55 protein-coding genes (1 of these 55 cut by a window edge) are annotated in these 55,780 nt (G+C 68.7%); 35 read left to right on the top strand and 20 right to left on the bottom strand.

What is annotated here, in order from left to right:
- Positions 1-61, bottom strand: partial view of a hypothetical protein gene (locus Q0568_RS04965; protein ID WP_298863176.1) — the beginning only. It extends 1,232 nt beyond the left edge of the window; 61 of the gene's 1,293 nt are visible here — the first part of the coding sequence; it begins with the start codon at positions 59-61; its stop codon lies off the left edge, out of view.
- A gap of 241 nt (positions 62-302) precedes the next feature.
- On the opposite strand from Q0568_RS04965, the gene Q0568_RS04960 reads away from it, so the two are divergent.
- Both Q0568_RS04960 and Q0568_RS04955 read left to right on the top strand, forming a co-directional pair.
- Positions 303-902: a PadR family transcriptional regulator gene (locus Q0568_RS04960; protein ID WP_298863173.1), complete on the top strand. Its 600-nt coding sequence runs from the start codon at positions 303-305 to the stop codon at positions 900-902.
- A 177-nt stretch (positions 903-1,079) separates the two neighbouring features.
- Positions 1,080-2,495 (top strand): DHA2 family efflux MFS transporter permease subunit, encoded by a 1,416-nt coding sequence (locus tag Q0568_RS04955; protein ID WP_298864123.1) that lies wholly within the window; start codon positions 1,080-1,082, stop codon positions 2,493-2,495.
- 76 nt (positions 2,496-2,571) lie between these two features.
- Here Q0568_RS04955 and Q0568_RS04950 read toward each other — a convergent pair whose 3' ends face one another.
- Positions 2,572-2,739 (bottom strand): hypothetical protein, encoded by a 168-nt coding sequence (locus tag Q0568_RS04950; protein ID WP_298864156.1) that lies wholly within the window; start codon positions 2,737-2,739, stop codon positions 2,572-2,574.
- 66 nt (positions 2,740-2,805) lie between these two features.
- On the opposite strand from Q0568_RS04950, the gene Q0568_RS04945 reads away from it, so the two are divergent.
- Both Q0568_RS04945 and Q0568_RS04940 read left to right on the top strand, forming a co-directional pair.
- The gene (locus tag Q0568_RS04945) at positions 2,806-2,961 is read left to right on the top strand and encodes a hypothetical protein (RefSeq protein WP_298864153.1); all 156 of its coding nucleotides are present in this window, start codon (positions 2,806-2,808) and stop codon (positions 2,959-2,961) included.
- Positions 2,962-2,983: 22 nt separating this feature from the next.
- Positions 2,984-3,514 carry a GNAT family N-acetyltransferase gene (locus tag Q0568_RS04940; protein ID WP_298863170.1) on the top strand — a complete coding sequence of 177 codons (531 nt, stop codon included), beginning with the start codon at positions 2,984-2,986 and terminating at the stop codon, positions 3,512-3,514.
- A 92-nt stretch (positions 3,515-3,606) separates the two neighbouring features.
- Here Q0568_RS04940 and purD read toward each other — a convergent pair whose 3' ends face one another.
- Together purD and Q0568_RS04930 are read right to left on the bottom strand one after the other, a co-directional pair.
- On the bottom strand, positions 3,607-4,884 hold the full coding sequence (gene purD, locus Q0568_RS04935) for a phosphoribosylamine--glycine ligase (RefSeq protein WP_298863167.1): 1,278 nt from the start codon (positions 4,882-4,884) through the stop codon (positions 3,607-3,609).
- A gap of 40 nt (positions 4,885-4,924) precedes the next feature.
- Positions 4,925-5,611, bottom strand: coding sequence for a CoA pyrophosphatase (locus Q0568_RS04930; protein ID WP_298863165.1), 687 nt, complete (start codon positions 5,609-5,611; stop codon positions 4,925-4,927).
- A gap of 139 nt (positions 5,612-5,750) precedes the next feature.
- Between Q0568_RS04930 and Q0568_RS04925 the strand changes: the two genes are divergently transcribed.
- Together Q0568_RS04925 and Q0568_RS04920 are read left to right on the top strand one after the other, a co-directional pair.
- The gene (locus tag Q0568_RS04925) at positions 5,751-6,107 is read left to right on the top strand and encodes a sterol carrier family protein (protein WP_298863163.1); all 357 of its coding nucleotides are present in this window, start codon (positions 5,751-5,753) and stop codon (positions 6,105-6,107) included.
- 152 nt (positions 6,108-6,259) lie between these two features.
- Positions 6,260-6,577: a potassium transporter Trk gene (locus Q0568_RS04920; protein ID WP_298863160.1), complete on the top strand. Its 318-nt coding sequence runs from the start codon at positions 6,260-6,262 to the stop codon at positions 6,575-6,577.
- A gap of 7 nt (positions 6,578-6,584) precedes the next feature.
- On the opposite strand, the gene Q0568_RS04915 is transcribed toward Q0568_RS04920, so the two are convergent.
- The 3 genes from Q0568_RS04915 to Q0568_RS04905 all read right to left on the bottom strand — a co-directional run bounded on the left by Q0568_RS04915 (position 6,585) and on the right by Q0568_RS04905 (position 8,476).
- Positions 6,585-7,277: a YceI family protein gene (locus tag Q0568_RS04915; RefSeq protein WP_298863156.1), complete on the bottom strand. Its 693-nt coding sequence runs from the start codon at positions 7,275-7,277 to the stop codon at positions 6,585-6,587.
- Positions 7,278-7,289: 12 nt separating this feature from the next.
- Positions 7,290-7,889 carry a zinc-binding alcohol dehydrogenase gene (locus Q0568_RS04910; RefSeq protein WP_298863152.1) on the bottom strand — a complete coding sequence of 200 codons (600 nt, stop codon included), beginning with the start codon at positions 7,887-7,889 and terminating at the stop codon, positions 7,290-7,292.
- A 287-nt stretch (positions 7,890-8,176) separates the two neighbouring features.
- Positions 8,177-8,476 carry a hypothetical protein gene (locus tag Q0568_RS04905; RefSeq protein WP_298863149.1) on the bottom strand — a complete coding sequence of 100 codons (300 nt, stop codon included), beginning with the start codon at positions 8,474-8,476 and terminating at the stop codon, positions 8,177-8,179.
- Between the two features lie 242 nt (positions 8,477-8,718).
- Between Q0568_RS04905 and purM the strand changes: the two genes are divergently transcribed.
- The 3 genes from purM to Q0568_RS04890 are packed head-to-tail and all read left to right on the top strand — an operon-like array spanning position 8,719 to position 12,632.
- Complete coding sequence (gene purM, locus Q0568_RS04900) at positions 8,719-9,834, top strand: phosphoribosylformylglycinamidine cyclo-ligase (protein WP_298863144.1); 1,116 nt, start codon at positions 8,719-8,721, stop codon at positions 9,832-9,834.
- Between the two features lie 6 nt (positions 9,835-9,840).
- A complete protein-coding gene (gene purF, locus Q0568_RS04895) occupies positions 9,841-11,307 on the top strand; it encodes an amidophosphoribosyltransferase (protein WP_298863141.1) in 1,467 nt (488 codons plus the stop codon).
- Positions 11,304-12,632 (top strand): MFS transporter, encoded by a 1,329-nt coding sequence (locus Q0568_RS04890; protein ID WP_298863138.1) that lies wholly within the window; start codon positions 11,304-11,306, stop codon positions 12,630-12,632. The genes purF and Q0568_RS04890 overlap by 4 nt, the downstream gene beginning before the upstream one ends.
- Before the next feature lie 22 nt (positions 12,633-12,654).
- Here Q0568_RS04890 and Q0568_RS04885 read toward each other — a convergent pair whose 3' ends face one another.
- Together Q0568_RS04885 and Q0568_RS04880 are read right to left on the bottom strand one after the other, a co-directional pair.
- The gene (locus tag Q0568_RS04885) at positions 12,655-13,479 is read right to left on the bottom strand and encodes an MOSC domain-containing protein (RefSeq protein WP_298863135.1); all 825 of its coding nucleotides are present in this window, start codon (positions 13,477-13,479) and stop codon (positions 12,655-12,657) included.
- A gap of 122 nt (positions 13,480-13,601) precedes the next feature.
- Positions 13,602-13,790 (bottom strand): DUF3073 domain-containing protein, encoded by a 189-nt coding sequence (locus Q0568_RS04880; RefSeq protein WP_298863132.1) that lies wholly within the window; start codon positions 13,788-13,790, stop codon positions 13,602-13,604.
- Positions 13,791-13,943: 153 nt separating this feature from the next.
- Between Q0568_RS04880 and Q0568_RS04875 the strand changes: the two genes are divergently transcribed.
- Positions 13,944-14,483, top strand: coding sequence for a universal stress protein (locus Q0568_RS04875; protein ID WP_298863130.1), 540 nt, complete (start codon positions 13,944-13,946; stop codon positions 14,481-14,483).
- 200 nt (positions 14,484-14,683) lie between these two features.
- Here the strand turns inward: Q0568_RS04875 and Q0568_RS04870 are convergent, their stop codons facing one another.
- Entirely contained in the window at positions 14,684-15,313 is a 630-nt protein-coding gene (locus tag Q0568_RS04870) for a PadR family transcriptional regulator (protein ID WP_298863126.1), read from the bottom strand.
- A complete protein-coding gene (locus tag Q0568_RS04865) occupies positions 15,310-16,152 on the bottom strand; it encodes a DUF4097 family beta strand repeat-containing protein (protein ID WP_298863123.1) in 843 nt (280 codons plus the stop codon). Before Q0568_RS04865 ends, Q0568_RS04870 begins: the two co-directional genes overlap by 4 nt.
- 189 nt (positions 16,153-16,341) lie before the next feature.
- On the opposite strand from Q0568_RS04865, the gene Q0568_RS04860 reads away from it, so the two are divergent.
- A complete protein-coding gene (locus Q0568_RS04860) occupies positions 16,342-17,100 on the top strand; it encodes a MerR family transcriptional regulator (RefSeq protein ID WP_298864120.1) in 759 nt (252 codons plus the stop codon).
- A gap of 115 nt (positions 17,101-17,215) precedes the next feature.
- Positions 17,216-18,595 carry an FAD-dependent oxidoreductase gene (locus Q0568_RS04855; protein WP_298863120.1) on the top strand — a complete coding sequence of 460 codons (1,380 nt, stop codon included), beginning with the start codon at positions 17,216-17,218 and terminating at the stop codon, positions 18,593-18,595.
- Here the strand turns inward: Q0568_RS04855 and Q0568_RS04850 are convergent.
- The gene (locus tag Q0568_RS04850; protein ID WP_298863117.1) at positions 18,519-19,235 is read right to left on the bottom strand and encodes a Pr6Pr family membrane protein; all 717 of its coding nucleotides are present in this window, start codon (positions 19,233-19,235) and stop codon (positions 18,519-18,521) included. The two genes, Q0568_RS04855 and Q0568_RS04850, sit on opposite strands and share 77 nt — an antisense overlap.
- Before the next feature lie 106 nt (positions 19,236-19,341).
- On the opposite strand from Q0568_RS04850, the gene Q0568_RS04845 reads away from it, so the two are divergent.
- From Q0568_RS04845 to Q0568_RS04835, 3 genes are all read left to right on the top strand, one after another.
- Positions 19,342-19,722 carry a CrcB family protein gene (locus tag Q0568_RS04845; protein WP_298863114.1) on the top strand — a complete coding sequence of 127 codons (381 nt, stop codon included), beginning with the start codon at positions 19,342-19,344 and terminating at the stop codon, positions 19,720-19,722.
- Positions 19,719-20,078: a CrcB family protein gene (locus tag Q0568_RS04840; protein ID WP_298863111.1), complete on the top strand. Its 360-nt coding sequence runs from the start codon at positions 19,719-19,721 to the stop codon at positions 20,076-20,078. Before Q0568_RS04845 ends, Q0568_RS04840 begins: the two co-directional genes overlap by 4 nt.
- A 74-nt stretch (positions 20,079-20,152) precedes the next feature.
- On the top strand, positions 20,153-23,431 hold the full coding sequence (locus Q0568_RS04835) for an efflux RND transporter permease subunit (protein ID WP_298863109.1): 3,279 nt from the start codon (positions 20,153-20,155) through the stop codon (positions 23,429-23,431).
- A 22-nt stretch (positions 23,432-23,453) separates the two neighbouring features.
- Here Q0568_RS04835 and Q0568_RS04830 read toward each other — a convergent pair whose 3' ends face one another.
- Positions 23,454-24,200, bottom strand: a complete 747-nt coding sequence (locus tag Q0568_RS04830; protein ID WP_298864117.1) for a FadR/GntR family transcriptional regulator — start codon at positions 24,198-24,200, stop codon at positions 23,454-23,456.
- A gap of 189 nt (positions 24,201-24,389) precedes the next feature.
- On the opposite strand from Q0568_RS04830, the gene Q0568_RS04825 reads away from it, so the two are divergent.
- Entirely contained in the window at positions 24,390-26,075 is a 1,686-nt protein-coding gene (locus tag Q0568_RS04825) for an L-lactate permease (protein WP_298863107.1), read from the top strand.
- A 133-nt stretch (positions 26,076-26,208) separates the two neighbouring features.
- Positions 26,209-27,477, top strand: a complete 1,269-nt coding sequence (locus tag Q0568_RS04820; protein ID WP_298863105.1) for an alpha-hydroxy acid oxidase — start codon at positions 26,209-26,211, stop codon at positions 27,475-27,477.
- A gap of 66 nt (positions 27,478-27,543) precedes the next feature.
- Here the strand turns inward: Q0568_RS04820 and Q0568_RS04815 are convergent, their stop codons facing one another.
- Positions 27,544-28,446, bottom strand: a complete 903-nt coding sequence (locus Q0568_RS04815; RefSeq protein ID WP_298863102.1) for an aldose 1-epimerase family protein — start codon at positions 28,444-28,446, stop codon at positions 27,544-27,546.
- 249 nt (positions 28,447-28,695) lie between these two features.
- On the opposite strand from Q0568_RS04815, the gene Q0568_RS04810 reads away from it, so the two are divergent.
- Entirely contained in the window at positions 28,696-30,951 is a 2,256-nt protein-coding gene (locus Q0568_RS04810) for a DEAD/DEAH box helicase (protein ID WP_298863099.1), read from the top strand.
- Positions 30,952-31,062: 111 nt separating this feature from the next.
- A complete protein-coding gene (locus Q0568_RS04805; RefSeq protein WP_298863096.1) occupies positions 31,063-31,248 on the top strand; it encodes a hypothetical protein in 186 nt (61 codons plus the stop codon).
- A gap of 56 nt (positions 31,249-31,304) precedes the next feature.
- Here Q0568_RS04805 and Q0568_RS04800 read toward each other — a convergent pair whose 3' ends face one another.
- Complete coding sequence (locus Q0568_RS04800) at positions 31,305-32,357, bottom strand: Rv2578c family radical SAM protein (RefSeq protein ID WP_298863094.1); 1,053 nt, start codon at positions 32,355-32,357, stop codon at positions 31,305-31,307.
- Between the two features lie 120 nt (positions 32,358-32,477).
- Here Q0568_RS04800 and Q0568_RS04795 point away from each other — a divergent pair, with 120 nt between their 5' ends.
- The 8 genes from Q0568_RS04795 (at position 32,478) to Q0568_RS04760 (ending at position 41,797) form a co-directional block, all read left to right on the top strand.
- Positions 32,478-33,407, top strand: coding sequence for a M15 family metallopeptidase (locus tag Q0568_RS04795; RefSeq protein ID WP_298863091.1), 930 nt, complete (start codon positions 32,478-32,480; stop codon positions 33,405-33,407).
- 141 nt (positions 33,408-33,548) lie between these two features.
- The gene (locus Q0568_RS04790; RefSeq protein ID WP_298863088.1) at positions 33,549-34,712 is read left to right on the top strand and encodes an acyl-CoA dehydrogenase family protein; all 1,164 of its coding nucleotides are present in this window, start codon (positions 33,549-33,551) and stop codon (positions 34,710-34,712) included.
- Between the two features lie 228 nt (positions 34,713-34,940).
- Positions 34,941-36,791 (top strand): ABC transporter substrate-binding protein, encoded by a 1,851-nt coding sequence (locus Q0568_RS04785; protein WP_298863085.1) that lies wholly within the window; start codon positions 34,941-34,943, stop codon positions 36,789-36,791.
- Positions 36,792-36,876: 85 nt separating this feature from the next.
- Entirely contained in the window at positions 36,877-37,821 is a 945-nt protein-coding gene (locus tag Q0568_RS04780) for an ABC transporter permease (RefSeq protein WP_298863083.1), read from the top strand.
- On the top strand, positions 37,818-38,750 hold the full coding sequence (locus Q0568_RS04775) for an ABC transporter permease (protein ID WP_298863080.1): 933 nt from the start codon (positions 37,818-37,820) through the stop codon (positions 38,748-38,750). Before Q0568_RS04780 ends, Q0568_RS04775 begins: the two co-directional genes overlap by 4 nt.
- Before the next feature lie 34 nt (positions 38,751-38,784).
- Positions 38,785-41,064, top strand: a complete 2,280-nt coding sequence (locus Q0568_RS04770) for an ABC transporter ATP-binding protein (RefSeq protein ID WP_298863077.1) — start codon at positions 38,785-38,787, stop codon at positions 41,062-41,064.
- Between the two features lie 161 nt (positions 41,065-41,225).
- Positions 41,226-41,441: a ribbon-helix-helix domain-containing protein gene (locus tag Q0568_RS04765; RefSeq protein ID WP_298863074.1), complete on the top strand. Its 216-nt coding sequence runs from the start codon at positions 41,226-41,228 to the stop codon at positions 41,439-41,441.
- On the top strand, positions 41,438-41,797 hold the full coding sequence (locus tag Q0568_RS04760; protein WP_298863071.1) for a type II toxin-antitoxin system PemK/MazF family toxin: 360 nt from the start codon (positions 41,438-41,440) through the stop codon (positions 41,795-41,797). The genes Q0568_RS04765 and Q0568_RS04760 overlap by 4 nt, the downstream gene beginning before the upstream one ends.
- A 10-nt stretch (positions 41,798-41,807) precedes the next feature.
- On the opposite strand, the gene Q0568_RS04755 is transcribed toward Q0568_RS04760, so the two are convergent.
- From Q0568_RS04755 to Q0568_RS04735, 4 genes are all read right to left on the bottom strand, one after another.
- Entirely contained in the window at positions 41,808-42,434 is a 627-nt protein-coding gene (locus tag Q0568_RS04755; protein ID WP_298863068.1) for a siderophore-interacting protein, read from the bottom strand.
- Between the two features lie 9 nt (positions 42,435-42,443).
- Positions 42,444-44,969: an ATP-binding cassette domain-containing protein gene (locus tag Q0568_RS17175; protein ID WP_366941352.1), complete on the bottom strand. Its 2,526-nt coding sequence runs from the start codon at positions 44,967-44,969 to the stop codon at positions 42,444-42,446.
- 209 nt (positions 44,970-45,178) lie between these two features.
- A complete protein-coding gene (locus Q0568_RS04740; protein WP_298863065.1) occupies positions 45,179-45,724 on the bottom strand; it encodes an ECF transporter S component in 546 nt (181 codons plus the stop codon).
- Between the two features lie 175 nt (positions 45,725-45,899).
- Positions 45,900-46,196, bottom strand: coding sequence for a GNAT family N-acetyltransferase (locus Q0568_RS04735; RefSeq protein WP_298863062.1), 297 nt, complete (start codon positions 46,194-46,196; stop codon positions 45,900-45,902).
- 88 nt (positions 46,197-46,284) lie between these two features.
- Here Q0568_RS04735 and recQ point away from each other — a divergent pair, with 88 nt between their 5' ends.
- Positions 46,285-48,270 (top strand): DNA helicase RecQ, encoded by a 1,986-nt coding sequence (gene recQ / locus Q0568_RS04730; protein WP_298863059.1) that lies wholly within the window; start codon positions 46,285-46,287, stop codon positions 48,268-48,270.
- Between the two features lie 17 nt (positions 48,271-48,287).
- On the opposite strand, the gene Q0568_RS04725 is transcribed toward recQ, so the two are convergent.
- Complete coding sequence (locus Q0568_RS04725) at positions 48,288-48,695, bottom strand: OsmC family protein (RefSeq protein ID WP_298863056.1); 408 nt, start codon at positions 48,693-48,695, stop codon at positions 48,288-48,290.
- 94 nt (positions 48,696-48,789) lie between these two features.
- On the opposite strand from Q0568_RS04725, the gene Q0568_RS04720 reads away from it, so the two are divergent.
- The 7 genes from Q0568_RS04720 to Q0568_RS04690 all read left to right on the top strand — a co-directional run bounded on the left by Q0568_RS04720 (position 48,790) and on the right by Q0568_RS04690 (position 55,645).
- Complete coding sequence (locus Q0568_RS04720) at positions 48,790-49,575, top strand: ATP-binding cassette domain-containing protein (protein WP_298863052.1); 786 nt, start codon at positions 48,790-48,792, stop codon at positions 49,573-49,575.
- Entirely contained in the window at positions 49,572-50,243 is a 672-nt protein-coding gene (locus Q0568_RS04715) for a methionine ABC transporter permease (protein WP_298863049.1), read from the top strand. Before Q0568_RS04720 ends, Q0568_RS04715 begins: the two co-directional genes overlap by 4 nt.
- A 63-nt stretch (positions 50,244-50,306) precedes the next feature.
- The gene (locus Q0568_RS04710) at positions 50,307-51,128 is read left to right on the top strand and encodes a MetQ/NlpA family ABC transporter substrate-binding protein (RefSeq protein ID WP_298863046.1); all 822 of its coding nucleotides are present in this window, start codon (positions 50,307-50,309) and stop codon (positions 51,126-51,128) included.
- A 159-nt stretch (positions 51,129-51,287) separates the two neighbouring features.
- Positions 51,288-53,372, top strand: coding sequence for an acyl-CoA dehydrogenase (locus tag Q0568_RS04705; protein ID WP_298863044.1), 2,085 nt, complete (start codon positions 51,288-51,290; stop codon positions 53,370-53,372).
- Positions 53,373-53,497: 125 nt separating this feature from the next.
- Positions 53,498-53,893, top strand: coding sequence for a cupin domain-containing protein (locus Q0568_RS04700; protein ID WP_298863041.1), 396 nt, complete (start codon positions 53,498-53,500; stop codon positions 53,891-53,893).
- The gene (locus Q0568_RS04695; protein ID WP_298863038.1) at positions 53,890-54,471 is read left to right on the top strand and encodes a DNA-3-methyladenine glycosylase I; all 582 of its coding nucleotides are present in this window, start codon (positions 53,890-53,892) and stop codon (positions 54,469-54,471) included. The genes Q0568_RS04700 and Q0568_RS04695 overlap by 4 nt, the downstream gene beginning before the upstream one ends.
- 169 nt (positions 54,472-54,640) lie before the next feature.
- Complete coding sequence (locus tag Q0568_RS04690) at positions 54,641-55,645, top strand: hypothetical protein (protein ID WP_298863035.1); 1,005 nt, start codon at positions 54,641-54,643, stop codon at positions 55,643-55,645.
- Positions 55,646-55,780: the final 135 nt, after the last annotated feature.

Here is a 55,780-nt window from a genome sequence, read left to right as displayed (position 1 = left end):
TCATCTCGACCGAGATGACTCCGTCGGCCGCCGAGAACTCCTGGTCCAACTGCTCGGCCACTGTCGGTGCGGAAGCTAACGAAGTGCATCCGACCATCAGCACCATGCAGGTCGTGATGGATGCGACTGCTCCAGCGATCGTGCGCCCACCGACGTGCGACGTCCGTGCTTGTCCCGCCATGATTCCCCCTCGGATCGTGTCCGAGCCTAGGTCGTTGGGGGAACGGTCCGTGAAGCCCTGTGGATAACTCGACGGCGTGGGCGAGTGATATAGTCCATCTGGACTAATCGAGGTGGGATATATGACTGCGGATGCTGTGAAGCTGACGCCGCTGGGCGCCATGGTGCTCGCGCTGCTGGCCGAGGGCGACATGCATCCGTACGAGATGATCCGGCTGCTGCGGCATCGCCAGGACGACCGCATCGTGCGCGTGACCAACGGCACGTTCTATCACACGGTCGCCCGCCTCGAACGGGACGGGCTGATCGCGGAGGCGGGCGTGGACCGCGAGGGCAACCGCCCCGAGCGCACGACCTACACACTGCAGCCCGCTGCCCGCCCGGCGCTGCAGGATTGGGTGCGCGCGGGCCTGGGCACCTCCGACCGCACCGCCGAGTTCCGCGTCGCGCTCGCCGAGTCGCACAACCTGCGCCGGGCCGACGTGATCGAGCTGCTCAGCGCTCGGCTGGCGGCGCTGCAGGCCGAGCACGACAGCCTGCATGGCAAGCTGACCGCCGCCCGCGCGCGCGGCGTGCTCGATCAGTTCCTCATCGAGGCCGACCGGCACGTCGCCCTGCTGAGCGCCGAGCTTACCTGGACGGCCGGCGTGCTCGAGCGCCTGTCCGATCCGGACTTCGCCTGGCTCGGCGATGCCGCATCCACGGCATCCGCCTCCTCCTGACCTTCAGAAGACCTCACAGAGACACACCGCGGCATCCGCCGCACAGCGAAAGGCATCACGCCGATGACAGAACCCACGGCATCCGCGACTCGCGGACCGTCGACCGGCACGTACGCGACCGGTCACCAGCCGCGCAGCCCCTGGCCCGCCCTCTGGGCGCTGGTGATCGGCTTCTTCATGATCCTCGTCGACACGACGATCGTCTCAGTGGCCAACCCGGCCATCAAGGCGGCGCTCGACCCCGACACCAACAACCTCGACAACGTCGTGTGGGTGACCAGTGCCTATCTGCTGGCGTACGCCGTGCCGCTGCTGATCACCGGGCGCCTGGGCGACCGCTTCGGGCCGAAGAACATCTACCTGATCGGCCTGGTGGTCTTCACCGGCGCCTCGCTGTGGAGCGGCCTGTCCACCACCCTGGTCGGCCTGATCGTCGCCCGCGCGGTGCAGGGTCTGGGTGCGGCGTTCATGACCCCGCAGACCATGGCCGTGATCACCCGCACCTTCCCGCCCGAGCGCCGTGGCGCCGCCATGGGCCTGTGGGGTGCGACCGCCGGAGTCGCCACCCTGGTCGGCCCGCTGATGGGCGGACTGCTCGTGGACGGCTTCGGCTGGGAGTGGATCTTCTACATCAACGTGCCCGTCGGCGTGATCGGGTTCGTGCTGGCCATGATCTACGTGCCCAAGCTCAAGACGCATCCGCACCGCTTCGACTACGTGGGCGTCGTGCTCAGCGCCGTGGCACTGTTCCTCATCGTCTTCGGCCTGCAGGAGGGGCAGAAGTACGACTGGGGCACCATCACCGGGCCGATCTCGGTGTGGGGCATGATCGCCGTCGGCATCGTGCTGCTGATCGTCTTCGTGCTGCAGCAGTGGAAGACGAAGAGCGAGGCGCTCGTGCCGCTGGGGCTGTTCAAGGACCGAAACTTCTCGGCATCCAACCTCGGCATCGCCGCGGTCGGCTTCACCGTGACCAGCATGTCGCTGCCGTTCATGTTCTTCCTGCAGCTGGCGCGGGGCCTGACCCCCACGGAGTCGGCGCTGCTGATGATCCCGATGGCGGTCATCTCGGGCGTGCTGGCCCCGTTCGCGGGCGCTCTGCTGGACCGGGTCGACCCGCGCTTCATCCTGGTGCCCGGCCTGCTGTGCGTGGCCGGCGGTGTGCTGTGGAACGCCTCGCTGATGAACATGGACACCCCCACCTGGATGTTCCTGCTGCCCTCCGCCCTGCTCGGTATCGGCAACGCCGGCATGTGGGGGCCGCTGGCCACTGAGGCCACCCGCAACCTGCCGCCGCGCCAGGCGGGCGCCGGTGCGGGCATCTACAACACCACCCGCACGATCGGTTCGGTGGTGGGCTCCTCCGCCATCGCCGCGTTCATGCAGGCCCGGCTCGAGGCCAACCTGCCCGGGCTCGACCAGGCGCCCGCGGGCTTCGGCGGGGGTGGATCGATGCCGGCGTTCGTGGCCGACGGGTTCTCCAGCGGGATGGCGCAGTCCATGCTGCTGCCGGCGGCCGTCATGGTGGTCGCGCTCATCGCATCCGTCTTCATCGGCCGGTACCAGGGCAAGAGCGCCGACGAGTTGCGCTGACACCCGCCTCTGGAACGACAGCAGGGCCGCCCGGCTTTCAGCCTGGGCGGCCCTGCTCGCTTTCGGATGCCGGAGATCAGCGCAGCAGTGCGACACCGCCCATGCCGATCAGGGCGAAGATCACGGCCCAGATGATGATGGAGACGACCTGCCAGAAGATCACGGCGTTGCGGCTGGCGCCGAAGGAGACCATCATGCTCGACGTGATCTGGCTGGGCAGCACGGCCTGACCCAGCAGGCTCACACCGGGAACGCGCTGGAGTACGCCGACGAGCGCGATCGGACGGCTGCGCGCAAGGGCCTGGCGGCCGTGGGCGTGCTGGCGCTGGGGCTGAGCACCGCGCAGATCGTCGTGTTCGCCATCGTGCCGGTCGACGCGCTGCCGCGGTTCCTGGCCATCGGGATGTTCTTCGCGCTGCTGGCGTGCTGGTTCGCCGCCAACTGGTACTTCGTCCGGCGCGGTTGAGCACATGTGATGAGATGGACGGATGCCGATCGCTCTCGCCGCCCCGTCGCTCGACCTCTTCGACTCCTGGGCTGCGACCGTCGCCGAATTCGGCGCCGTGCACATCGACGGCGCGGGTCTCGAGCTCGGTGTGGTTCCCGGTCGTGCCGCGTGTGAGGAATTCGTCGCGAAAGCCGAGAAGTACGGCCGCCCCGGCACCGAGCTGCCCGAAGGCCACGTGCCGTGCGATTACTTCTGGATCACCGACAGTGGCGAAGTGGTCGGGTTCATCGCGTTCCGCCGGGAGCTGAACGACTGGCTGCGCAGCTTCGGCGGGCACATCGGCTACTCGGTGCGTCCGTCCCGCCGTCGTGAGGGCATCGCCAGAGCCGCGCTCGACCTCGTCCTCGACCGCGCCCGCGCGCAGGGCTACGACCGGGTCATGCTCACCTGCGACGACGACAACACCGGCTCGTACCGCACGATCGAGGGCTCAGGCGGCGTGCTCGCCGACACGGTGGACGCGTCGGATGCCGGGCACGCGCGCCTGCGCCAGTACTGGATCGAGCTCTGATCCACGGCATCCGATCGTCCTGCACCGTTCAGCAGATCATCCACGTCGAACGAGGCGGACTCACCGCCAAGTTCTGGCTGCGGCCCGAGCGACTACTGCGCGACGCGCGCCGCGATGTCGTGGCGGAAGTGGGCGCCCTCCAGCGAGATGCGGCCGATGGCCTCGTAGGCGCGCTTGCGGGCATCCGCGAAGTCCGAACCCGTGGCGACGACGTTCAGCACCCGTCCGCCGGTTGCGATGAGCGATCCGCCGGGGGCGTCGGGCGCACCGGTCGCGGCGTGCACGAGGTGGACGCCGTCGACGGATGCCGCCTCCGCGAGCCCCTCGATCATGCGGCCGGTCTGCGGCGCCTCGGGGTAGCCATCGCTGGCCAGCACGACGGTGATCGCGACGTCGTCGGAGAACTCCGGCGCCGGCTCGTCCTCGAGGTGTCCGGATGCCGCCGACAGCAGCAGCCGTGAGAGCGGAGTCTTCAGCCGCGGCAGCACGACCTGGGTCTCCGGGTCGCCGAAGCGCGCGTTGAACTCGATCACTCGGATGCCCGCGGGAGTGAGGATCAGGCCGGCGTACAGCAGGCCGATGAAGGGGGTGCCCTCGGCATCCAGCTGCCGGATGACGGGCATCGCGACAGTGTCGGTCACCTCGGTGACGAACGCGTCGATGCTGCCGAACTGCTCGGTCAGCCACGGCAGCGGCGAGTACGCGCCCATGCCGCCGGTGTTGGGGCCGCCGTCGCCGTCCAGCGCGCGCTTGAAGTCCTGCGCGGGGGCGAGGGCGCGCACGGTGTCGCCGTCGCTGAGGAAGAACAGCGAGACCTCGGGGCCGGTGAGGAACTCCTCCACCAGCACGGCGCCCGCCGCCAGGTAGTGCTCGGCGTGCGCGAGGGCCTCGGACCGGTCAGTCGTGACGATCACGCCCTTTCCAGCGGCCAGGCCGTCGGCCTTGACCACGTGGGGTGCGCCGAAGTCGTCGAATGCGGCCTCGACCTCGGCGACGGATGCCGCGCGCACCGCGCGCCCGGTGGGCACGGATGCGGCATCCATGATCCGCTTCGCGAACGCCTTCGAGCCCTCCAGTCGGGCGGCCGCCTTGCCGGGCCCGAATACGGGGATGCCGCGGTCGCGCAGCACGTCGGCGACGCCCGCGACCAGCGGGGCCTCGGGTCCGATGACGACCAGGTCCACGCCGCGCTCGTTGGCGAAGGAGGCCACGGCTGCGCCGTCGAGCATGTCGAGCTCGACGATGGTCGCATCCTGCGCGATCCCGGCGTTGCCGGGTGCCGCGAAGATCTCGTGCTCGGCGTCCTCCGAGCGCAGAGAGAGGATGATCGCGTGCTCGCGCGCACCGGAGCCGAGGACCAGGATCTTCATGCCCGCAAGCCTACCGGCGGTGCCGGTCACGGTTACCGGTTCAGACGGTGACGGGACGCTCGACGGCCGGATCCCAGGGCAGCGCCCAGCCGGTCGCGTCGAACAGGGCGTTGAGGATGCCGGCGGTGAACCCCCACACGACCGTGCCGTCCACCTCGAACGCCGGAGCCTTGTAGGTGAAGCCGTCACGGTGCAGCACAGACGTGTACCGGTTCGCGGGGTCGAGCAGTCTGGCCACGGGCATCCGGAACACCTCGACCGTCTCGGCATGATCGACGGCCGCCACGCGCGACGGCGTGCGCCACCAGCCCAGCACCGGGGTCACCAGGAAGCTGCTGACCGCCAGCGGGATCTCGGGGAGCGAAGCCAGCACCTCCACGCCTGCGGGGTCGAGCCCGGTCTCCTCCTGGGCCTCGCGCAGCGCGGTGGCGACGACGTCGGTATCCGCCGGTTCCCGGCCTCCGCCGGGGAAGGACACCTGCCCCGGGTGCGACGACAGCGTGGCCGCGCGTCGTTGCAGCAGCACGTCGAGGTCGGCGGCGACGGTCTGGTCGTCGGTGCGAGCGGGGATGCTGTCCAGCCGTCCGAACAGGATGAGCACGGATGCCGGATGCTGCACGCTCCCGCTCTGCGGGAACCGCGGCGTCCACTCATCGCCGCGTGCCGCGGCCGCGAGCAGCTCCGCACGCGCCCCGTGCAGGGTGCTGGTCTCGGCTGAATCCGTCATCTCAACCGACCCTATGCCCGGGTGCGCGGGCCGCGGCGTTCACAACTCCGGAGATCTGGGCACCACAGGCCCGAGAATCGCTGTCTCCGGCCCCTTGCCCCACGATTCTCCGGAGTTGTGACCGGCGTAGCCTGGAGCGGTGCCCACGCCGAAGATCGAGACCGGTGACGGACGCGCTGCGCTGGCCGTGGTCGCGGCCGGGGATGCGCCGCGCGCGGCGACGGCGACGGCTGTCAGATACCTGCTGCAGCTGCTCGACGAGAAGGCCCCGGGCAACAGCGTCGAGGTGCGCGTGCCGCCCTTCGGCGCGGTGCAGGTCGTTCAGGGGCCTCGTCACACCCGCGGAACCCCGCCCAACGTCGTCGAGATGAACGCCGCGACCTGGATCGCCCTGGCGACCGGCACGGAGAGCTGGGCGGATGCCGTCGCAGCCGGCCGCGTGTCGGCATCCGGCACCCGAGCCGACCTCTCCCCGCTCCTCCCCCTGCACCCCTGAGCCCGGCCCGCAGGCCGCCGACTGCACGACATCTCGCCGAGTGCACGGCTTCTTCGCGCGAACGGCTCGTGCCCTCGGCGAGGTCCCGTGCTCTCGACGACAGAAGGGGTGGGGGTGGGGCGCAGCACAGGTGGGCGTGGGACAATGGGGGCATGTCCCGCGATGCACAGCACCAGACGATCGAGGCCCGGATCCGCCCGGTCCCGCGCTTCGGCGTGTTCCTCGGGCTCGGCGCCGTACTGGGCGTCGTCATCGCCGGCATCCTCACCGCGGTCGGCAGCTACGAGAAGTCCGAGGTCGTCGGGGTCGTCTACCCTCCCGGGCAGGTCTTCGGCTTCGCGCTGCTGTGGACGGTGCCGATCTGCATCGCGCTGGGCGGCGTGGTCGCGCTGATCCTCGAGCGGGCGGCGCGCAAGCACACCCGCATCGTGCGCGTGGAGCACGAGCGCGTCCAGGAGGACGAGGACTGATCCCGCGTCAGCTCTTCTCGAGCGTCAGCGAGAACTCCACGAAGCCGTCATCCTCGACCTTCACGAATCCCAGGTCGGGCGCCTCCACCGCGAAGTCGGCGAACGTGATCGGGATGCGGCCCACCACCTGACCGCGCTCGCCGTCGAACACGGCATCCAGCTCCACGCTGACGCTGCGGGTGACTCCGGCGAGCGTGAGATCTCCGGCGGCTGAGACCTTCTGCGGCTGACCGGTCACCGGCATCGCGGATGCCTTCACGGGGCTCGTCAGCACGAACGTCGCCGTGGGGAACTTCCCGGTGCGCATCGCGGTGCCGCGGAAGTACGAGTCGCGGCTGCCGGAATCGGTCGCGATCGAGGCCACGTCCACCTCGATCCGCGCCGCGGTCAGCGTGGCGTCCGCTACGGTCAACGAGCCCGTCACCTCGTCCGTGCGCCCGGTGACGGTCGTGTCGATGTCGTTGAGCACCTCGTCCACCCGGTAGCCGGCGTACGAGCCGTCGCCGACCGTCCAGTCGCCCTGAAGCTCGTCGCTCGACACCGGTCCGGCGGTGGAAGCGGATGCCGACAGGGTGGGCTCCGCAGCCGCCGGAGCGACGAGGTAGTCGCGGTAGATGTACGGACCGGCGAAGGCGGCCGCGCCGATCGCGACGACGATCGTGCCGGCGATGACGAGGGTGATGAGGGTGCGCTTCTTCATGAAGGTGAGGGGTCAGGCGAGCTCGGCGATGACGGGCCGCATGGCCGCATCGAACGCGACCACGTCGCGGCGCAGGCCATCGGTGACGGCCACGCTCAGCGAGCCGATCCACCATATTCCGCGTTGGCTGAACGGCAGCACCTGCACGCTGAGGTCGAAGGAGTGCGCGCGCCGCCCGACCTCGCGCTCGAACTCGGCGATGGCGCTCGCGTAGGCGCGGTACGCGCCGCCCGAGGAGCTGACGGAATCCACGTAGCGGTTGTGCGCGTCCTGCGCATAGCGAAGAGCGGATGCCGCGTGCGGCACGATCGCGTCGCGCAGGTCCTCCGCACCGGTGGTGGGCAGCGCGACGAGCGTGTCGAAGCCGTCCACCAGGTCCAGAGGCACGTCCGAGCGGTGCGCGCGCGGCTCGACGGTCATGTCCCAGTACTCGCGCCACTGCGCCTCGAGGGCTTCGTCGACGTCGGCCGCGTCGGGCCTGCGCACCTCGAGCCCGCGCAGCGCGGGCAGGTCCTCGGGAGTGCGGATGCCGAGCAGCTGCCGCAGCGCGAGCGCCACCAGCACCGAGGTGCCGGCGTCCTCGCGGATCAGCCACTGCGGCTTGTCGCTCATGGCCCCATCGTATGGGGGTTGCTCGCGGCGCGCGCGGGTTCCGGGGCGTCGCACTGTTCTTCGCAGGTCCGCTCTTCCTTCCCTTCGCGGGTCCTGAATTGCTGACTCAACGCCCATGAGACAGCAATCCGCGACCCGCGCAGGGAGGCGGTGAGGTGCTCGGGAGTGTCGCGGGTCCCGTATTGCTGGCTCGATACGAGGCAGGCAGCAATATGCGACCCGCGAAAAGAGGATGTGGGGCGACCCGCGCAGGGAGGCGGTGAGGTGCTCGGGAGTGTCGCGGGCCCTCAGCGCCTGCGCGCGAGGATGCGGCGGCGCAGCCGCTCGCGGCGGCGGGACGGCGGGCGCGTGGCGTCCACCAGCGCCTGGCGCGCAGCGGCGAGGGTCGGGTAGCTGCCGATGCGACGGCTGTGGTTGTCGTGCGTGACATGCGTGCCGTGGTCCACGGTCACGAAGCCGGCGAACTCGCCGTCGTTGGTGGCGACGAACACGTCGCGGTCGGCCTGGCGCCAGGACAGGTCGGGGGCAGGGGAATCGGTCGGGAGAGAAGGCGCGTCGATGCGCGCGGAGATGTCGGTACTGCTCATGATTCTGTGATTCGTGTGCGGGCGGCACGCTGCCGCCTCGGCAATGCCGGGGAGGGGATCGCATCGGTGCGATCCAGCCTGGAGGGGACCCTGGCCGGGTGTGCGCTGCGCCGGGTGAGAAGCGGCGTCGTGATGCGCAATCACTCACTCTAGCAGATCCATCTCCCCAGCATCCGTCTCCCCGGCATCCGGACCCCGTCGCACCGACCTCGGCGAACCCCTCTGGCCGGTAGGCTGTACGCGTGGCAGCCTCCCCCACCAATCCCTATGCTCAGGCCGGTGTCGACACCGCCGCCGGTGACCTCGCCGTCGAACTCATGAAGACCTCCGTTCGTGCGACGCACGGGCCCGAGGTGCTCGGCGGAGTGGGCGGTTTCGCCGGCATGTTCGATGCCAGCGCACTGCTCGGCTACACACGTCCGCTGCTGGCATCCAGCACCGACGGCGTGGGTACGAAGGTCGCCATCGCGCAGGCCATCGACAAGCACGACACCATCGGGCAGGACCTGGTCGGCATGGTCGTCGACGACATCGTCGTGGTCGGGGCGAAGCCGCTGTTCATGACCGACTACATCGCGTGCGGCAAGGTCGTGCCCGAGCGCATCGCCGATATCGTCCGCGGCATCGCCGAGGCGTGCTCGGCCACCGGCACGGCGCTGGTCGGCGGCGAGACCGCCGAGCATCCGGGCCTGCTGGGCCCTCGCGACTACGACGTGGCGGGCGCCGCGACCGGCGTGGTCGAGGCGGATGCTGTGCTCGGAGCGGATCGCGTGCAGGACGGCGACGCGGTGATCGCGCTGGCCTCCAGCGGCCTGCACTCCAACGGCTATTCGCTGGTGCGCCACATCGTCGCGAACGCGGGGATCGGCTACGGCGACAACGCCGCCGACCTCGGCACCACCTGGGGTGAGGCCCTGCTGGAGCCCACCCGCCTGTACACGACGCCGCTGCTGACGCTGCTCGAGCAGGTGCCGCACGGGGTGCACTCCCTCAGTCATGTGACCGGCGGCGGCATCGCCGCCAACCTGGCCCGCGTGCTGCCGCAGGGCAGCTGGGCCGAGGTGGATCGCTCCACCTGGACGCCCAGCCCGGTGTTCCAGGTGCTGGCCGACATCGCGGGCACCCCGATCGTCGACACCGAGGGCACCTGGAATCTGGGTATCGGATTCCTCGCCGTCGTGGCGGAGGAGAAGAAGGATGCCGCGATCGCGGCCATCCAGGCACAGGGAATCCCTGCCTGGCAGGTCGGCACCGTGCACACCGGTGCGCGGCCGGCCGGAGAGTTCGAAGAGGGCGCCAAGGGCGTCGATGGTGGAGCCGTGCGCCTGGTCGGCGCCTATCAGAGCGGAACGAAGTAACACCCCATGTGCGGCATCGTCGGAATGGTCGGGAACGGCCCGGTCAACCAGGACATCTACGACGCGCTGCTGCTGCTGCAGCATCGAGGGCAGGATGCCACGGGCATCGCCACGGCCGAGCCCAGCGGCGTGATGCACATGGCCAAGGCCGAGGGCATGGTGCGCGAGGCGTTCCGCACCCGCGACATGCGCTCGCTGCTCGGCAACATCGGTCTGGGGCACGTGCGCTACGCCACGAAGGGCACCGCCTCGAACGAGGAGGAGATGCAGCCGTTCTACGTGAACGCGCCCTATGGCATCGTGCTCATCCACAACGGCAACCTCACCAACACGCGTGAGCTGACCGCCGACATGGCGCAGCGCGACCGTCGTCACCTGAACTCGTCCAGCGACACCGAGCTGCTGCTGAACGTGCTGGCCGGCGAGCTGCAGAGCACCACCTCGGCGGTCGACCTCGACCCCGAGCGCATCTTCGAGGCCGTCGCCCGCACGCACAAGCGCATCGAGGGTGCGTACGCGGTGATCGCCATCATCGCCGGGTACGGGATGCTCGCGTTCCGCGACCCGTTCGGCATCCGCCCCCTCATCCTCGGACGTCGGGCCGCGACCGAGCCGGGGAAGGCCGACGAGTGGGTGGTGACCAGCGAGTCCCTGGTGCTGGAGAACGCCGACTACGAGGTCGTGCGCGAGGTCGAGCCCGGTGAGGCCGTGTTCATCACCAACGACGGCGAACTGTTCACGCAGCAGTGCGCCGAGCACACGCAGCTGACGCCGTGCGCGTTCGAGTACGTCTACCTCGCCCGTCCCGACTCCGTCATGAACGGCGTCTCGGTGTACGAGTCGCGGCTGCGGATGGGCGAGCGACTGGCCGACACCATCGCCAAGCACGTGCCGCTGGACGAGATCGATGTGGTCATGCCCATCCCCGACTCCTCGCGCCCCTCGGCCATGGAGGTCGCCCGCAAGCTCGGCAAGGAGTACCGCGAGGGCTTCTACAAGAACCGCTACGTGGGCCGCACGTTCATCATGCCCGGGCAGGCTGTGCGCAAGAAGAGCGTGCGCCAGAAGCTCAACGCCATGTCGGCGGAGTTCCAGGGCAAGAACGTGCTGCTCATCGATGACTCCATCGTGCGGGGCACCACCAGCACGCAGATCATCCAGATGGCCCGGGATGCCGGTGCGAAGTCGGTGATCTTCGCCTCGGCCGCGCCGCCGGTGCGCTACGCGCACGTGTACGGCATCAACATGCCGTCGAAGCACGAGCTGGTCGCGCACGGCCGCACGATCCCCGAGATCGCCGAGGTGCTCGGCTGCGACAGGATCGTGTACCAGGAGGTCGAGGACCTGAAGGCCGCGATCATCGAGGGCTCCGAGCTGACAGACCTCGACATGAGCTGCTTCGACGGGCGCTACATCACCGGAACCGTGACCCCCGAGTATCTCGATTGGGTCGAGAAGTCGCAGACCTCGTGACGGCCTCGAGCGCACGGCCGCTCTGGCACGGGCGTGCGCTCGCCGTGCTCGGCATCCTGCTGTGCGCGTTCTCGCTGCGCTCGGCGGTGGCGTCGCTGTCGCCGATGCTCGACCTGATCGAGCGCGACTTCCCGCTCGCACCGACCGTGGTCGGGTTGATCGGCGCGGCGCCGCCGGTGTGCTTCGGGCTGTTCGGTCTGGTGACTCCGGTTCTCGAGCGCCGGCTGGGGCTGGAACGGCTGACGGTGCTGGCGCTCGCGACGATCACGGTCGGGCTGGTCCTGCGCGGCCTGGTCGGCGACTCGACCGGCCTGCTGCTGACGACCGCCCTGATCTTCGCGGGTGTCGGGATGGGCAACATCCTCATGCCTCCGCTGGTGAAGAAGTACTTCCCCGACCGGCTCGGGCTGATGATGACGCTGTACACCTCGGCCATGGCGCTCTCGACGTTCGTGCCGCCGCTGATCGCGGTGCCGGTGGCGGATGCCATGGGCTGGCGCTTCTCGATCGCACTGTGGGGCGCGTTCGCGCTGGCCGGTGTCGTCCCGTGGATCCTGATGCTGCTGCGCGGGCGAGTCGATGCCAGTACTTGGGTCCCTGAGCCTGTCGAAGGGCCCGAGCCCGCCGCCGCGGAGTCCGCGCAGACATCCACACGCGACATCCCGACGGAAGCATTGACCGGCCCGATCCCGACGACACCCGCCGATCGCCGGCTCTTCGGACGGCTCGCGCGCATTCCTCTGGTGTGGGCGGTGTCGGCGGTCTTCGCAACCTCGTCGACGATGGCCTACGTGTCGTTCGCATGGCTGCCCGCGGTGTTCATCGATATCGGCGGGGTGGATGCGGCGACCGCCGGCCTGCTGCTGTCGCTGTTCGGAACCGTGGCACTGCCGGCATCGCTGCTGGTTCCGGTGCTGGTGGTGCGGATGCAGGCCACGCGCCCCCTGGTGCTGGTCGGATCGATCGGCGGCCTGGTGGGCCTGACCGGACTGATCCTGGCGCCGGCTCCCGGACTGCTCGTGCTGTGGACCGTGCTGTTCGGCGTGAACGGCGTGCTGTTCCCGCTGGCGCTGGTGCTGATCAGCATCCGCGCCCGCACTCCCGAGACAGCAGTCGTGCTGTCGAGTTTCGTGCAGAGCGTCGGCTACGCGGTTGCGGCGGTGTTCCCCGTGCTGTTCGGGGTGCTGCACGCGGTGAGCGGCTCGTGGACGTGGTCGCTGCTGCTGCTCGGTGCGGTGCTCATCGTGGTGATCCCGTTCGGCATGGTCGCCGGCCGCCGACGCACCGTCGAGGACGAGTGGGAGAGCCGGCACGGCTCCTGGTGAAGGCGGAACGGCTGAGGCCTGCTCAGCAGACCGTCACCTCGTCGCCGACGCGGATGACGCCGCCCGTCCCGCCGGTGTCGCCGACCGCGCCGGACACGTCCTGCAGCAGCAGGAGGCGGCCGAGCGTGGGCTCCGGCAGCCCGATGTCGCGTGTCAGGGCCGTCAGGATGCGTGCATCGCGGATGCCGGTGTCGGGGTTCGCGTGCGGAGCCAGGCATCGCACGATCGGGCCCTCCGCGGTGAAGCGCACGTCGCCGATGCGCACCTCGCCGGTCCAGGCCAGCTCGTCCCAGGCATCCGCTCCGTCGATCACGACGTTCGAGCGGAACCGGCGATGGTCCAGTTCCTGCCCGAGCACGTCGCCGACGGCGTCGACGCTGGCGGTGCTGTGCAGGGTGACGAAGCCCTTGGACCGGTCCTGGAACCGTGCGTGCTCGCCGTCGCCGACCAGCACGAGCGGCAGTCTGCCCTCGCGCTGAAGCAGCTTCCACTCGGGGGAGTCCAGCACGAACGCGGTCATGATCTCGGTGAGCTCTTCACGACCGTCGGCGTCCAGCACGACATCCACGAGCAGAGTGTCGTCGTAGGTGACCCGCACGCGTCGCGCGACGTGGTCGTACGACACCTGCAGCGCGGCCAGCGTAGGGAACGACTCCAGTGCGAGGCCCTTCGACTTCGGCCAGTAGTCCAGTCCGTCGCGATGCTCGGGCTGCGCGGCATCGGCGAATCGGAAGGCCAGCACGCGATCTCCGGCGACGCGTCCGTCCGACTGGATCGTCAGCTCGTCGAGGCGCTCGGGCGTGAACCCCTTGATCGGATGACGGTACAGAGCTGCGACGCGGGGCATCCGGCCATTCTGTCATCCCTTCGACGGGCTCAGGGGCCCAGCGGGGTCCGGAGGGGACGACGAAACCCTGGTCGACTCAGCGGATGCCGGTCGCCAGGGTGTTGTCGTGCGGAGGTGGGAGGTCAGGCTCGCTCGAGCTCGTCCTCATCCTCGTCTTCGTACTGATCGGCCCACTTGTCGACGTACTGGTCCTCCTCGGAGGACGGGTGCCCGAGTTCATTCTCCAGAGCGGAGAAGTTCACCGTCGGACTGTACGACTTGAGTTCGCGAGCGATCTTGGTGTGCTTCGCCTTCTGACGGCCACGGCCCATGCGCGAGACCCCCTTTTTACGAGTTCAGCAGCGGGCTGTGCACAGCCGGCTGTCATTTCACGGCACCGGCCTGAAGCCGGTAAGAGTAGCATTCAGAATAGCACGCACGCCAGAGCAATCGGCCGCGCGACGGCCCTTCGCGGAAGGATCGACATGACAGATTCCACGCCCACGGCATCCGAAGAGAGCGTCCAGAACGCCGCACTGCAGAAGGCGGTGATCGTCGGCATTCAGCCGGGCCAGCCCGCGCAGGTGATGGCAGAGGCGATCCGCTACGCCACCCTGCTGAAGGCCCCGCTGATGGTCGTGCACGTCGACGTGACGCGCTTCGTCACCTACGAGGACCCCGACGGCTATGTGCACTCCGCACCCATCGACCTGAATCTCGATGCCGGCGCCGCCGAGTTCGAAGACGTGCAGAAGCTCGCCTCCGACGCTCTCGGCAAGTCCGAGCTGGTGTGGGCCACGCGCCAGCTGGTGGGCGACCCCGCGCTGGCGATCAAGCAGCTGGCGGACAAGCTCGACGCGCAGCTGATCGTGATCGGCACGCGCAAGCGCGGCATCGGGGAGTCCATCCGCGAGTTCTTCACCGGATCGGTGGCCGCGCGCCTCGCGCACCGGCAGCACCGCTCGGTGCTGGTGGTCCCGCAGGGCGAGCCCGTCCCCGACGACGAGAAGGTCTGGCAGGAGTAGCACCGCCCCGAAGGCTCAGCCGCGCCGCTGCTCGCGCGGCAGTTCTCGACGTCTCAGGATGCTCGCGCGGCAGTTCTCGATCGGCGCTGCGTCTATCTGCACGGCGCGGAGCAAGAACTGCCGCGCGGACCTGGGTGCGGGTCGAGAACTGCCGCGCGGAGGACAGCGCGGTGTCGAGAACAGCCGCGCGAAGCCGGGGCTCAGCCGCGCAGGGCCGACAGCGCGCGGGTCACGGCGTGGGCGGCGTCGTCGAGCGCCCGCTCGAGGTCCGTCACCACTGCGGCCGGCAGCACGGAGCCGCGGGCGACGTGCGTGCGCAGGTCGGTGCGCACCTGGGCGCGGAACGCGTTGATCGCGGCATCCGCCCGCTGCAGGTTCTCACGGCTGGTGACGCGCTCATCGCTCATCCCGTCCGAGCGCAGCCGCGTCTTGGCGGCGCGACGCTCCTCCTGCGCGGCCGTGGCGAGGTCGGCGCGCAGGCTGCGCATGGCCTCCTGCACGCTGTGCCGCACCTCGCTGGCGATCAGCCGCACCGAGTCGGACAGTCCCTGCTCGATGCCCTCCAGGTCTTCCGTCCTGGCGTCGAGCTCGGCGCGACCGGCATCCGTGATGGCGTAGATGGTGGTGCGTCCCTCGACGGTCTTGGTGACCAGGCCCTCCTCCTCCAGCTTCGCCAGGCGCGGATAGATGGTGCCGGCACTGGGCGTGTACGTGCCGCCGGTGCGATCGGTGAGTGCCTGGATGATGCCGTAGCCGTGCTGCGGCGCCTCGTTCAGCAGCGACAGCAGGTACAGCCGCAGGTCGCCGTGCGAGAAGACGGCGGGACTCATGATTCCTCCCACTCGGGGTCGTCGGCGACGGTCGGGCGAGCCTGGCGCAGCACCGTGATGCCGCCGGAGACCGTGTTGGCGCGCAGGTCGACGAAGCTGCCGGCCAGTTCGCCGGTCTGGCCGGAGTAGTTGCTGGGGCCGCCGCCCGAGCGCTTGACGCCGTCCACGGTGAGCCGCCCGCTCATGCTGCGCAGCACGTAGTTGGCGGGCAGCGTCTCGTCGAGGCGCGTGGTGACGGAGCCGGAGACCGTGTTGATGTTGAGCGTGTTCACGTCGCCGATGGCGTCGATCAGCACCGAGCCCGAGACCGTGTCGACGACGGCCTTGCGCAGCGAGCCGGTGACGGCGACATCGCCGGAGACGCTGTTGGCGGTGACCGACCCCGTCAGGCTGCGCACCTGCACGTCGCCGGAGACGGAGTTGGCCGTCAGATCGCCCGTCACGTCGTCCGCGATGATGTCGCCCGAGACGGTGTTGAGCTTGACGTCGTTGCGGATGCCGGAGACCAGCGCCCCCGCGCTGACCACGCCCAGCGTCAGCGAGATGCCGCGCGGCACGGCCACGCTGATCTCGGCCTTGGGGCCGCCGGCGCCGAAGTTGCGGAACACCTCGAGGAAGTTGTCCCACCCGATCTGCGGGTGGTCGATCTCGATCTGGGCGCCGTCGGACTCGACGCGCAGGTCCTTGATGGTGACGCCGTGCACCTCGATGCGCACACCGGGTTCGTCGTGTGCGATGACGTCGACCTGACCGCCGACCAGCCCGATCTTGAGCCGGGATGCGGAGGCGATGTCGATGACGCGTTCCTCGCCGGGGGCGATGAGCCACTTCTCGGTCATTGTCGTTCTCTTCCTGGTTGGGCGATATCAAGATATATCGCGTGTTGCGAGCGTAACACGATATATCTCGAGTTTGTCAAGAGGTTGGGTCGAGGTCAGGAAAGACTCAGGATGCTCGCGCTTGACCTTGACGTAACGTCAACTTCTACCGTGGTCTTCATCGATGGAACGACCGAAGGAGCGGATGCCGTGGACTGGTCCATCCAGGAGATCGCCCGCCTCGCGGGCACCACCAGCAGAACGCTGCGTCACTACGACGCCATCGGACTGCTGGCGCCCTCGCGCATCGCGGGCAACGGCTATCGGCACTACGACGAGTCCGCGCTCGTGCGCCTGCAGCGCATCCTGCTGCTGCGCGAGCTCGGGCTCGGCCTGCCGCAGATCGGGCAGGTGCTGGAGCAGGGGCAACCTGAGGCATCCGCTCTGCAGACGCATCTCGAGCTGCTCCGGGCGGAGCAGCAGCGCCTCGCGCGCCAGATCGCGTCCGTCGAATCCACCATCACCGCACTGACAGAGAGGAAGGACCTCATGGCCGAGAACATGTTCGACGGCTTCGACCACACCCAGTACAAGGACGAGGTCGAGCAGCGTTGGGGCAAGAAGGCCTACGCCGACAGCGACCGCTGGTGGCGGGGCATGAGCGAGAGCGAGCGCGCGGGCTGGAAGCAGCGCGTGGTCGAACTCAATCACGACTGGGTCGCCGCAGCCGAGACGGGCGTCGACCCGGCATCCGCCGAGGCGCAGGCGCTCGCCGCGCGTCATGTGGCCTGGCTCACCGGCATCCCCGGCACTCCGGCCGCCGCCGCCGGCGGTGACGTCAAGGCGTACGTGATCGGACTCGGCGAGATGTACGTCGCCGACCCGCGCTTCGGCGCGAACTACGGCGGCGAACAGGGTGCGGCGTTCGTGCGCGACGCGCTGCGGAACTACGCCGAGGCGAACCTGTAGCCGCTCGCACCTGTACCCGTGGCCGGCCGAGCCCGCGATATCCCTCTGATCGTGGATGTCGCAGGCCCGGCCGTGATGGCCGCCACCTGCCAGCCCGGGATAGTCTGGCTGAACGATGAGCATCACTCGCCGCACCCTGCTGCTCGGCGCCGGAACCGGTGCCGTAGCGGTGCTCCTGGCCGCGTGCACGCCCGAGCCGAAACCGAAGCCGACGCGCACGACCCCGGTGCCCAGGCCCACGGCCCCGCCGGCGGTCCCCGCACCTGCCGCGTGGGCGCGCAGCGCCTGGTCGACCGACCCGTACTCCTTCGGATCCATCAGCTACCTGCCGGCCGGCGCCGACCCGCAGCAGCGCGCGACCCTCGCAGAGCCCATCGGCGACCGGCTGTACTTCGCCGGGGAGGCGCTGGATCCCGATCACCCCGGCACCGTGCTGGGAGCCGTCGACTCCGGCCGCTCCGCAGCCCTCGCGCTGATCGTCGCGGCGGGTGAGAAGGAGCGCGTGGCGGTCGTCGGCGCGGGTGCCGCGGGCGTCGTGGCGGCGCGGATGCTGGCCGATGCCAACCACGACGTGACCATCTTCGAGGCCCGTGACCGGTCGGGCGGGCGCATCCTCAGCAAGTCGGGCGACGACTGGCCCATCCCCGCGCAGCTGGGCGCGTGGCTCATCTCCGACGAGCAGCTCACGGCCCTGCACGACCGCATCACCACGCTCGGCGAGCAGCAGGTCGCACTCGACACGGCGACCGGCTGGTCGAAGGACGGCGCAGTCGACACGGTCTCGGGGCAGGCCATCGCCCAGGCCATCGACAGGGCGAAGAGCCTGCCGTCCGACGTGCCCCTCGACGAGGCCCTCACGCAGAACGGGGCCGATCCCGATGACCCCGCGCTCGCTGCGGCCCTCGCCTGGCAGGCCGCCATCACCGGCGCGGACCCCGCCAAGGCATCCAGCTGGTACCCGCCGGCTTTCCCCGCCGACACACTGACGGGCATGGAGGAGGACCTCGGCGGGTTCTTCGACAAGCACCTGAAGGATCAGGAGATCACGCTGGCCTCGCCGGTCGTGCGCATCGCCTACGACGACAAGGGTGTGAGCCTGCGGCTGGGCACCGGAGAGGCCCTGTCGTTCGACCGCGTGATCGTCACCGTGCCGTTGGGCGTGCTGCAGCAGCAGGGGATCGAATTCGCCCCCGCGCTGCCGTTCTCGCACCGGGGCGCCATCTCGGCACTGGCATCCGGTTTCGTCGAGACGGTGTGGATGCGATTCGACGAGCCGTTCTGGGACGCCGAGCAGGCCATCTGGCACGTCGTCGGCGGCGACGGGCTGATCCGCACCTGGCTGAACCTGATGCCGGCCACCGGGGAACCGGTGCTGGTCGGGATCGTCGGAGGGTCGGAGGCGGAGGAGTTCGCGGCGCTCAGCGACCGCGACGCACGGGTGGCCGCCAGAGCGGCACTCGAGTTCTTCGCACCCACCCCGAAGGACGCGAGCTGATCTCGCCCCACGGAGGCAGCCGCACGCGCACGTGGCTCAGCAGCACCAGCAGGGCGGCGACCACGGCGAAGATCGACAGCGCCGCCAGGCAGGAGATGCCCATCTCCGGCAACCCGGACACCTGGCGAGGGTCGAGGAAGTAGTACGGATACCAGCCGATGATGCTGCCGCGCCAGATCGTGAACACGCCCCAGATCAGCGGGTACAGCAGCACGAACGGCAGCACCCGCCAGGATGCCGGCTGCCGCCCCGGCCCGATCAGCCAGCCGATCACGGCCAGCGCGGGCAGCACGTAGTGCAGCACGACGTCCGACCACGGGACGGTGATCGGGATGCCGCGCACCCCCGCCTGCCAGACGATGATCGAGAAGGCCAGCCCCGCCGTGGTCGTCCAGCTCAGCACCAGCACACGCGCCGAGGTCAGCCAGGCGGGATCCAGCGGCTGCCGCAGCGCGATGATCCCGGCGGTGATCGTCACCGCGGCGAACGCGATGTTCGACTGGATGGTCAGGTAGGCGAAGAAGTTGTCGCTGGCGAGGGTCTGCGAGCCCATGCCCCACAGCATCCGGTGCGTGAGGGACACGACGCACACGGCTGCGGCGAGCAGACGCAGCCATCCGAAGATCCTTCTCGTCAGCACGCGGGCGTCGTCCTCCTGGGGCCGGGCACCCCTCGGGTGGGGCTCGGTCGTCTCCCGAGTCTACGTAACGGCGGCCGGGGCGAGGCTCCCGACTAGAGTTGCGCAGGTGACCTCATCCACCCCAGCGAGCGCCGTCCTGCGGCGTGCGGCGCTGGTCGCTCTGGGCGGGATGCTGGGCACCGCCGCCCGGATGGGGTTGGGGCTGCTCATCCCCGATGCGCCCGTGGGTGTTCTGGTGGCGAACCTGGTCGGCGCCCTGGTACTGGGCATCCTGACCGCCCGGCTTCCGGCATCCGATCTGCGGGTGTTCCTCGGCACCGGCATGCTCGGCGGGTTCACGACCTACAGCTCGTTCATGGTCGACTCCGTGCAGCTGTGGGCGTCGTCTGCACTGCTGGCGGCGGGCTATGTCGCCCTCACCCTGGCCGGCGGCATCGCGCTCGCCGCACTCGGACTGCATCTCGGCCGAAAGCGGGGCGCCGCATGAGCCCGATGATCTTCCTGCTGGCCGCCGCCTGCGGCGGACTGGGTGCCGCGACGAGGTACCTCGTCGACCTCGGCATCGCGCGGGCGACCGGCACGCGGTTCCCGTGGGGCGTGGTGATCATCAACGTGAGCGGATCGCTGCTGCTCGGCCTCGTGGTGGGGATGCTGCCGGGGGCGGCGTTCGTCGTGGGCACGGGGTTCCTCGGCGGCTACACCACCTTCAGCACGGCGATGATCGACACGGTCGCGCTGTGGCGCGACGGTGAGCGCCGGGCATCCGTCCTGTACTCGGGCGGGATGCTGCTGGCCGGCTTCGCCGCCGCGGCCGTCGGCCTCGCGCTGGGCCTGGCCGCCTGACAGCATCCCGCAGGCACTCCCGCGCGACTCACGGATAATGGACGGGTACGCTCCGAGCCACTGAATCGAGCACCGTGTCGAATCTCTCCGTCTTCAGCCTGCGCAACCGCGCACTGATCGCCCTCATCACGATCGTGGCCGCCGTGTTCGGCGGGCTCGCGCTGACCAACCTCAAGCAGGAGCTCATCCCCTCGCTCGAGCTGCCGGCGCTGATCGTCATGACGCAGTACCCGGGCGCCTCGCCGGAGGTGGTCGAGCACGATGTGTCCACGCCCGTCGAGACCGCCATCCAGGGCGTGCCGGGGCTGGAGTCGACGACGGCCACCAGCACCACCAACGCCTCCATGGTGCAGGCGACGTTCACCTACGGCACCGACCTCGCCACCGCCGAGCAGAAGATGCAGCAGGCCATCAACCGCATCTCCCAGCAGCTGCCGAAGGACGTCACGCCGCAGGTGCTGAGCGTCTCCATCGACGACTTCCCCGTCATCCAGGTCGCCGTCACCGGCTTCAGCGATGCCCAGGCCGCGCAGAACGACCTGGAGACCACCGTCATCCCGGATCTGGAGGATGTGAAGGGCGTCAACGCCGCGACCATCGTCGGCGGCGTCGGGCAGCGCATCACCATCACTCCGGATGCCGCCAAGCTGGCCGCCGCGCACCAGACCATGCAGTCCCTGAGCCAGGCGCTGGCGCAGAACGGCATCCTGCTGCCGGGCGGCGACATCACCGAGGGTGACCAGACGCTCACCGTGCAGACCGGCTCGAAGATCACCTCGGCGCAGCAGTTGGCCGACCTGCCGCTGGTGGGCACGACGCTCACGATCGGCGACGTCGCGACCGTGGAGCAGACCACCGACCCGGTCACCTCGATCTCGCGCGTGGACGGCAAGGACGCCCTGTCGATCGCCGTCACCAAGCTGCCCTCGGCCAACACCGTCGACGTGTCCAAGGGCGTGCTGAGCAAGCTCGACGACCTGCAGAAGACGTTCCCCGACACCACGTTCACCGTGGTGTTCGATCAGGCGCCGTTCATCGAGCAGTCCATCGAGACGCTCGCCACCGAGGGCCTGCTGGGCCTGGCGTTCGCCGTGGTCGTCATCCTGATCTTCCTGCTCTCGATCCGCTCCACGCTGGTCACCGCCATCTCGATCCCGACCTCTGTGCTGATCACGTTCATCGGCCTGCAGGCGTTCGGCTATTCCCTGAACCTGCTCACCCTCGGCGCGCTCACCATCGCCATCGGGCGCGTGGTCGACGACTCCATCGTCGTGATCGAGAACATCAAACGGCACTACGTGCAGGGCTCCGACAAGGTCACGGCCATCAAACTGGCCGTGCGCGAGGTGGCGGCAGCGGTCACGGCATCCACCATCACCACGGTCGCGGTGTTCCTGCCGATCGTGTTCGTCGGCGACATGGTCGGCGAGCTGTTCCGGCCGTTCGCCATGACCGTCACCATCGCCATGGCCGCGTCGCTGTTCGTCGCGCTGACCATCGTGCCGGTGCTGGCGCACTGGTTCCTGAAGCCCGGCAAGCCGCTGGTGGCGGCCGACGGCACGCGCATCGACCCCGAGCATCCGGATGCCCCGCCCACCCGCCTGCAGAAGGCGTACCGCCCGATCCTCGGCTGGACGCTGAAGCACTCCGCGACCACCGTCGTGATCGCGCTGCTGGTGCTGGGCGGCACGTTGGCCGCGGCCCCGCTGATGAAGATCAACTTCCTCAGCGACTCCGGCCAGAACACCATGACCGTCACGCAGGACATCGGCGGCACCGCCAGCCTGCAGGCCAAGTCGGATGCGGCCAAGCAGGTCGAGAAGGCGCTGAACGGCATCGACGGCATCACGCACGTGCAGGCCTCGATCGGCTCCAGCGGCTCGGCGCTGCGTGACGCCTTCTCGGGCGGTGCGGGCATCACCTACTCGATTCAGACCTCCGATTCGGCTGATCAGGAGAAGCTGCGCGCCACCGTGCAGAAGAGGATCGACGAGCTGAAGGATGCCGGCGACGTGAGCGTCGCCGCGTCGAGCGGCGGCTTCGGCTCCAGCGACATCACGATCACCGTCACCGCACCCGACGCGAGCGCGCTGCAGAAAGGCACCGACGCGCTGGTGAAGGATCTGAAGGGCCGTGACGGCGTCGGCCAGGTCACCACCAACCTGTCGGCCTCGCTGCCGTACATCGCCGTGAACGTCGACCGCGCCAAGGCCGCCGAGCGCGGGCTCAGCGAGGTGGCCGTCGGGTCGATGGTCTCCAACACCATGCGCCCCGACCAGATCGGCTCCATCGAGGTCGACGGCACGGGCATGAACGTGTACATCGTGAACCCCGAGCCGCCGGCATCCCTTGACGCACTTCGGTCGCTGGAGATCCTGACGCCCACCGGCCCGGTGAAGCTCTCCGACATCGCGAGCGTCGAGGAGCAGAACGGACCCACCGCGATCACCACCGAGAAGGGCCGCCGCACGGCGACCATCACCGTGCCGCCGTCCTCGGACAACCTGGCGGTGGCGACCGCCTCGGTGAACGCGGCCATGGATCACGTGAAGCTGCCGGAGGGCGCGCGCGCCGAGATCGGCGGCGTGGCCCAGCAGCAGGCCGACTCGTTCTCGCAGCTGGGGCTGGCCATGCTGGCCGCCATCCTGATCGTCTACGTGGTGATGGTCGCGACGTTCAAGTCGCTGCGCCAGCCGCTGCTGCTGCTGGTGTCGGTGCCGTTCGCGGCCACCGGCGCCATCCTGCTGCAGATCGCCACCGGGGTTCCGCTGGGCGTCGCCTCGCTGATCGGCGTGCTGATGCTGATCGGCATCGTCGTCACCAACGCCATCGTGCTGGTCGACCTGGTCAACCAGTACCGGGAGAAGGGACTCAGCACAGCGGATGCCGTGATGGCGGGCGGCGAGAAGCGTCTGCGCCCGATCCTGATGACGGCGCTCGCGACGATCTTCGCACTCACGCCGATGGCGCTGGGCATCACCGGGCACGGCGGGTTCATCTCGCAGCCGCTGGCGATCGTCGTGATCGGCGGCCTGGTGTCGTCGACCGTGCTGACGCTGATCGTGCTGCCGACGCTGTACAACCTCGTCGAGGGTGCGAAGGAACGGCGTGCCGCCAAGCGCGCTGCGCGAGGCGGTTCGGGGCCGGAGGACTCCGGCCCCGATGGCGGCGACGGACCCGTCCGTCCGCGCACGCCTATCGCCCCCGAGATCATGCTGCGCAGCGATGTCGAGGCGCACCTCGCGGGCGAGGCGGCCGGCGCGTCGTCGGGACTCGTGAGCGATGCCCTGCACCAGCCGACCCGTCGCGAGCTGCGCTCCCAGGGCCTGCCATCCGCGCACCCGGGTGACTGATCCGGCCCCGCTGACCGAACCCTCAGCGGAGGGTGAGTTGCAGCGCCGTCACCGCGGTGGTGATGTGATCCTCGGTCAGACGCGCAGCGGTCTGGGCCTCATGGGCGACGATGGCGTCGAGGATCCCGTGATGCTGTGATTGGAGTTGCACCATGAGTGCCTCCTGATCGGGAACCGTGCCGAAGGCGCGCAGGATGGGAAGCCGCAGACTGTTGCGGATCGCCTCGGTGAGGTCGGAGAAGAGCTGATTGCCCGTAGCCTCGGCGATCGCCACGTGGAACGCGGCGTCTGCGTCATTGAACGCCTCGAGACTGACCCCCGGCGTGTCCATGATCGCCAGGTGGGCGTTGAGATGAGCGATATCGTCCTTGCGGATTCGCGAGGAGGCGAGCGTCGCGCTCGAGGTCTCGAGCTGGATGCGAGTCTCGATCACCTCCTCGATGCTGAAGTTCGCGAGTGCCACATGGAGCCGGAGGAAGCGGCTGAGGGCGGCACTCGGCATAGCGGCGACGAAGGTGCCCGCGGCCCGGCCTGATCCACCGTTCGACCTGATCACTCCGAGACTCTCGAGGACGCGGAGGGCCTCGCGCACACTCGCACGGCTGACCTCCAACCTGCCCGCGAGCTCCCGCTCGGGAGGCAGCGGATCGCCGACAGTGAGCGAGCCGTTCATGATCCGCTCCTCGATCGCGTCGATGACGAGCTCATAAGTGCTCGACTTGGTCACGGGCTTCCATGTGCTCTGCCCGGGTACCGCCTGATCGGCCATCTTCTTCACCCGTGTTTCAGAAATCTCTCAGCGAACACTTGACGTGCGTCACACACAATTCTATGATCCATTAAATGGTCTGACCTCTTAAAGGCCATACTAATTACCGTCAAATTGTGCATCCGGCAGATGCAGCCCTGAGGCATAGCCGCCTCAAGACTCCACGGACCGGGTGTCGTGGGGAAGATAATGTATACACCTGAACTCGCCCCGATGGCCGGCAGTCTGCTGTGGTCGTCGTTGCTGGCACTGCTGCCATTGGTGACGATCTTCGTGACGCTGGGCTGGCTGCGGTGGAAGGCCCATTGGGCCGGTCTCGCCGCGCTCGTCGTCGCATTGCTCGTCGCCGTCTTCGTCTACGCGATGCCGATCGGACTCGCAACGCTCTCGGCCACCCAGGGCTTCGCCTTCGGGCTGTTCCCGATCATGTGGATCGTCGTCTGCGCGATCTGGCTCTACGAACTGACCGTGAAGTCGGGCCGCTTCGAGGATCTGCGTCTGGTCATCGACGTGATCTCCGATGATCCACGCGTTCAGGCCATCATCGTCGCCTTCTGCTTCGGTGGTCTGCTCGAGGCGCTCGCCGGATTCGGAGCCCCCGTGGCCATCACCGGTGTCATGCTCATCGCGGTCGGCTTCACCGCTATGCGCGCCGCCGTCGTCGTGCTCATCGCCAACACCGCACCGGTCGCCTTCGGTGCCATCGGCATCCCGATCATCACCGCCGGCACTCTGACCGGGATCGATTACCAGGACATCGGTGCCATGGTCGGTCACCAGACGCCGGTCCTCGCCGCGATCGTCCCGCTCCTGCTCGTCTTCATCGTCGATGGCAAGCGTGGGCTCAAGCAGCTGTGGCCGCTCGCCCTGGCCGTCGGCGTCGTCTTCGGAATCGCACAGTTCATCTCCGCGAACTTCCTCTCGGTCGAGCTGACCGATATCGTCTCCTCCCTCGCCGGGCTCGCCGCCGCGGTCATCATCCTCCGCTTCTGGACGCCCAAGGGCGGCGCTGACGCGCTAGCGAAGATGCGGATCGCGAAGCAGGAGGAGCGCGCTTCGGCTCCCAGCGCCGGAGGTGCGGTCACCACCACCCGTGTCAAGGAGACCGCTCCGACGCTCACCGGTTCGCGTGTGTTCCTCGCACTGTTCCCCTACCTGCTCGTCATCGTCATCTTCTCCAGTGCGAAGCTCATCCCGGCGCTGAATTCGTTCCTTGCCGGCACCGATGTGAAGATCCCCTGGCCGGGACTCGACGGCAATATCCTCACGGCCGCCGGAGAGCCCTCCGGTTCGACGATCTACAACTTCCAATGGCTGTCGTCGCCCGGCACCCTGCTGCTCATCTCGGGCATCATCGTCGCCATCGTGTACAGGATCTCGTTCGCCGATTCGGTCAAAGTCTTCACCGACAATGTCGTGAAGATGCGATTCTCGATCCTCACCGTCGGCCTCGTGCTCGCGCTGGCCTACGTGATGAACCAGGCCGGTCAGACGATCACGATCGGCACGTGGATCGCCGGGGCCGGTGCGGCCTTCGCATTCCTCTCGCCGATTCTCGGCTGGTTGGGCACCGCGGTCACCGGTTCGGACACGAGTGCCAACGCGCTCTTCGCCACACTGCAGCAGACAGCTGCGACGAACGCGGGAATCGATCCCGTCCTACTCGTCGCAGGCAACAGCTCCGGCGGTGTCGTCGGCAAGATGATCAGCCCGCAGAACCTCACGATCGCCGCAACTGCCGTCGGTATGCTCGGTCAGGAGTCCGCGATCTTCCGCAAGGTCATCGGCTGGTCGGTCGCCATGCTCGTGGTCATGTGTCTGATCGTCGGCCTCGAGTCGACCGTGCTCTCGTTCCTGGTCCCCGGGGGCAGCTGAGCTCGACTCGGCACCACAGCAGAGTCCTGGTGCGGGGAGGCGGGCGGCCGCCGCCGTCTCCCCGCACTCCCACCGCTACTCCCAGCTCCGTGCGGACCTCTCGCACGACGCCCGAATGAAGGAGAACAGTCTCATGGTCAAGAGACAGGTACCCAAGCCCGCTGAGATCTTCGAACTGATGAAGTTCAAGAAATTCGAGTTCAACGGCCGCAAGCGCCGTCTCGACTCCGCACTGACGATCGAGGATCTGCGCCATATCGCCAAACGCCGCACCCCTGCCGCTGCCTTCGACTACACCGACGGCGCTGCCGAGGGTGAGATCTCGATGAACCGCTCGGTCCAAGTGTTCCAGGACATCGAGTTCCACCCGTCGATCCTCAACGATGTCTCCACCGTCGATACGACGGTGCAGATCCATGGCGGCTCCTCCGCACTGCCCTTCGGCATCGCACCCACCGGGTTCACCCGACTCATGCAGACCGAGGGTGAGATCGCCGGTTCGTCGGCTGCGGGTGCCGCCGGCATCCCCTTCACGCTCTCGACGCTCGGCACGACGTCGATCGAGGACGTCAAGGCCGCCAACCCCCACGGACGCAATTGGTTCCAGCTGTACGTGATGCGCAAGCGCGAGATCTCGTACGGACTCGTCGAGCGCGCTCAGGCCGCCGGCTTCGATTCGCTCTTCTTCACCGTCGACACTCCGGTTGCCGGAGCGCGCCTGCGTGACAGCCGCAACGGATTCTCGATTCCGCCGCAGCTGAGCCCGAAGGTCGTCCTCAACGCGATCCCCCGCCCCTGGTGGTGGTGGGACTTCCTCACCACTCCCAAGCTCGAGTTCGGCTCGCTCACCGAGACCGGTGGCACGGTCGGGGAGCTGCTCAACAACGCGATGGATCCTTCGATCGACTTCGACGACCTTGCCACGATCCGCAGCATGTGGAAGGGGAAGTTCTCGGTCAAGGGAGTGCAGACTGTCGAGGACGCGAAGAGGCTCGCGGACCTCGGCGTCGATTCGATCGTGCTCTCGAACCACGGCGGCCGTCAGCTCGACCGCGCTCCGGTGCCATTCGAACTCCTCCCGGACGTGGCTCGCGAGGTCGGCAAGGACATGGAGATCATCGTCGACACCGGCATCCGCAATGGTGCAGATATCGTCGCCTCGATGGCTCTCGGTGCGGACTTCACGCTCATCGGCCGCGCCTACCTCTACGGTCTCATGGCCGGTGGACGGCAAGGCGTGGACCGCACGATCGCGATCCTCAAGGACCAGGTCGAGCGGACGATGAAGCTGCTTCAGGTGGGCACCGTGGCCGAGCTCAACCCCAGCCACGTCACTCAGCTGCGCCGCTTCACTCGCGCCGAGAGGGGTCAGATCGCGCAGGCGGGCCGCGACCAGCCCTGAGCCCGAGGGCACAGAGCAGCGGTTGTCGCGGGACCCGTCCGCGGCCCACCGGGCATCGTGCGCGGGTCAGCGGGTGTAGCGGATGCCCCACTCCAGCGACCACGACTCGTCCCGGCCCAGGTGCCGAAGGCCCCGTCCGGAGTTGAACGCATCGGCGGGGGCGGTCATGGGTTCGACGGCCACGACCAGCTCGTGTCCGGGGTAGGACGTCGACGTGTACGCCTGCACGTAGTTGAAGCCCGCGCCCTGCTGCAGCGTCACCCTGCGACCGTCCGGCGCAGTGAGCGTGGTGCGCACGAAGCCGTCGGCATCGCGGTGCAGGTTGGCGTACCCGGTGTCCAGCTGCACCTCGCCCAGCCGCCGGCCCTCGCGCAGATCGGTGCCGGCCGAGACCGGGGACTCGCCGATGGGCAGCATCCGCTCGTCGGTCTCGAAGTACGTCTCCGCCGGCAGCCGCAGCACCAGCATCCGCGGGTCGGCGTCGCCGATGGTCAGGTACGGGTGGATGCCGAGGGCCACCGGCGCGGAGGCGGTTGAGCGATTGGTGAGGATGTGCGTGACGTCGATGCCGGCATCCGTCAGCGCGTAGCGCACGGTGGTCTCGACCAGGTACGGGTACCCGGTCTGCGGCACGATCGTGGCGGCGAGGGTCACGGCATCCTCGACCTGGGAGGCGATCTCGTACGTCGTGAATCGCAGCAGTCCGTGGCTGGCGTTGTGGAACTTCGGCTCGGTGATGGCCAGCTGCCTGGTCTGGTCGCCGTCGTGCCAGACGCCGTCGCGAATTCGGTTCGGCCACGGCGCGAGGACCACGCCCGAGGCACCCGGAGTGGGGACGTCGGCGGGGTACGGCGGCACGACATCCACGCCACCGACGGTCAGGTGCCGCAGCGAGGCGCCGACCTGCGCGATCTGCGCGGTCACCTCGCCGCGTCGCAGGTGGATCTGGATGCCGGTGGGGGAGGTCATCTCGCCATCGTATGACGGCGGGCGGTTTCCCAGGAGGCTCCGGTAGACTCGTGCGGTCGGCTTCGGGCATCCGCTTTGCGGCGGAGTTTTTCGAGGGGCACCTCTTTGTGAGCCCAGGGGCCGATGGTTCATCAACCATCACATGAATGGCTCCGGCCGACGAATGCCCGGGTATGTCCGCCGTGCGCTGATCTCTGTGCGCACGGAAGCGGACGCTGTTCTCGTGTCAGAGACAGTGAGGAAGCACCCATGCCGAAGAACGGCAAGCCCAAGGGCGGTCGTCCGTCCCGCAACTTCGAGCCGCGCTACGCGAAGAAGACGGCGTTCCACGACCGTCACGCAGGCGGTCGTCCTGGTCGCGACGAGAGGGCGGATGCCGGTGAGCGCCGCTCCTACTCGTCGGACGCTCGCAGCAGCGATCGTCGCCCCGGGAGCATCAGCCCCAAGCACCGCGGGTACCGCCCCGCCGAGGCGGGCTCCGCGCCCAAGCGCCGCTGGACAGAGTCCGAGCGCGCCGGTCGCGACGAGGCGCGGTCCATCCGGGGCCGCGCGGAGTCGGGTCGCCGCGAGGCTCCGCACCGCTCCGACGATCACGGCTTCGATGGCCGTCGTCGGTTCGAGGAGCGCGGTGAGCGCCGCTTCGGCGACGATCACCGTGGTGGCCGCGGCTTCGACCGCGCCGGCAACGGCCCGCGCGACAGCCGCTTCGGTCGTGAGGATCGTCAGCGCGGTGAGCGCTTCGGGCGCGACGAGCGCGGCGGGCGCGGATTCGAGCGCCGTGACGAGCGCCCGCGTTTCGACCGTGACGACCGGGGCGCCCGGGGGTTCGAGCGTCGCGATGACCGCAGCGGACGGAGCCACGAGCGCCGTGATGACCGCCCGCGTTTCGACCGTGACGACCGGGGCGCCCGGGGCGGCGTCGACAGGAGCGACCGCGGATCCCGCGGCTACGAGCGTCGCGATGATCGCTTCTCGCGGGGTGACCGCCCGCACTTCGAGCGTCGGGACGACCGCCGCGGCGGGGTCGACGGCTCTCGCGACCGCTTCGCGCGCAGCGATCGTCCGGCGTTCGACCGTTCGCACGGGCATCGCGACGACCGTTCGCAGAACCGCTTCTCGCGCGAGGACCGTCCGGGCTTCGAGTCTCGAGATGACCGTCGCGACCGTCCGCGTCGCGAGGACCGCCCCAGCCGCAGCGACTGGAACCGCACGGCCACCGTCAAGGCCCACGAGGAGCACGTCGATGTCGTTCACGAGCGCCTCGAGGCGCAGGCCGTGCAGGCCACCGAGGTCGCCGATGTGACCTTCTCCGATCTGGGGCTGGGCTCCAACATCGTCGAAGTGCTGCGCAACATGGGCGCCGAGACGCCGTTCCCGATCCAGGCCGCCACGATCCCCTCGATCCTCGAGGGGCGCGACGTGCTGGGCCGTGGTCGCACCGGCTCCGGCAAGACCATCGCCTTCGGCGCACCGCTGGTCGAGAGCATCCTGCTGTCGCAGAAGGGCAAGCGCCGCGAGATCGGCCGCAAGCCGCGTGCGCTCATCCTCGCGCCGACCCGCGAGCTGGCGCTGCAGATCGACCGCACCGTGCAGCCGATCGCACGCAGCGTGGGCCTGTTCACCACGCAGATCTACGGCGGCGTGCCGCAGGCCCGGCAGGTGGGCGCGCTGAAGAAGGGCGTCGACATCGTCATCGGCACGCCCGGCCGCATCGAGGACCTCATCGAGCAGCACAAGCTCGACCTGTCCGAGGTGCGCATCGCTGTGCTCGACGAAGCCGACCACATGGCAGAGCTCGGCTTCGCGGAGCCCGTGCAGCGCATCCTGCGCAAGACCGGCACAGACCTTCACGACGGCGAGACCAGTCAGAAGCTGCTGTTCTCGGCAACGCTCGACCGCGAGGTCGCCGCGATCGTCGACGAGTTCCTGGTGGACCCCGCCGTCTACGAGGTGGCCGGCGAGGACCAGGACCACAGCAGCATCGAGCACCGCGTGCTGGTGATCGAGCACCGCGACAAGGCCGAGGTGCTGAACCTGCTGGTCGACCGCGAGGGCCAGACGCTGGTGTTCGCCCGCACCCGCGCCTATGCGGAGATGCTGGCCGAGCAGTTCGAGGATGCCGGCATCCCCGCCGTCTCGCTGCACGGCGACCTGAACCAGGCCAAGCGCACGCGCAACCTGCAGAAGCTCACCTCGGGCAAGGTGCAGGTGCTGGTGGCGACGGATGTCGCCGCCCGCGGCATCCACGTGGACGACGTCGGACTGGTCGTGCAGGCCGACGCACCCGACGAGTACAAGACCTACCTGCACCGCTCCGGCCGCACCGGCCGCGCGGGGCACTCGGGTCGTGTCGTGACGCTGATCACACGCCAGCGCCGTCGCCGCATGGAGGAGCTGCTGTCGCGCGCCGAGATCCACGCACCGTTCGAGCAGGCCGCTCCCGGCGACGACGTGATCGAGGAGATCGCCGGCCGGATGCCGACCGACGCCGAGCTCACCGCCTGACGCGCGTCCACAACTCCGGAGAAACGCCTCCGCGAAGCCTCATTCGGGCTCCGCGGAGGCGTTTCCGCGTCGGATCTCCGGAGTTGTGAACGACTCTCGTAGGCTGGCCGCATGGATTGGCAGCAGGCGGCGTCGATCGGCAGCGCGGCGTGGTTCTCGATCGCGTTCCTGGCGGCGATCGCCGCAGGCATGCAGGGGCGCGGCAAGCTGTGGTGGTTCTTCATCACGATGATCTTCGGTCCGCTGGCGCTGTTCTTCCTGGCGATCTGGACCGAGCCGCTCACGAAGCGCGGCTGAAGCTCAGCCCTTCTGACGGCTGAACCGCACCGGCCCCCGCCGATCGCGAGGTCGCGTCAGAACAGCATCGCCGGCGCGGCCGGGGGAGCGGATGCCGGGGTGGGCCGCATGCGCTCGCGCAGGATGCCGCGCATGCGGTCGTGCTCCTCCTCGGTCTGCGTGTGCAGTCCGTGCGCGCGGATCAGCGGCCGCATCCGCTTCGACAGCCACTGCCGATACCCCTTCGGCGCCTCGGATGCCGAGCCCGGGTACAGCCCGCGGTACGAGGAGACCAGGTCGGGGCGCTCGCGCTGCAGCCACTCGAAGAACCAGGGCTTCACACCCGGACGAAGGTGCAGGGCGCCGTACACCGCGTGGTCGGCTCCAGCCTCCGCGATGCGGGTGAGTGCCTCATCGATGGCGGCGACGGAGTCGGTCATGTGCGGCAGGATCGGCATGAGGAACACGCCGACTCTGAAGCCGGCATCCGTCAGTGCGCGCACCGTGTCCAGCCGCGCCTGCGTGGTCGGGGTGCCGGGCTCGATGGAGTGCTGCAGGGCGTCGTCGTACATGGCGATCGACATCTGGATGTCGACCGGCACCCGCTTCGCCGCTTCGACCAGCAGGGGGATGTCGCGGCGGATCAGCGTGCCCTTGGTGAGGATCGACATGGGCGTGCCCGACTCCGCCAGCGCCCGGATGGTGCCCGGCATCAGCCGGTAGCGGCCCTCGGCGCGCTGGTACGGATCGGTGTTGGTGCCCAGCGCCACGGTCTCGTGCTGCCAGGACTCGCGCTGCAGCTCGCGCTGCAGCACCTCCACCAGATTGGTCTTCACCACGATCTGCGAGTCGAAGTCGTGCCCGGCGTCGAGGTCGAGGTACTGGTGCGTTCCGCGAGCGAAGCAGTATCTGCATGCATGGCTGCATCCACGGTACGGGTTGATCGTCCAGCGGAAAGGCATCCGGGATGCGGCGGGCACGGCGTTGAGCACGGACTTCGCCAGCACCTCGTGGAACGTCATCCCGGCGAACTCCGGCGTGGTCGCCGACTGCACCATGCCGCTGCGATCCTCCAGACCCGGGAGCGCGTCGGCATCCGCTCCGTCGATCGTCTGTCCCTGCCACCGCATGAGATCAATTAGAACAAAACGACGAAAAAGATGCAAGAGACATTCGAACGGATCATCCCATGCGATCGCTTCGATGAAGCCATCCTGAAACTCCCGCCGCCCATGGGTCACAATGGACTGATGAGCGCCACGCACTCCCGCCATGCGTCGCGTGCACCGCTTGCAGTGAAGGTCGCCCTGCCCATCGGCGTGCTGTTCACCGCGATCGCGTCGCTGGCGACTCTCGGGGGAGCGCTCGCGGAGGAGCCGTTGCCTGCGCTGGTCCTCCCTGCTCCCGCGGCGGCGATGGCGCTTCCCGACGTGAAGCTCGCGGGCGCACCGGCTGCCGATCCGTGCTCGGATGCCGGAGTGCAGACAGCGATCGCGGCGGGCGACGACAGTGCCACGATCGCCGCGTTCGGAGGGGGAGAGGCCTTCCTTGAGGCCGTCATCGCCGGCAATGCGCCCTGCATCTCGCTGTCTGATCCGGCGCGCGAGTGGGTGGTCGTCAACAAGCTGCGGCCGTTGGGCCCGGTGGACTTCGCCCCGGCATCCCTGGTCTCCACCGGTCTGCAGGCCACCACCGGATCCACCCGAATGCGTCCTGCAGTCGCTGACGCGCTCGGACGCCTGGCCGCGCAGTCGCAGGCCGTCGGCGCCGGCAGGCTCGACCTGAACAACGGCTACCGCTCCTACTCGCTGCAGCAGACCACGTACTCGCGCTTCGTCCGCTCGGAGGGTCGGGCAGGAGCGGATGCCGGATCCGCGCGTCCGGGGCACAGCGAGCATCAGACCGGGCTGGCCGTCGACGTCGTCGCCTGCTCTCCCGGATGCGGCGAGATGGGGCAGTTCGCAGGCACGATGCAGAGCGCCTGGGTCGCGGCGCACGCCTGGGAGTACGGATTCATCGTCCGCTACGAGAACGGCGCCACCTCGACCACCGGATACATGCCCGAGCCGTGGCATCTGCGCTACATCGGCCCGGAGCTCGCCAAGGCGTATCACGACGGCGGATTCCATACGCTGGAGGCGTTCTTCAACCTCCCCGCGGCTCCCGACTACGCCCCCTGAGCGGGCCTTCTGACGCATTCCACAAATGCGGGACGCAGTGTCATGATTCGTGGGACGCATTCCCACAATCCACTGTTCGGAACGGCATCCGAGCCGTAGACTCGCGGCAGCGACGACGCACAGTATTTTCAGGAGGACGTCATGGAACGCGACATCTACGAAGAGGATCACGAGGCCTTCCGCGACCTGGTCAAGGACTTCGTCAAGCGGTACGCCACGAACGAGAACATCGAGAAGTGGGAGGCCGCGGGCGAGATCGACCGCGACACCATGCGCGCAGCCGGCGAGGCGGGCCTGATCGGCCTGTCGGTGCCCGAGGAGTTCGGCGGCGCGGGCATGCTGCAGGACTACCGCTTCCGCACCATCGTGATGGAGGAGGTCATCGCCGCCGGTGCGGGTTCGCTGGCCGGCGCCTTCGGCATCCAGGACGACCTGGCCGTCCCCTACCTCGTGCACATGGGCACGCAGGAGCAGAAGGAGAAGTGGCTGCCGCGCATGGCCACCGGCGAGATCCTCGGGGCGCTCGCCATGACCGACCCGGGCGCGGGCTCCGACCTGCGCGGCATCAAGACCAACGCGAAGAAGGTGGACGGCGGCTACATCCTCAACGGCGCCAAGACGTTCATCTCCTCCGGCACGACCGCCGACATCGTGGTCACCTTCGTCAAGACCGGCGAGGGCAACCGCCCCGATGCGTTCAGCCTGCTGATCGTCGAGAAGGGCATGGAGGGCTTCGACCAGGGCAAGAAGCTCAGCAAGATGGGCTTCCACGGCTGGGACACCGCCGAGCTGAGCTTCACCGACGTGTTCATCCCCGACGAGAACCTCATCAGCGGCAAGGAGGGTCAGGGCTTCATCCAGCTGATGATGAACCTGCCGCTCGAGCGCCTCTCCATCGGCGTCGCCGCTGCCGCTGCCGCACAGGCCGCGCTGGACTGGACGCTGGCCTACACCAAGGACCGCGAGGCGTTCGGCGAGCGCATCGCCGACTTCCAGAACACCCGCTTCCGTCTGGCTGACATGGCGACCACGACGGATGTCATGTGGGCGTACATCGATCGCGCCCTGCTGGCGTACAAGGACGGCAAGCTCACCGCCGAGGACGCCGCGATGGTCAAGTTCTGGGCCACCGAGCGCGAGTGGGAGGTGCTCGACACCGGCGTGCAGCTGCATGGCGGGTACGGCTACATCATGGAGTACCCGATCGCGAAGGCGTTCACGGACGCCCGCGTGCACCGCATCTACGGCGGCACCAACGAGATCATGCGCGACATCGTCGGACGCAAGCTCGCAGGCAAGCGCTGACCTTTCGACACGACCCTTCGACAGGCTCAGGGACCCATTCATAGGGATCCTGAGCCTGTCGGCGTTCTCCTTCTCTGTGCGCTCCCTGGGTAGGAGTACCCCGGAAACCGCCAGGCGAGTCCCAGCCCGTTCATTCATTCCGGTGCGCTTACTGGAGAGAAGGAAAACGTCCCGCGCGCTCCCCCCGCAATCACGGCCGCCCACGCGAGCTCGGATCGGGAGGTTGGCATGATTCATCGACGTGCCGGCGCGAAGCGCCGGCTTCTGTTCCCCACGATGCTGGCAGTCGCAGCATCCGTCATCCTGGTCGGCTGCTCCTCGGGAGCAGGCGCGAACGGCACCACGAGCACCAACGCGAACGCACCGGGGAAGTCCGCCGACACCATCTCGTGGGCGCTGCCGCCCGCGACGGTGCCGAACTGGATCTGGCCGTTCTCGCCGCTGGCCGACTTCAGCGTCACCAACTCCGACATGCAGCTGATGCTGTACCGCTCGCTGTACTGGTACGGCGACAACGGCAAGACCGGAGTGGACTACTCGCTGAGCCTGGCTCAGAAGCCGGTGTTCAGCAACGGCGGCAAGACCATCACGATCACCATGAACCCGTACAAGTGGTCCAACGGCGAGAGCGTGACGGCCCAGGACGTGGTCTTCTGGATCAACATGGACAAGGCCGAGAAGGCCAATTACGCGGGCTACACGCCAGGCCAGTTCCCGGACAACATCGTCACCGCCACGGCGAAGGACGACACGACTCTGGTGCTGACCACCGACAAGGCGTACAGCCAGGAGTGGTTCCTGATGAACCAGCTCAGCCAGATCACCCCGATGCCGATGGCCTGGGACATGACCAGCGCCACCACGAAGGGCACCTGCGCCACCGACGTCAGCGGCTGCGCAGCCGTCTACACGTACCTGAATGCTCAGGCCAAGGATCTTCCGTCGTATGCGAAGAGCCCGGTCTGGTCCGTGGTCGATGGCCCGTGGATGCTGAAGAGCTTCAACTCCGACGGCCATGTCGCCTTCGTGCCGAACACCGCGTACTCGGGCCCCCAGAAGGCCCAGGTCAAGGAGTTCGACATGGTGCCGTTCACGACGGACGCCGCGGAGTTCAACGTGGTGCGCTCGGGCAAGACACTGGATGTCGGATACATCCCGACTCAGGACATCGCCCAACCCAAGCCCGCCTCCAGCGCTCCGGATGCCGCGGGCCCCAACCCGCTGAGCTCGAACTACCGGCTGATGCCGTGGTTCCTGTACGGCTTCAACTACTTCCCGATCAACTACACCAACCCCACGGTCGGCCCGATCTTCAAGCAGCTGTACTTCCGTCAGGCGCTGCAGTCCATCGTCGATCAGCAGGGCGTGATCAGCTCGACCGCCAAGAACTACGGGGTGGAGACCACCGGTCCCGTGCCGCTGTTCCCGGACAGCCCGCTGATCTCCAACCTGGAGAAGAACAACCCGTACCCGTTCAGCACGACCAAGGCGGCCAAGTACCTCACTGACAACGGCTGGAAGGTCGTCGCCGGTGGCGTCACCACCTGCGTCAAGCCCGGAACCGCCGCAGGCGACTGCGGTGCGGGCATCGCCGCAGGCACCCCGCTGACGTTCTCGCTGCCGTACGCGAGCGGCTCCTCGACCATCGACACCGCCATGGCGTCGATGAAGTCGAACGCGGCGAAGGTCGGCATCACGCTGAACCTGAAGTCCGAGCCGTTCAACACCGTCATCGGTGCCACGGTCCCCACCAGCAAGACGTGGGAGATGGGCAACTGGGGCGGCGGCTGGGTGTACGCGCCGGACTACTACCCGACCGGTGAGCTGCTGTTCGCCACGGGTGCCGGTTCGAACTCGGGTGCCTACTCCAACCCGGAGCTCGACAAGCTGATCCAGAACTCCAACCTCGAGAGCGGCGTCGAACCGCTGCAGGCGTACGAGGACTTCATGGCCAAGAACGTCCCGGTCATCTACCAGCCCAACTACACCTACTCGCTGACGGAGGTCGCGAACGGCCTGAAGGGCTACGACCACAACAACCCCTACGGCTCCATCAAGCCGGAGGACTGGCACTACTGATTCCTCTCGACGGGCTCAGGGAACTGGGTCGCTGAGCCTGTCGACGCGTCGAAGCACTGGCATCCGCTGAAAGGAGGCGACCGAGATGATCACCTACATCCTGCGCCGCCTCCTGCAGGCGGTGCTGGTCGTCCTCGTCGTCACCGTGATCGTGTTCATCCTGCTGCACTCGCTGCCGGGTGGGCCCGCGCACGCCATCCTGGGGCCGCGGGCGACGCCGGGTCAGATCGCCCAGTTCAACAAGGAGAACGGGCTGAACAGGCCCCTGATCGTGCAGTACGTCGACAGCGTGTTCGGCTGGTTCACCGGCAACTTCGGCTTCTCGTACGTGCTGAACCAGTCCGTCGCGTCGCTGTTGGCCGAGCGGCTCCCGAAGACCATCGTCCTCGCGCTGCTCTCGCTGGTGCTGACCGTGATCGTCGCGATCCCGATCGGCCTGCAGCAGGCCGTGCGGCGCAACCGCATCTTCGACTACATCGCCACGGCGCTGTCGTTCATCTTCTACGCGGCGCCGACGTTCTTCCTCGGTCTCATCCTGATCGAGATCTTCTCGTCCACGCTGGGCTGGCTGCCACCCGAGGCGCCGCAGTCCGACGGCGTGGTCCCCATCTTCCAGCAGTTCCCGGCCATGATCCTGCCGATCATCACCCTCGCGCTGCTGAGCATCGCCGGGTTCTCGCGCTACATGCGCTCGTCGGTGCTGGACAACATCAGCCAGGACTACGTGCGCACGGCCCGCGCCAAGGGCGCTTCGCCGTCGCGGGTGCTGTACCACCATGTGCTGCGCAACGCGCTGATCCCGATCATCACGCTGCTGGGGCTGTCCCTCCCCGCGCTGTTCGCCGGCGCGCTGATCACCGAGTCCATCTTCAACTTCCCCGGCATGGGACTGCTGTTCTGGCAGGCGGCCCAGCAGTCCGACTATCCCGTCGAGATCGGCGTGGTGATCGTCACCGCGTTCGCGACGGTGATCGGCAACCTGCTGGCCGACGTGTCGCTGGCCGTCGTGGATCCGAGGGTGACGCTATGACCACCATGGCCGCAGGGCCGGCATCCGCCTCCGACCCGATCCAGCCGGAACCCACCCAGCCCGGTCACCTGCAGGGCAAGCCGCGCAGCCTGTTCTCACTGGGATTCGAGGTGTTCGTGCAGAACAAGCTGGCCATCGCCGGGATCGTGGTGGTCGTGCTGGCCCTGCTGTTCTGCTTCGTGGGGCCGCTGCTCTACCGCACGGATCAGGTCAGCGTGGACCTGTCCTCGGCCAACCTGGCGCCGGGCGCCGGGCATCCGCTGGGAACCGACGGATCGGGGTACGACGTGCTGGGCCGGCTCATGGTGGGCGGGCAGACGTCCCTCATCGTGGGGCTCGCGGCCGCGGCGATCGCCACGATCGTCGGCACCGTGTGGGGCGCCATCGCCGGGTTCTTCGGCGGCGTGATCGACGGTGTGATGATGCGCATCGTCGACGCCATCCTGGCCATCCCGATCCTGTTCCTGCTGCTGTTCCTGGTCACGATCGTGCGGCCCTCGCTGCCGGTGATGATCTTCGTGATCGGCCTGACGGCCTGGTTGGTGCCGGCGCGTCTGGTGCGCGGGGAATCCCTCACGCTGCGCGTGCGCGAGTACGTGCAGGCGGTACGGGTGATGGGCGGCTCGTCGTGGCGCTCGGTCACCAGGCACATCATGCCGAACGTCATCGGCACCGTGATCGTGAACACCACCTTCCAGGTCGCCGACGCGATCCTGCTGGTCGCCTACCTCGGCTACCTGGGGCTGGGCATCTCGCCGCCGGCGACCGACTGGGGGGCCATGCTCGCGGGCGGCACGCAGTACGTGTTCCTGAACTACTGGTGGCTGATCTACCCGGCGGGCGCCGCGATCATCATCGTCGTGGTGGCCGTCAACCTGGTCGGCGACGGGCTGAGGGATGCCGTGGAGGTGCGTCTGCAGCGGCGTTGAGCACTGTGTGAGAAATCGAAGGGCGATGGGGAAGATGGCGCTTCTGGAGGTGTCGGGGCTGAGCTGCGAGATCAGACTCAGCAAGTCGGTCGTGCATGCGCTGGACGGCGTCTCGTTCACGGTCGAGGCCGGAGAGACCGTCGGGATCGTCGGCGAGTCCGGCAGCGGCAAGACCATGACGGCCATGTCCATCGAGCGGCTGCTGCCTCCCGGAGGGCATCTGGTCGGCGGCAGCGTGCTCTTCGACGGGGAGGACCTCGTGACCCTGCCGGAGAAGCGGATGCAGCGCATCCGCGGCGGCGACATCGGGATGATCTTCCAGGACCCGATGACCAGCCTGAACCCGGTGCAGACCATCGGCGAGCAGGTCGCCGAGCCGCTGCTGCTGCACCGTTCATCGGGAACGGGGGGCCTGAACGCCGCGCAGGTCCGCGATCAGGTGCTGGAGATGCTGCGGCTGGTCGGCATCCCGCATCCCGAGCAGCGCGTGAACGCCTACCCGCACCAGCTCTCCGGCGGGCAGCGGCAGCGCGTGATGATCGCCATGGCGCTGATCTGCCACCCCAAGCTGCTGATCGCCGACGAGCCCACCACCGCGCTGGACGTCACGGTGCAGAAGCAGATCCTGGAGCTCATCGACCGGCTCCGCGAGGAGTTCGGCATGGCCGTGATCCTCATCACGCACGACCTGGGCGTGGTCGCCGGGCGCGCCGACCGTGTGGTGGTCATGTACGCCGGGAAGGTCGCCGAGACCGCCGAGACGCAGACGCTGTTCGACCGGCCCCGGCACCGTTATACCGAGGCGCTGTTCGAGGCGCTGCCCGAGCGGGCGGCCGGGACGGGCGAGCGGCTGTACTCGATCCCGGGTCTTCCGCCCGACCTCATCCAGCCGCTCACGGCATGCCCGTTCGCGCGGCGGTGCAGGTTCGCCACCGAGCAGTGCCGCACCGAGATGCCGCTGCTGGAGACCGCCGGCGACGGCGATCCGACGCACGCGTTCGCGTGCTTCGTGCCGCGCGACGAGCCGCTGGTATCGGTGGCGGAGGCCGTGGCTGGCACGCTGTCGGATTCCGCGCCGATTCCGGATGCCGCTGTGCAGGCATCCGCTGCTCTGGACTCTCCAGACGCCGAGACCCCGGCATCCTTCCCCATCCCGGTCGGGGCCTCGGTGGCAGCGCTCGTCAGTGCCGACGAGCGCGACTGGGTGGCGCCGACGAGGTTCATCCCCGCCGACGGCACCCCGCTGCTGGAGCTGGATGATCTGGTGAAGGACTTCCCCGTCACCTCCGGCGGCCTGCTGCGGCGCCGGGTCGGTGCGGTCAGCGCCGTGGCGGGCGCCAACCTGCGCATCGAGCGCGGGCAGAGCGTGGGGCTCGTGGGCGAGTCCGGCTGCGGCAAGACCACGCTGGGACGGCTGATCGTGGGGCTGGAGCTGCCTACCAGCGGGCGCATCCTGTTCCGCGGGCGCGAGCGGCGGCACCGTCGCCGGCGGGACCTGCGCGAGGACCGTCGCAACGTGCAGTTCATGTTCCAGGACGCATACGCATCGCTGGACCCGCGCATGCGCGTGCGGTCGATCCTTCGCGAGCCGCTGGAGATCCAGGGTGTCGGCACCGCGCGTGATCGCGACAACCGTGTCGACGAGCTGCTCGAGGACGTCGGCCTGCCGCACAGCGCTGCCGAGCGGTATCCGCACGAGTTCTCCGGCGGGCAGCGGCAGCGCGTGGGGCTGGCGAGGGCGCTGGCGCTGCAGCCCGCGCTGATCGTCGCCGACGAGCCGGTCTCGGCGCTGGACGTGTCGATCCAGGCACAGGTGCTGAACCTCATGACGCAACTGCAGCGGGAGCGCGAGCTGACCTACCTGTTCATCAGCCATGATCTGTCGGTGGTGCGGTACCTGTGCGACCGGATCGCGGTGATGTACCTGGGCAAGATCGTTGAGATCGGGCCCGCTGCGGAGGTTTACGCCGCTCCCCGGCATCCGTACACACGCGGACTCATCGATGCGGTGCCGGTGGCGGATCCCGTCGCGGAGCGTGCGAAGGCCAAGCTCGGCGTCAGCGGCGAGCTGCCCAGCGCCATGGATCCACCCAGCGGATGCCGGTTCCGCACGCGCTGCCCGATCGCGCAGGACATCTGCGCGCAGGTCGAGCCGAGGTTGCGTGTCGGAGGCGGATCGGCGCAGGATGCCGGTGAGCCCGGCGACCACCTGGTGGCCTGCCACTTCCCGCTGCAGCTCGCCGCCGCCGGTGGCCCGGCATCCTTTGCCCGCCCCGAGGGTCTCGGCCCGGTGCACGAGACGCACCACGCGTGACCCCCTCTTCTGTCGTCGAGAGCACGGGATCTCGCCGGCTGCACGGCTTGTTCGCGTGAATATCTCGTGCGCTCGCCGAGGTCCCGTGCAGTCGACGGAGAAGTGTGCGATGCTCGGGACATCCGGTAGCAGTAGTGGTATTACTCAGGTAGTATGAAGTTATGTCGCACAGCAAGGTGAGTCTCAGTCTGAGTGACGCGGATCTTGCGTTCCTCGACGCTGAAGCCCTGCAGGGGCGGTACCCCTCGCGGTCTGCTGCGGTGCAGGATGCCGTGCGGATGCTGCGCGAGAGCCGCCTCGCCGACGCGTATGCCGAGGCCTATGCGGAGGGCTATGACGAGGACTGGGATCTTGCATCAGAGGACGGGATCGCGTGATCAGCCTGCTGCGGAGGGGGCAGATCGTGATGGTCTCGTTCGATCCGTCTGTCGGTTCTGAAGTGAGGAAGACTCGTCCGGCAGTGATCGTGAGTAACAACACCGCTAACACCATGGCCACTCGCAGTGACCTGGCTACCATCACCGTGGTGCCCGTCACATCCAATGCTGCGCGGATCCTACCGTTCCAGGTGCATCTGCCGGCAGGCGAGACGGGACTGGAACGCGACTCCAAAGCGCAGGCCGAGCAGGTCCGCACAATCGCGGTTTCGCGCATCGTTCGCCCGGTTGGCTGGGTCGGCGCGGAGCGGATGGCGGCGGTGGATGAGGCGCTTCGGCTGCACCTCGCGTTGTAGCGGTTTCAGGTCAGGCGGGGCGGGATGCCGCTTCGCGCGAAGCGCGGGATGCCGGGGATGAGGCACCGAGCTTCCAGTAGCCGGTGAAGCTGACGCGGTCCTTCTCCACCCCGCGCTCGCCGACCAGGTACCGGCGGGCGCCGGACGCCAGGGCCTGCTCGCCGGCGATATATGCGTGGAACGGCATGGACGGCAGCTCCAGCTCGCGCAGTGCGGCCAGAGCGCGAACGCCGGGCACATCGGCATCCGTCCGCACCATCCGCACCACCTCGATACCGGCGGGATGCGGGAAGTCCGGCAGGTCGGGCCCCTTGATGATCACACTGCCGACAGCAGACGACGGCAGCGAGGCGCAGATCCCGGCGATGGCGGGCAGTGCGGTCTCATCGCCGACCAGCACCACGCTGTCCTCGCCGCGGGCGGGGTTGAACGAGAGGCCCTCGTCGATGATCAGCACGTGCTCGCCCGCATGGCACGTCTCGGCCCAGCGCGACGCCGGCCCTGCGGTGCCCTCGGCGGCCGAGCCGTGCAGCACGAAGTCCACGTCGAGCTCGGCGCCGGCATCCGATGTCGCGGCACGGAACGACCGCACGCTGTAATTGCGCATCACCGGGCGCACGCCGTCGGGGATGGGCATGACGACCTCTCAGAGCTGCCACGGAAAGGTGGCGATGAACACCGCGGCGGACACGACGAGCACCGCTGCGGTGAAGACGGTGTCGCGGGTGCGCCACGGCACCAGGTGGCGTTCGGTGCGGGTGAGGTGGGCGCCGAAGGCGCGGGCATCCATCGACAGGGCGACGCGCTCGGCGTGGCGGATGCCGGAGGCCAGCAGCGGCACGATGTACCCCCAGCCGCGGACGAGCCGCGCGACCGGGCCGCGCCCGCCCAGCGGCCAGCCGTAGCCGTGCCCTCGGACGCGGTGCGCGGCGCGGATCACGCCCAGCTCGTAGCCGAATCTCGGCACGAACCGGTATGCGGCCAGCGCCGTGTAGCCGATCCGGTACGGCACGTGCAGCTGCTGCACGGTGGCGCGCACCAGGTCCGGACCGCTGGTGCTGAGCCCGCCGACCAGGGCGAGGGCGAGGATCGCGCCCAGGCGCAGCGCGGTCGCCAGGCCGATCACGAGGGCGCCGGAGCGCAGCATCCAGTCACCGATCCGCAGCACGACAGCGGTGTCGGAGACCTGTCCGGGAGCGATCCACACGCCGAAGCCGAGTGTCAGCACGGCGATGCCGGCGGGCATCCCGAGTAGTAGCAGCGCGACGGTGCTGCGCCGCATCCGCGTGCCGGTGAGCACCAGCAGATACGACAGCACCAGAAACAGCGCAGGCGTCAACAGGTCGCGGGTTGCGACCAGTAGGGCCATCGCCGGCACGACCGCGGCGAGCTTCGCGAGCGGGTTGAGGTGGTGCAGCCAGAACCGGGCGGATGCCGGCGCCGATGCGTACGGGTCGGTGGGCACGGGCTCGGTGACGGGAGAGGAGCGGATGCCGGCAGTCGGCGCGCTCACCGTCTGGGGCAGCACCTCCTCGGTCGGGCCCGCCGCGATCAGCTCGCCGTCGCCGAGCACGATCGTGTGCGTGGCGTATGCGTCGACCAGGTCCAGGTCGTGCGTGACGATGACGATGGTGGTGCCCGCCCGCTGCAGGTCCTGCAGCAGGTCCAGCAGCTCCGTCGCGCGCTCGGCGTCCTGTCCGAAGGTCGGCTCGTCGAGGGCGACCACGGCGGGCCGGGTGATCAGCGCGGTGCCCACCGACAGTCGCCGCTTCTCGCCGCCGGAGAGCAGGAACGGATGCTCGTCGGCCTTGTACGCCAGTCCGAATCGGTCGAGCATCTCGTCGACCCGCTGGTCGACCTCGGCCCGGTCGACGCGTTGCAGCTTCAGGCCGAAGGCCAGCTCCTCGCGCACGGTGGCCGCGATGAACTGGTGCTCGGGGTTCTGGAACACGAAGCCCACGTGCGAACTCAACTGCCGTGGCGACGCGTGTCCTGCATCCAGCCCGCCGATCGACACGGTGCCGCGCGGCGGTGGCACCACCCCGCCGAGTGCCTGCAGCAGTGTGGTCTTACCCGCTCCGTTGGCTCCCACGATGGCCGTGAACGAGCCCTTGGCGATGTCGAGGGAGGGGATGCTGAGCACCACGTCCCTGTGCTTGCGCACCACCAGATTCCGCACCGAGATGGCGGTGTCCGAGGTGCTGGGTCGCTGAGCCCCGGCACTGGGTCGCTGAGCAGGGCCCACGCGCCCCGGAGGCTCCGGGCGGCGCGAAGCGGCGGCTGGAGTGGGGCGTGGGGAGCGAAGCGTCGGCCCGGCATCCGACTCCGATTCGCCGAGTGCAGAGACGGCATCCCCCGGTCGAGCTGGCATCGGGTCTGGCGGGAGCGCGACGGAGGAGCGCGGGGGCATGTCTCGACCGGGGGATGCCGGCGCGGAGCGGACCCAGCCCTCCGTGCCCGGCCAAGAATCCGCCGCCCCGTCCCACACGACCCGTCCCGCAGCATCCAGTTCCAGCACCCGCGTCGCGAACCGCAGCGCCGCATCGACGTTGTGCTCCACCAGCACGATCGCGCGGTCCTCGGCATCCGCTGCCAGTTCCGCCAGCGCGGCGTGCACGTCGGCGACGCCCTGCGGGTCGAGGTTCGCGGTGGGCTCGTCGAGCACGATCACGCGCGAGCGCATGGCCAGCGCGCAGGCTATCGCGAGGCGCTGGCGCCCGCCGCCGGACAGCAGATCCGGGTTCCACGAGCGCCGGTGCCAGAGTCCCACGCGGCGAAGCGCGAGCTCGGCGCGCTCGAGCACTTCGGATGCCGGCAGCAACAGGTTCTCCAGCCCGAAGGCCACCTCGTCGAGCACCGTGCCGGTGACCAGCTGCGAGTCCGGGTCCTGGAACACCAGCGAGATGCCGGTGCTCAGCTGCGACACCGGGGTGGTGCGGGTGTCGCGCCCAGCGACCTCCACTGAGCCGGTCATGTCGGTTTCGACGGTCTGCGGGATGAGCCCGTTCAGCGTCAGCGTGAGCGTGGACTTGCCCGACCCGCTCGGTCCCATGAGCACCACGACCTCGCCGACGTGCACATCGAAGGACACGCCCCACGGCGAGGGGTGTGCGGCGTCCACGTGCGTGACGCTGAGGTTCTGCACGCGGAGCAGGGGCGCGGTTGCATCCACGAACTTAGCCTACCCTTACCTGATCACGCTCCCTTTCGCGCGGCTCGAATGGCTGCTTAAACCCGCAAGAGCCGACCATCTGCGACCCGCGACATTCCCGGGGCGCGCGCGGCGCGATCTCGTGGGTCTCGACTGGCTGCCTCATCGCCCGCGAGACCGCGAAATGGGTCCCGCGAAGATCAGCGCGCGTGGTGCGCGCCGCGCCGCCGTCAGCGCTTCGGCGCGATGCCCGCCCGGCGCAGCGAGTTGCCGACGGCGATGCCGATGGCCGTCCAGGCCACCGGGCCCAGCACCGAGATGGTCAGGTACGCGAGCTGCACCCAGGTGTCGAACTGGCCGAGGTCGACGACGAACCCGACCACGACCGCCACGATGGCGCCGATGATCACGGCCGAGACGAAGAAGCGCCAGCGACCCCACGAGCGGTACCGGGTGAGGGCTGCGACGCCCTCCTGGATCGCGCCGAACAGCAGCGCCGTGCCGATGAAGCGCATCGACCACGCGGGGTTGAACGCGCTGGAGATGAGGGCGGCGATCACGTGCGTGATGAGCGCGACGAGCGGGCGCCGCAGCACCTCCTGGGCGATGATCCCGGGCAGCACGTGCACGCCTAGCACGAGTCCGTAGAGGTACGGCGTGACGGCCAGCACCCCCAGCGTGATCACGCCGGCGATGCCGCCGAGGATGCCTGTGGCGACGCCGATGGCCGCGCAGACGAGCAGGGTGCGCGTGCTCAGGCGGGCGGCGGAGGACACCGGTCAAGGCTACGCGATGCCGATGCACGCGGACCGTGATCCACGCCATGAAACGGCGTCACGCGCCGACCGCAAGAGACTCAGGTTCCACGCCGCGGCGGGTTGCGCTGATTCGTCACGCGATCACCGGAGCTGCGGCGTTGAGTAGGTCACGCCCGGCACTTGCCGGCTGCGCTCAGCCCTGGTGGGGGACGCGCACCTCCACATCCTCCAGCGGGTGCTTCTCGAGGTAGCCGGCGATGAACGGGCAGTAGGGGGCGATCACGTCGGCGAAGGTCGCGGCATCCGCCAGCGCGGCGGCGGCCAACTGCTGTGCGAGTCCGCGGCCCTGGAAGGCGTGGTCGATCTCGGTGTGGATGAACCGGAACTCGTCCGGACGGCGGTCGAACTCGGCGAAGCCGGCGAGTGTGCCGTCGAAGCGGATCTCGTAGCGCGAGGCCTCGTCGTTGCGGCTGACGGTGATGTCGGGCATTGCTCCTCCTTGCGGTTCCGACCAACCTACGCGCATCTGGCTGTGGACAGCACGATCCGACGTCGGAGGCGGTCAGTACGCTGGTGGGATGCCGAACTCCGACCCCTACGAGGATGTGCCCTGGGATGAGGAGCCGCCGGACTCTCCCGAGGAGATGGACTGGGTTCCGCCGGAGGACGGCTGGGAGCCTCCGCTGGACTGGGGTGCCGGACCCATGGCTCCGGCACCCGCGGCATCCGTCGTCGTCTCGAAGGCCACCCCCTCTCGCTTCCCCACCGCGCTCGACGCGCTGCGCACCGTCTTCGGCTACGACGCGTTCCGCGGCGATCAGGCGGCGATCATCGATCAGGTGGTCGGCGGCGGGGATGCCGTGGTGCTGATGCCCACCGGCGGCGGCAAGTCCATCACCTACCAGGTGCCCGCACTGGTGCGCGAGGGCACGGGCCTGGTGATCAGCCCGCTCATCGCTCTCATGCACGACCAGGTCGATGCGCTGCGCGCCAACGGCGTGAACGCCGCGTACCTCAACTCCACGCAGTCGATCGATGAGCGCCGCGAGGCGGAGCGCGCGTACCTGGCCGGTGAGCTCGATCTGATCTACGTCGCGCCCGAGCGGCTGTCCTCGGCGCAGACCACGCAGCTGCTGCAGCGCGGCGTGCTGAGTGTGATCGCCATCGACGAGGCGCACTGCGTGTCGCAGTGGGGCCACGACTTCCGGCCCGACTACCTGGCTCTCGGCGACCTGGCCGAGCGGTTCCCCGGCGTGCCGCGCATGGCGCTCACCGCCACCGCCACGAAGGCCACGCACAAGGAGCTCACCGAGCGCCTCGGCCTGGAGAAGGCCGAGCACTTCGTGGCCAGCTTCGACCGGCCCAACATCCAGTACCGCATCGTGCCGAAGGTGGAGCCGCGCAAGCAGCTGGTGGAGTTCATCCGGTCTCTGCCGGACGGCTCCGCCGGCATCGTCTACGCTCTCAGCCGCAAGTCGGTCGAGCAGACCGCCGAGTACCTGGCATCCCGCGGCTTCGATGCGCTGCCGTACCACGCCGGTCTTCCCGCCGAGGTGCGGGCCGCCAACCAGTCCCGCTTCCTGCGCGAGGACGGCGTGATCATGGTCGCCACCATCGCGTTCGGAATGGGCATCGACAAGCCCGACGTGCGCTTCGTCGCGCACATCGACCTGCCCAAGTCCGTGGAGGGCTACTACCAGGAGACCGGCCGTGCGGGCCGCGACGGCGAGCCGTCGGTGGCGTGGATGGCCTACGGCCTGGGGGATGTCGTGCAGCAGCGGCGACTCATCGACCAGAGCCCCGGCGACCGCACGTTCAAGATGCGGATGGGCCAGCACCTGGATGCCATGCTCGCCCTGTGCGAGACCGTGGCGTGCCGGCGTGTGAACCTGCTGCGCTACTTCGGCCAGGAGTCGAAGCCGTGCGGCAACTGCGACACGTGCCTGGACAGGCCGGACACGTTCGACGGGCTGGTCCCCGCGCAGAAGCTGCTGTCCACCATCGTGCGCCTCAAGCGCGAACGGAATCAGGCGTTCGGCGCCGGGCACCTCATCGACATCCTGCGCGGCTCGTCCAACGACCGCATCCGCAAGATGCACCACGAGCAGCTGGCCACCTACGGCATCGGCGCCGACCTGTCCGACCAGGACTGGCGCAGCGTGGTGCGGCAGCTGCTGGCCCGCGGCATCCTCGTCGCGCAGGGCGACTACGGCACTCTGGCGCCTGGTGAGGCCGCCGGCGGCGTGCTGCGCGGTGAGACGCCCGTGCCGCTGCGCAAGAACACGATCGGCCGGGTCACGGCATCCCGCTCCCGCAAGGCGAGCGCGGCGTCGACCCTGGATGCCGGTGATCAGCCGCTGTTCGAGGCGCTGCGCGCCTGGCGCGCCGAGACCGCCCGCGAGCTGGGCAAACCCGCGTACATCGTGTTCGGAGACGCCACGCTGCGGGCATTGGCCGAACTGCGCCCAACCTCGATCGACGCGCTGAGCGGTATCAGCGGCATCGGAGAGAAGAAGCGCGACGCGTACGGCGACGCCGTGCTCGAGGTGATCGCCGCGAACTGAGCGTCTCGGCCGACGCCTCAGGCCGCGTACGCCTCGTGGTGCACGTGCACGGTCGCGGCGGAGCCGATGAGCTTGGAAACCGGGCAGCGGGCGTGCGAGCGCGCCAGCAGGTCGGCGGTCTCGGCATCCGTCATGCCCTCGGCTGACAGGAACGCATCGACGTGGAATGCGTAGCCCGGTCCGGGGACCTCGGGGTGCAGCTCCACCTCCACCCGCACCCGCGTGCGGATCTTCTCGCGCACCAGCACCTGGGCGGTGCCGTTCAGGCACGTCGACCAGGCCAGTGCCAGCAGCTGCTCGGGGTTCGTGGCGGTGGGATCGGCATCCGCTTTGAGTGGCGATGACACCTCGACATCCAGTCCGTCGACCACCCGGCTGTGCCCATCGGTTCCGTTGCTGGCTTCTGTCCGGTACCTGGCACTCATAGCTCGATTATAATTTGGATCACGTACAGAAAGGGCTGCTCGGGCCCTTCTGGCCTGCGCGCGGCCCACCGATCAGATCCAGAAGGATCCCGCGATGACACCCGCACCGTCCGCCGCATCCGCGCGCACGCCCGGCGACGCCATCGTCGAGTTCCGCGACATCGTCAAGCGCTACGCCGCAGGAGAGCAGCCCGCGCTCGATGGCGTCAGCCTCAGCATCCGCTCCGGCGAGATCTTCGGCATCGTCGGCGAGAGCGGCGCCGGCAAATCCACCCTGCTGCAGCTGGTCAGCGGCCTGGAGCAGCCCACGACCGGCACCGTCACCGTCGACGGCGTGGACGTGACCGCCCTCGACCGCCGCGGCCTGCGCGCACTGCGCCGCGGCATCGGCACGGTGTTCCAGGGCGTGCACCTGCTCAGCAACGCGACGGTGCGCGACAACATCCGGCTGCCGTTGCGGCTGGCAGGCGAGAAGAAGAAGGACCAGCAGGCCGAGGTCGATCGGATGCTGTCCTTCGTCGGCCTCGAGCATCGAGCCGACCACTTCCCCGCGCAGCTCAGCGGAGGCGAGCGCCAGCGCGTGGGGCTGGCCCGCGCCCTGGTGACCCGCCCGCCGCTGCTGCTGTGCGACGAGCCGACCTCGTCTCTGGACGCCTCCACCACCGGCGACGTGCTGCGTGTACTGGCCGACGCCCGCGAGAAGCTCGGCACCACGGTCATCGTCATCACGCACGACCTCGATGTGGTGAAGGTGCTCTGCGACCGCGCCGCGCTGCTGGAGAAGGGCCGCCTGCGCGAGGTCTTCCCCATCGCCCGCACGGCCGGCGAGCGAGTCCTGCCCAGCTACTACGAGCAGGTCAAGCGGGAGCTGATGTCATGAGCTGGCTCACCGACCTGCTGGATCAGTACGGCGCCGACATCGCCACCTCGATGGCCGAGACCGGGTACATGATGCTGGTGTCGCTGCTGGCGGCGGTGCTCATCGGCCTGCCGCTGGGCATGACCGTCTACCTCACCGAGCGCGGCGGCATCGCCGAGAACCGGCCGCTGAACATGATCGCCAATCTGTACATCAACGTGGTGCGCTCGTTCCCGTTCCTGCTGCTGGTGGTGTTCTTCATCCCGTTCACGCGCGCGGTGATCGGCACGAGCTTCGGCACGCCCGCGGCCACGTTCCCGCTGTGCTTCGTCGCCGTCGCGATCTACGCCCGCCTGACCGAGCAGATCCTCCGAGAGATCCCGCCCGGCATCCCGCTGGTGGCCCGCGCGCTGGGCGCGACAGTGCCGCAGGCCGTGTTCCGGATGCTGCTGCCGGAGGCTCGCTCGGGGCTCGTCTACGCGCTGACCTCGGCCGCCATCAGCCTGCTGTCGTACTCGACGGTGCTGGGCGTGGTGGGCGGCGGCGGCATCGGCGACTTCGCCATGCGCTACGGCTACCAGGTCTACAACGACAGCCTGATGTACTTCACGATCGTCATCATCATCGTGTGCGTGCTCATCATCCAGGGCACGGGTCACCGCGCGTCCAAGCGACTCGACCACCGCTGAACTCTTCCGGAGCCGCGGCGCCTGCGGCATCCGGCATCCGAACCCGACCCACAAGGAGAACCCATGAAGAAGTCCCGCACCGCACTGCTGGCGGCGGCCGCCCTCGGCCTGGCCCTGGCCATCACCGGCTGCGCGCCTGCAGCCCAGAGCGCGAGTCAGAAGCAGGATGCCGCGCCTCAGGTGCTCAAGGTCGCCGCCGTCCAGGCGCCGATGACCGACGTCGTCGAGGCCGCAGGCAAGGCCATCAAGGGCGACTACAAGGTGGAGCTCGTGAAGGTGGGCGACTACGTCACGGCCAACACCATCCTGAACTCCGGCGACGTGTACGCGAACTTCTCGCAGCACATCCCCTACATGGAGACGTTCAACCAGGGCAATGACGCGCACCTGGTGGGCGTGCAGCCGGTGTACAACTTCGTGATCGCGTTCTACTCCAAGAAGTACAAGGACATCGCACAGCTGCCCGAGAACGCGAAGATCGCCATCCCCGACGACCCGTCCAACACCGGCCGCGCGCTCAAGCTGCTGGCCGCGCACGACGTGATCACGCTGGATCCTGCGGTCGACCCGTACGAGGCCACGGTCAAGGACATCGTGAAGAACCCGAAGCACGTGCAGTTCCTGCAGGTGCCGATCGCCTCGCTGAACGCTGCCTACGAGGAGTCCGATCTGGTGTTCCAGTGGCCCTCGCACATCATCGCGCTGGGCCTGACCCCGCAGAAGGACGGTCTGATCACCGAGCTCGACGACCGGTTCGCGCTGAACCTGGTCGTGCAGAAGAAGGATGCCGACTCCGCCGCCGCCGCGGCGCTGAAGAAGGCGTTCACGAGTGATGAGGTGCGCAAGGTGCTCGAGGGCAACGGCACCATTCAGCCCGCCTGGTGACGTCGGCCCTCTCAGGAGGGAGCGGATGCTGTGGACTGACGACAACGACACCGGATGCCGGGACGGCGCTCGGTTGTGCAGAATGAACAGCCGAGTTCACCTGTCGTTGTCGAAGATCTACCATCAAGGCATCTCCGTTCCCTTCTGAGAGGAATCGCCATGTCAGGCGCTGCCGTCCGCCCCACCACCACCGCCACCGAGGGTGGAATCGATGTCGCGCGCGTGAATGAGCTGCTGATGGGCACCTGGGCGCACACCCGCCGCGAGGCCCGCGAGCTCATCAAGGACCCGGCTTTCTGGCGCGACGACACGCTGGACATGAAGGAGCATCGCGAGCGCGTGCTCACCCAGCTGCACCTGCTGGTGGAGAACAAAGCCGTGCACCGTGCCTTCCCGCTGGCGTTCGGCGGTGAGGAGGACAACGGCGCCAACATCGCCGGCTTCGAGGAGCTGATGGCCGCCGACCCGAGCCTGCAGATCAAGGCCGGCGTGCAGTGGGGACTGTTCGGCGGCGCCGTGCTGCAGCTGGGCACCGAGGAGCACCACAAGCGCTGGCTGCCAGGAATCATGGACCTGTCCATCCCCGGCGCCTTCGCCATGACCGAGATCGGGCACGGTTCGGATGTCGCGGCCGTCGGCACCACGGCGACGTATGACCCCGAGACGGAGGAGTTCGTCATCAACACGCCGTTCCGCGCCGCGACCAAGGAGTACCTCGGCAACGCGGCCAAGCACGGCATCGCCGCGACCGTGTTCGCGCAGCTGATCACGAATGGCGTGAATCACGGGGTGCACTGCTTCTACGTGCCGCTGCGCGACGAGGACGGCGTCGACCTGCCCGGCATCGGTCGCGAGGACGACGCCCTCAAGGGCGGCCTGAACGGCATCGACAACGGCCGGCTCAGCTTCGACCACGTGCGCGTGCCGCGCACCAACCTGCTCAACCGCTACGGCGACGTCGCCGCCGACGGGACCTACTCCAGCGAGATCGACAGCCCCGGCCGCCGCTTCTTCACCATGCTGGGCACTCTCGTGCAGGGCCGCGTCTCCCTCGACGGAGCCGCGTCGTGGGCATCCGCCCTGGGTCTGCACATCGCCATCACCTACGCCACGCAGCGGCGCCAGTTCGACGGCGCCGACGGCCAGGAGACGGTGCTGCTGGACTACGGCAAGCACCAGCGCCGCCTGCTGCCGCGCCTGGCCACCACCTACGCGCAGATCTTCGCGCACGACGAGTTCCTGAAGAAGTTCGACGGCGTCTTCTCCGGCGAGTCCGACACCCCCGCCGATCGCGAAGACCTGGAGACCCTGGCCGCCGCCCTCAAGCCGCTGTCGACCTGGCACGCCCTGGACACGCTGCAGGAGGCTCGGGAGGCCTGCGGTGGCGCGGGCTTCATGTTCGAGAACCGCCTGGTGGGGCTGCGGGCCGACCTGGACATCTACGTCACCTTCGAGGGCGACAACAACGTGCTGCTGCAGCTGGTCGGCAAGCGTCTGCTGACCGACTATGCGAAGCAGTTCACGGGCAAGGATGCCGCGGCCCTGGCCGCCTACGCGGTCGGCCAGACCGCCGGCAAGGTGTTCCACGGCGCGGGCCTGCGCGCCCTCGGCCAGGCCGTCGCCGACCTGGGCTCCACGGCCCGCTCGGTGGAGAACGGCCTGCGCGCCGAGCAGCAGCACCAGCTGCTGACCGAGCGCGTGCAGCAGATGGTCGCCGACATCGCCGGCCGCCTGCGGGCGGCGGGCAAGGACAAGGTGCTCGGCGAGAAGCTGTTCAACCAGAACCAGGCCGAGCTCATCGAGGCCGCCCGCGCGCACGGCGAGCTGCTGCAGTGGGAGGCGTTCACCGACGCCGTCAACGCCATCGAGGACCCCGAGACGCAGAAGGTCATGACCTGGCTGCGCGACCTGTTCGGGCTGAGCCTGGTCGAGAAGCACCTGGCGTGGCACCTGATCAACGGCCGGCTCTCGACGCAGCGCGCGGCCGCGGTCTCCAGCTACATCGGCCGGCTGTGCCACCGGCTGCGCCCGCACGCGCTCGAGCTGGTCGGCGCCTTCGGGTACGAGCCCGAGCACGTGCGCGCCACGATCGCCAGCGGCATCGAGCAGCAGCGTCAGGACGAAGCCCGCGCGCACTACGCGGCGCTGAAGGCCTCCGGCGAGGCGCCCCTCTCCGAGAAGGAGCTGCGGCGGGCGGAGAAGGCCGCGGCGGCCAAGGCGCAGAAGGCATCCAAGAAGCACTGAGCCTTCTTCGCCGAGACCCCTCCTGATCGTCGAGACCCCTCGTGAATCGCGTCGATCATGAGGGGTCTCGGCGCTGCTGAGGGGTTTCGGCAGGAGGGAAGTCGCCCGCGCGGTACCGTGAAGCCATGAGCAATGTGATGCAGATCGGGCCGCTCGACGCGTGGGGCGGCGAGAAGGGCAAGCAGTTCCTCGAGAAGGAGATCGGCGCGCAGTTCGCCGGCATCTCGGTGAACACCACCGAGCCCGGCGGCGAGTCCGCCTACTGGCACTCGCACGCCAAGCTCGAGGAGATCTACGTGATCGTCGACGGCCGCGGCGAGTTCGCGCTGGGCGACGAGGTGCTCCCGCTCGAGGCCGGCACCGTCGTGCGCGTGGCGCCCGGTGTCATGCACGCGCTGCGCGCTCTGCCCGACAGCACGCCGATGCGCTGGTTCTGCGTCCGCTCCGCCGGCGAGGCGCTCGTCGAGGTCGGGCACGACGGCGTCGTGGACCGCGAGCGCGCCTTCCCCTGGAACGCGTGACCTCCCTCGTCACCGGGGCGGACGGCCGAGCCCGCTGCGCCTGGTCCGGCGAAGACGACGAGTACCGTCGCTACCACGACGAGCAGTGGGGCACGCCGCTGCACGGCGACCGTCCCCTGTTCGAGAAGATGTCGCTGGAAGGCTTCCAGGCGGGCCTCAGCTGGATCACCATCCTGCGCAAGCGCCCGCGGTTCCGCGAAGTGTTCGCCGGGTTCGAACCCGCGATCGTCGCGGAGTTCGGCCCCGACGACGTGGAGCGTCTGATGGCGGATGCCGGGATCATCCGGAACCACTCGAAGATCCTCGCCGTGATCTCCAACGCCGCCCTGGTGCGGGACATGGCCGACGGTGAGCTGGATGCGCTGATGTGGTCGTTCGCGCCCGCGGCATCCGCCCGTCCCCGCCCTCGGGAGATGAGCGACGTGCCGGCCGTCACCGATGCGTCGACGGCGCTCAGCAAGGCGCTGCGCAAGCGCGGCTTCCGCTTCGTCGGACCGACCACGATGTACGCCCTCATGCAGTCGGCGGGCATGGTCGATGATCACATCGACGGATGCTGGCGGGCGAGCGGCGCCTGACCCTGGAATCGTGCATGGGCACTTCTGCCCATGCACTCGACTCGGCGATATTCCAGTAAGCCGATAAGATGTCTCCGGCGCGCCGGAGGCACCAATCGGGGGGAATGACGCTATGCGAGCATTGTCGTGGGTTCGATCACGTCCTAAGACACTGGCATCCGCAGCCATCGTGGTGATCGGCACGGTCACCGTCGCGACTCTCGCGGTCGCCTATGACGGGCTGTCCACGACGAAGGTCGATCTCAATGACTCCGGCGTCTGGCTGACGAAGAGCTCCAGCCTCCTCGTGGGGCACTTCAACCATTCGTCGACCGTGCTGGACGGTGGCCTGCGCGCAGCCGACGAGAACTACGACGTCCTGCAGGACGAGACCGCCGTGCTGGTGGTGGATCAGGGCAGCAAGACGCTCACCGCCGTGGACCCGGCGCGGGTGGCCCTGACCGACAGCACCACGATCCCCGCCGGTGCGAAGGTCGCGCTGGGCGATCGGACCGCAGCCATCCTCGATCGCGCGTCCGGTGACCTCTGGGTGACGGGCACCTCCTCGATCTCCGGTTTCGACGTCAAGGCGGCCGACCCGACCGCGGAGCTCGGCAAGCATGCCGATGTCGTGGTCGCTCAGGATGGCACGGTGTTCGCATTGTCCACCGACCGCGGAGAGGTCGTCACCGTCACCGTCGACGCCCAGGGCGACCCGCTGAAGGCGAGCTCGTCGTCGGTCGGTGAGATCGGCGCCTCCGACCCGGCCTCCATCACCGCGGTGGGCAGCACTCCCGTCGTGCTGGATCCCGCTGCCGGCGTGGTGACGACCCCGGGTGGTTTCCGCACCGAGATCAGCGACCAGGGACTCGGCTCGATGAAGGATGTCGTGCTGCAGCAGGCATCCGCGTCGGCATCCGCCGTGGCACTGTCCGGCGACGGCGAGCTCCTGCAGGTTCCGCTCGACGGATCCGAGCCCACGGCGACCCGCTCCGGCGGTGGCGAGGGCACCCCCGCGGCCCCGGTGTTCCTGAACGGCTGCACCTATGCGGCGTGGGGCGGATCCGCGCGGTTCCTGCGCGACTGCGCCGGCTCCGCGGATGATGTCAAGGCGGAGATCCCCGGTGCTCAGCAGAGCTCGCATCTGGCCGACGCGATCCGCGACACGGACTCGCAGCTGGCCGGCGGCGCCTGAGCTCAGTTGTCGATGAGGTCGTGGCGCCGTTCGGGGGAACGGCGCCACGACCTCTTCCGCGGATACGGATGGGAGGTGCACCGTGGGGATGATGTTGCCGAATGAGCTTGTCTGGGTGATGGAGAAGCTGGGTTT

This window comes from uncultured Microbacterium sp. (genome assembly GCF_937927635.1).
Lineage (GTDB): Bacteria > Actinomycetota > Actinomycetes > Actinomycetales > Microbacteriaceae > Microbacterium.
The sequence above is the reverse complement of the archived record's forward strand: the minus strand, read 5'-3'. Positions and strand labels throughout refer to the sequence as shown.

What these genes read in the sequence shown, in the direction of transcription:
- Q0568_RS04960 (WP_298863173.1), top strand. Translation starts at nt 303, where the DNA reads ATGACTGCGGATGCTGTGAAGCTGACGCCGCTGGGCGCCATGGTGCTC.
- Q0568_RS04955 (WP_298864123.1), top strand. Translation starts at nt 1,080, where the DNA reads ATGATCCTCGTCGACACGACGATCGTCTCAGTGGCCAACCCGGCCATC.
- Q0568_RS04940 (WP_298863170.1), top strand. Translation starts at nt 2,984, where the DNA reads ATGCCGATCGCTCTCGCCGCCCCGTCGCTCGACCTCTTCGACTCCTGG.
- purD (WP_298863167.1), bottom strand. Translation starts at nt 4,884, where the DNA reads ATGAAGATCCTGGTCCTCGGCTCCGGTGCGCGCGAGCACGCGATCATC.
- Q0568_RS04930 (WP_298863165.1), bottom strand. Translation starts at nt 5,611, where the DNA reads ATGACGGATTCAGCCGAGACCAGCACCCTGCACGGGGCGCGTGCGGAG.
- Q0568_RS04920 (WP_298863160.1), top strand. Translation starts at nt 6,260, where the DNA reads ATGTCCCGCGATGCACAGCACCAGACGATCGAGGCCCGGATCCGCCCG.
- Q0568_RS04915 (WP_298863156.1), bottom strand. Translation starts at nt 7,277, where the DNA reads ATGAAGAAGCGCACCCTCATCACCCTCGTCATCGCCGGCACGATCGTC.
- Q0568_RS04910 (WP_298863152.1), bottom strand. Translation starts at nt 7,889, where the DNA reads ATGAGCGACAAGCCGCAGTGGCTGATCCGCGAGGACGCCGGCACCTCG.
- Q0568_RS04905 (WP_298863149.1), bottom strand. Translation starts at nt 8,476, where the DNA reads ATGAGCAGTACCGACATCTCCGCGCGCATCGACGCGCCTTCTCTCCCG.
- purF (WP_298863141.1), top strand. Translation starts at nt 9,841, where the DNA reads ATGTGCGGCATCGTCGGAATGGTCGGGAACGGCCCGGTCAACCAGGAC.
- Q0568_RS04885 (WP_298863135.1), bottom strand. Translation starts at nt 13,479, where the DNA reads ATGCCCCGCGTCGCAGCTCTGTACCGTCATCCGATCAAGGGGTTCACG.
- Q0568_RS04880 (WP_298863132.1), bottom strand. Translation starts at nt 13,790, where the DNA reads ATGGGCCGTGGCCGTCAGAAGGCGAAGCACACCAAGATCGCTCGCGAA.
- Q0568_RS04875 (WP_298863130.1), top strand. Translation starts at nt 13,944, where the DNA reads ATGACAGATTCCACGCCCACGGCATCCGAAGAGAGCGTCCAGAACGCC.
- Q0568_RS04870 (WP_298863126.1), bottom strand. Translation starts at nt 15,313, where the DNA reads ATGAGTCCCGCCGTCTTCTCGCACGGCGACCTGCGGCTGTACCTGCTG.
- Q0568_RS04865 (WP_298863123.1), bottom strand. Translation starts at nt 16,152, where the DNA reads ATGACCGAGAAGTGGCTCATCGCCCCCGGCGAGGAACGCGTCATCGAC.
- Q0568_RS04855 (WP_298863120.1), top strand. Translation starts at nt 17,216, where the DNA reads ATGAGCATCACTCGCCGCACCCTGCTGCTCGGCGCCGGAACCGGTGCC.
- Q0568_RS04840 (WP_298863111.1), top strand. Translation starts at nt 19,719, where the DNA reads ATGAGCCCGATGATCTTCCTGCTGGCCGCCGCCTGCGGCGGACTGGGT.
- Q0568_RS04830 (WP_298864117.1), bottom strand. Translation starts at nt 24,200, where the DNA reads ATGGCCGATCAGGCGGTACCCGGGCAGAGCACATGGAAGCCCGTGACC.
- Q0568_RS04825 (WP_298863107.1), top strand. Translation starts at nt 24,390, where the DNA reads ATGTATACACCTGAACTCGCCCCGATGGCCGGCAGTCTGCTGTGGTCG.
- Q0568_RS04820 (WP_298863105.1), top strand. Translation starts at nt 26,209, where the DNA reads ATGGTCAAGAGACAGGTACCCAAGCCCGCTGAGATCTTCGAACTGATG.
- Q0568_RS04815 (WP_298863102.1), bottom strand. Translation starts at nt 28,446, where the DNA reads ATGACCTCCCCCACCGGCATCCAGATCCACCTGCGACGCGGCGAGGTG.
- Q0568_RS04810 (WP_298863099.1), top strand. Translation starts at nt 28,696, where the DNA reads ATGCCGAAGAACGGCAAGCCCAAGGGCGGTCGTCCGTCCCGCAACTTC.
- Q0568_RS04805 (WP_298863096.1), top strand. Translation starts at nt 31,063, where the DNA reads ATGGATTGGCAGCAGGCGGCGTCGATCGGCAGCGCGGCGTGGTTCTCG.
- Q0568_RS04800 (WP_298863094.1), bottom strand. Translation starts at nt 32,357, where the DNA reads ATGCGGTGGCAGGGACAGACGATCGACGGAGCGGATGCCGACGCGCTC.
- Q0568_RS04795 (WP_298863091.1), top strand. Translation starts at nt 32,478, where the DNA reads ATGAGCGCCACGCACTCCCGCCATGCGTCGCGTGCACCGCTTGCAGTG.
- Q0568_RS04790 (WP_298863088.1), top strand. Translation starts at nt 33,549, where the DNA reads ATGGAACGCGACATCTACGAAGAGGATCACGAGGCCTTCCGCGACCTG.
- Q0568_RS04785 (WP_298863085.1), top strand. Translation starts at nt 34,941, where the DNA reads ATGATTCATCGACGTGCCGGCGCGAAGCGCCGGCTTCTGTTCCCCACG.
- Q0568_RS04780 (WP_298863083.1), top strand. Translation starts at nt 36,877, where the DNA reads ATGATCACCTACATCCTGCGCCGCCTCCTGCAGGCGGTGCTGGTCGTC.
- Q0568_RS04775 (WP_298863080.1), top strand. Translation starts at nt 37,818, where the DNA reads ATGACCACCATGGCCGCAGGGCCGGCATCCGCCTCCGACCCGATCCAG.
- Q0568_RS04770 (WP_298863077.1), top strand. Translation starts at nt 38,785, where the DNA reads ATGGCGCTTCTGGAGGTGTCGGGGCTGAGCTGCGAGATCAGACTCAGC.
- Q0568_RS04765 (WP_298863074.1), top strand. Translation starts at nt 41,226, where the DNA reads ATGTCGCACAGCAAGGTGAGTCTCAGTCTGAGTGACGCGGATCTTGCG.
- Q0568_RS04755 (WP_298863068.1), bottom strand. Translation starts at nt 42,434, where the DNA reads ATGCCCATCCCCGACGGCGTGCGCCCGGTGATGCGCAATTACAGCGTG.
- Q0568_RS04735 (WP_298863062.1), bottom strand. Translation starts at nt 46,196, where the DNA reads ATGCCCGACATCACCGTCAGCCGCAACGACGAGGCCTCGCGCTACGAG.
- recQ (WP_298863059.1), top strand. Translation starts at nt 46,285, where the DNA reads ATGCCGAACTCCGACCCCTACGAGGATGTGCCCTGGGATGAGGAGCCG.
- Q0568_RS04725 (WP_298863056.1), bottom strand. Translation starts at nt 48,695, where the DNA reads ATGAGTGCCAGGTACCGGACAGAAGCCAGCAACGGAACCGATGGGCAC.
- Q0568_RS04720 (WP_298863052.1), top strand. Translation starts at nt 48,790, where the DNA reads ATGACACCCGCACCGTCCGCCGCATCCGCGCGCACGCCCGGCGACGCC.
- Q0568_RS04715 (WP_298863049.1), top strand. Translation starts at nt 49,572, where the DNA reads ATGAGCTGGCTCACCGACCTGCTGGATCAGTACGGCGCCGACATCGCC.
- Q0568_RS04710 (WP_298863046.1), top strand. Translation starts at nt 50,307, where the DNA reads ATGAAGAAGTCCCGCACCGCACTGCTGGCGGCGGCCGCCCTCGGCCTG.
- Q0568_RS04705 (WP_298863044.1), top strand. Translation starts at nt 51,288, where the DNA reads ATGTCAGGCGCTGCCGTCCGCCCCACCACCACCGCCACCGAGGGTGGA.
- Q0568_RS04700 (WP_298863041.1), top strand. Translation starts at nt 53,498, where the DNA reads ATGAGCAATGTGATGCAGATCGGGCCGCTCGACGCGTGGGGCGGCGAG.